This window comes from Gordonia lacunae, from assembly GCF_002149015.1.
Classification (GTDB): Bacteria; Actinomycetota; Actinomycetes; order Mycobacteriales; family Mycobacteriaceae; genus Gordonia; species Gordonia lacunae.
The window spans coordinates 1-57,671 of record NZ_NGFO01000030.1 but is presented as its reverse complement, the minus strand read 5'-3'; the positions used below and the strand labels follow the sequence as shown (position 1 = coordinate 57,671).

The 57,671-nt window shown below is 68.1% G+C and carries 51 protein-coding genes and 1 tRNA gene (1 of these 52 running past the window's edge); 15 read left to right on the top strand and 37 right to left on the bottom strand.

Annotation, left to right across the window (positions count from 1 at the left end):
* The 14 genes from CA982_RS21245 to CA982_RS21180 form a co-directional block, all read right to left on the bottom strand.
* Positions 1–894, bottom strand: partial view of a taurine ABC transporter substrate-binding protein gene (locus CA982_RS21245; RefSeq protein ID WP_144066087.1) — the 5' portion only. The gene continues 180 nt to the left of window position 1, outside the view; only the first 894 of its 1,074 coding nucleotides appear in the window; it begins with the start codon at positions 892–894; its stop codon lies off the left edge, out of view.
* Positions 895–899: 5 nt separating this feature from the next.
* Positions 900–1,766, bottom strand: a complete 867-nt coding sequence (locus tag CA982_RS21240) for an ABC transporter permease (RefSeq protein WP_086537170.1) — start codon at positions 1,764–1,766, stop codon at positions 900–902.
* 200 nt (positions 1,767–1,966) lie between these two features.
* Entirely contained in the window at positions 1,967–2,710 is a 744-nt protein-coding gene (locus CA982_RS21235; protein ID WP_086537169.1) for a sulfite exporter TauE/SafE family protein, read from the bottom strand.
* On the bottom strand, positions 2,697–4,271 hold the full coding sequence (purH, locus tag CA982_RS21230; RefSeq protein ID WP_086537168.1) for a bifunctional phosphoribosylaminoimidazolecarboxamide formyltransferase/IMP cyclohydrolase: 1,575 nt from the start codon (positions 4,269–4,271) through the stop codon (positions 2,697–2,699). The genes CA982_RS21235 and purH overlap by 14 nt, the downstream gene beginning before the upstream one ends.
* Complete coding sequence (purN, locus tag CA982_RS21225) at positions 4,268–4,891, bottom strand: phosphoribosylglycinamide formyltransferase (protein ID WP_086537167.1); 624 nt, start codon at positions 4,889–4,891, stop codon at positions 4,268–4,270. Before purN ends, purH begins: the two co-directional genes overlap by 4 nt.
* A gap of 99 nt (positions 4,892–4,990) precedes the next feature.
* A complete protein-coding gene (locus CA982_RS21220; RefSeq protein ID WP_086537191.1) occupies positions 4,991–6,610 on the bottom strand; it encodes a cell division protein PerM in 1,620 nt (539 codons plus the stop codon).
* Positions 6,611–6,804: 194 nt separating this feature from the next.
* A complete protein-coding gene (locus CA982_RS21215; RefSeq protein WP_086537166.1) occupies positions 6,805–8,010 on the bottom strand; it encodes a DUF5336 domain-containing protein in 1,206 nt (401 codons plus the stop codon).
* A gap of 176 nt (positions 8,011–8,186) precedes the next feature.
* Positions 8,187–10,166, bottom strand: a complete 1,980-nt coding sequence (locus CA982_RS21210) for an acetoacetate--CoA ligase (RefSeq protein ID WP_086537165.1) — start codon at positions 10,164–10,166, stop codon at positions 8,187–8,189.
* Positions 10,163–11,806, bottom strand: a complete 1,644-nt coding sequence (locus CA982_RS21205) for an AMP-binding protein (protein WP_086537164.1) — start codon at positions 11,804–11,806, stop codon at positions 10,163–10,165. The genes CA982_RS21210 and CA982_RS21205 overlap by 4 nt, the downstream gene beginning before the upstream one ends.
* 54 nt (positions 11,807–11,860) lie before the next feature.
* Positions 11,861–12,796 carry an HpcH/HpaI aldolase/citrate lyase family protein gene (locus CA982_RS21200; RefSeq protein ID WP_244176415.1) on the bottom strand — a complete coding sequence of 312 codons (936 nt, stop codon included), beginning with the start codon at positions 12,794–12,796 and terminating at the stop codon, positions 11,861–11,863.
* Positions 12,797–12,801: 5 nt separating this feature from the next.
* Positions 12,802–13,326, bottom strand: coding sequence for a MaoC family dehydratase (locus CA982_RS21195; protein WP_086537163.1), 525 nt, complete (start codon positions 13,324–13,326; stop codon positions 12,802–12,804).
* A complete protein-coding gene (locus CA982_RS21190) occupies positions 13,323–14,468 on the bottom strand; it encodes an acyl-CoA dehydrogenase family protein (protein ID WP_086537162.1) in 1,146 nt (381 codons plus the stop codon). Before CA982_RS21190 ends, CA982_RS21195 begins: the two co-directional genes overlap by 4 nt.
* A gap of 10 nt (positions 14,469–14,478) precedes the next feature.
* Positions 14,479–16,521, bottom strand: coding sequence for an acetyl/propionyl/methylcrotonyl-CoA carboxylase subunit alpha (locus CA982_RS21185; RefSeq protein ID WP_086537161.1), 2,043 nt, complete (start codon positions 16,519–16,521; stop codon positions 14,479–14,481).
* 62 nt (positions 16,522–16,583) lie between these two features.
* The gene (locus CA982_RS21180) at positions 16,584–18,161 is read right to left on the bottom strand and encodes a carboxyl transferase domain-containing protein (RefSeq protein WP_086537160.1); all 1,578 of its coding nucleotides are present in this window, start codon (positions 18,159–18,161) and stop codon (positions 16,584–16,586) included.
* 239 nt (positions 18,162–18,400) lie between these two features.
* Here CA982_RS21180 and CA982_RS21175 point away from each other — a divergent pair, with 239 nt between their 5' ends.
* Positions 18,401–21,976, top strand: coding sequence for an indolepyruvate ferredoxin oxidoreductase family protein (locus CA982_RS21175; RefSeq protein ID WP_086537159.1), 3,576 nt, complete (start codon positions 18,401–18,403; stop codon positions 21,974–21,976).
* A gap of 19 nt (positions 21,977–21,995) precedes the next feature.
* Here the strand turns inward: CA982_RS21175 and CA982_RS21170 are convergent, their stop codons facing one another.
* The gene (locus CA982_RS21170; RefSeq protein ID WP_086537158.1) at positions 21,996–22,790 is read right to left on the bottom strand and encodes a class I SAM-dependent methyltransferase; all 795 of its coding nucleotides are present in this window, start codon (positions 22,788–22,790) and stop codon (positions 21,996–21,998) included.
* Positions 22,771–23,433: a DUF5336 domain-containing protein gene (locus CA982_RS21165; protein WP_086537157.1), complete on the bottom strand. Its 663-nt coding sequence runs from the start codon at positions 23,431–23,433 to the stop codon at positions 22,771–22,773. The genes CA982_RS21170 and CA982_RS21165 overlap by 20 nt, the downstream gene beginning before the upstream one ends.
* Positions 23,434–23,663: 230 nt before the next feature.
* Here CA982_RS21165 and CA982_RS21160 point away from each other — a divergent pair, with 230 nt between their 5' ends.
* Entirely contained in the window at positions 23,664–24,317 is a 654-nt protein-coding gene (locus tag CA982_RS21160; RefSeq protein WP_086537156.1) for a TetR/AcrR family transcriptional regulator, read from the top strand.
* A 15-nt stretch (positions 24,318–24,332) separates the two neighbouring features.
* Here the strand turns inward: CA982_RS21160 and CA982_RS21155 are convergent, their stop codons facing one another.
* The 3 genes from CA982_RS21155 to CA982_RS21145 all read right to left on the bottom strand — a co-directional run bounded on the left by CA982_RS21155 (position 24,333) and on the right by CA982_RS21145 (position 26,919).
* Positions 24,333–24,953 carry a nitroreductase family protein gene (locus CA982_RS21155; protein ID WP_086537155.1) on the bottom strand — a complete coding sequence of 207 codons (621 nt, stop codon included), beginning with the start codon at positions 24,951–24,953 and terminating at the stop codon, positions 24,333–24,335.
* A gap of 83 nt (positions 24,954–25,036) precedes the next feature.
* The gene (locus CA982_RS21150) at positions 25,037–25,447 is read right to left on the bottom strand and encodes an NUDIX domain-containing protein (RefSeq protein WP_086537154.1); all 411 of its coding nucleotides are present in this window, start codon (positions 25,445–25,447) and stop codon (positions 25,037–25,039) included.
* Positions 25,444–26,919 carry a carboxyl transferase domain-containing protein gene (locus tag CA982_RS21145; RefSeq protein WP_086537153.1) on the bottom strand — a complete coding sequence of 492 codons (1,476 nt, stop codon included), beginning with the start codon at positions 26,917–26,919 and terminating at the stop codon, positions 25,444–25,446. The genes CA982_RS21150 and CA982_RS21145 overlap by 4 nt, the downstream gene beginning before the upstream one ends.
* 148 nt (positions 26,920–27,067) lie before the next feature.
* On the opposite strand from CA982_RS21145, the gene CA982_RS21140 reads away from it, so the two are divergent.
* A complete protein-coding gene (locus CA982_RS21140) occupies positions 27,068–27,532 on the top strand; it encodes an SRPBCC family protein (RefSeq protein ID WP_086537152.1) in 465 nt (154 codons plus the stop codon).
* Here CA982_RS21140 and CA982_RS21135 read toward each other — a convergent pair.
* The 4 genes from CA982_RS21135 to sucC all read right to left on the bottom strand — a co-directional run bounded on the left by CA982_RS21135 (position 27,516) and on the right by sucC (position 30,929).
* Positions 27,516–28,052, bottom strand: coding sequence for an RDD family protein (locus CA982_RS21135; RefSeq protein ID WP_244176413.1), 537 nt, complete (start codon positions 28,050–28,052; stop codon positions 27,516–27,518). The two genes, CA982_RS21140 and CA982_RS21135, sit on opposite strands and share 17 nt — an antisense overlap.
* Positions 28,049–28,756: a hypothetical protein gene (locus tag CA982_RS21130; RefSeq protein WP_086537151.1), complete on the bottom strand. Its 708-nt coding sequence runs from the start codon at positions 28,754–28,756 to the stop codon at positions 28,049–28,051. The genes CA982_RS21135 and CA982_RS21130 overlap by 4 nt, the downstream gene beginning before the upstream one ends.
* A 92-nt stretch (positions 28,757–28,848) precedes the next feature.
* Positions 28,849–29,751 (bottom strand): succinate--CoA ligase subunit alpha, encoded by a 903-nt coding sequence (gene sucD, locus CA982_RS21125; RefSeq protein ID WP_004020100.1) that lies wholly within the window; start codon positions 29,749–29,751, stop codon positions 28,849–28,851.
* A gap of 14 nt (positions 29,752–29,765) precedes the next feature.
* Positions 29,766–30,929 (bottom strand): ADP-forming succinate--CoA ligase subunit beta, encoded by a 1,164-nt coding sequence (sucC, locus tag CA982_RS21120; RefSeq protein WP_086537150.1) that lies wholly within the window; start codon positions 30,927–30,929, stop codon positions 29,766–29,768.
* 438 nt (positions 30,930–31,367) lie between these two features.
* Here sucC and CA982_RS21115 point away from each other — a divergent pair, with 438 nt between their 5' ends.
* A complete protein-coding gene (locus tag CA982_RS21115) occupies positions 31,368–32,534 on the top strand; it encodes a M23 family metallopeptidase (protein WP_086537149.1) in 1,167 nt (388 codons plus the stop codon).
* A 367-nt stretch (positions 32,535–32,901) separates the two neighbouring features.
* Here the strand turns inward: CA982_RS21115 and CA982_RS21110 are convergent, their stop codons facing one another.
* Complete coding sequence (locus CA982_RS21110) at positions 32,902–35,403, bottom strand: UvrD-helicase domain-containing protein (protein ID WP_086537148.1); 2,502 nt, start codon at positions 35,401–35,403, stop codon at positions 32,902–32,904.
* A gap of 218 nt (positions 35,404–35,621) precedes the next feature.
* Here CA982_RS21110 and CA982_RS21105 point away from each other — a divergent pair, with 218 nt between their 5' ends.
* Positions 35,622–37,178, top strand: a complete 1,557-nt coding sequence (locus CA982_RS21105) for a hypothetical protein (protein WP_086537147.1) — start codon at positions 35,622–35,624, stop codon at positions 37,176–37,178.
* A 7-nt stretch (positions 37,179–37,185) separates the two neighbouring features.
* On the opposite strand, the gene CA982_RS21100 is transcribed toward CA982_RS21105, so the two are convergent.
* Positions 37,186–39,024, bottom strand: coding sequence for a hypothetical protein (locus CA982_RS21100; protein WP_086537146.1), 1,839 nt, complete (start codon positions 39,022–39,024; stop codon positions 37,186–37,188).
* Positions 39,025–39,122: 98 nt separating this feature from the next.
* Between CA982_RS21100 and CA982_RS21095 the strand changes: the two genes are divergently transcribed.
* Positions 39,123–39,482: a chorismate mutase gene (locus CA982_RS21095; RefSeq protein ID WP_086537188.1), complete on the top strand. Its 360-nt coding sequence runs from the start codon at positions 39,123–39,125 to the stop codon at positions 39,480–39,482.
* Positions 39,483–39,583: 101 nt separating this feature from the next.
* The gene (gene pgi, locus CA982_RS21090) at positions 39,584–41,281 is read left to right on the top strand and encodes a glucose-6-phosphate isomerase (protein ID WP_086537187.1); all 1,698 of its coding nucleotides are present in this window, start codon (positions 39,584–39,586) and stop codon (positions 41,279–41,281) included.
* Between the two features lie 49 nt (positions 41,282–41,330).
* Here the strand turns inward: pgi and CA982_RS21085 are convergent, their stop codons facing one another.
* From CA982_RS21085 to CA982_RS21070, 4 genes are all read right to left on the bottom strand, one after another.
* A complete protein-coding gene (locus CA982_RS21085; RefSeq protein ID WP_086537186.1) occupies positions 41,331–41,864 on the bottom strand; it encodes a hypothetical protein in 534 nt (177 codons plus the stop codon).
* A gap of 19 nt (positions 41,865–41,883) precedes the next feature.
* Positions 41,884–42,423 carry a hypothetical protein gene (locus CA982_RS21080; RefSeq protein WP_086537145.1) on the bottom strand — a complete coding sequence of 180 codons (540 nt, stop codon included), beginning with the start codon at positions 42,421–42,423 and terminating at the stop codon, positions 41,884–41,886.
* A gap of 66 nt (positions 42,424–42,489) precedes the next feature.
* Positions 42,490–43,233, bottom strand: a complete 744-nt coding sequence (locus CA982_RS21075) for an SDR family oxidoreductase (protein WP_086537144.1) — start codon at positions 43,231–43,233, stop codon at positions 42,490–42,492.
* Positions 43,234–43,286: 53 nt separating this feature from the next.
* Positions 43,287–44,177, bottom strand: coding sequence for a DNA-formamidopyrimidine glycosylase family protein (locus CA982_RS21070; RefSeq protein WP_086537143.1), 891 nt, complete (start codon positions 44,175–44,177; stop codon positions 43,287–43,289).
* A gap of 25 nt (positions 44,178–44,202) precedes the next feature.
* On the opposite strand from CA982_RS21070, the gene CA982_RS21065 reads away from it, so the two are divergent.
* Both CA982_RS21065 and CA982_RS21060 read left to right on the top strand, forming a co-directional pair.
* Complete coding sequence (locus CA982_RS21065; protein ID WP_086537142.1) at positions 44,203–44,943, top strand: 3'(2'),5'-bisphosphate nucleotidase CysQ; 741 nt, start codon at positions 44,203–44,205, stop codon at positions 44,941–44,943.
* A gap of 61 nt (positions 44,944–45,004) precedes the next feature.
* Positions 45,005–45,754, top strand: coding sequence for an ABC transporter permease (locus CA982_RS21060; protein ID WP_086537141.1), 750 nt, complete (start codon positions 45,005–45,007; stop codon positions 45,752–45,754).
* Between the two features lie 163 nt (positions 45,755–45,917).
* Here the strand turns inward: CA982_RS21060 and cobF are convergent, their stop codons facing one another.
* From cobF to CA982_RS21045, 3 genes are read right to left on the bottom strand one after another with little or no spacing between them, the layout of a single operon-like run.
* Positions 45,918–46,679: a precorrin-6A synthase (deacetylating) gene (gene cobF, locus CA982_RS21055; protein ID WP_086537140.1), complete on the bottom strand. Its 762-nt coding sequence runs from the start codon at positions 46,677–46,679 to the stop codon at positions 45,918–45,920.
* Between the two features lie 2 nt (positions 46,680–46,681).
* The gene (locus CA982_RS21050; RefSeq protein ID WP_086537139.1) at positions 46,682–47,491 is read right to left on the bottom strand and encodes an SDR family oxidoreductase; all 810 of its coding nucleotides are present in this window, start codon (positions 47,489–47,491) and stop codon (positions 46,682–46,684) included.
* Between the two features lie 30 nt (positions 47,492–47,521).
* Entirely contained in the window at positions 47,522–47,746 is a 225-nt protein-coding gene (locus CA982_RS21045; RefSeq protein WP_086537138.1) for a hypothetical protein, read from the bottom strand.
* 82 nt (positions 47,747–47,828) lie between these two features.
* On the opposite strand from CA982_RS21045, the gene CA982_RS21040 reads away from it, so the two are divergent.
* The gene (locus tag CA982_RS21040) at positions 47,829–48,791 is read left to right on the top strand and encodes a GlxA family transcriptional regulator (RefSeq protein WP_086537137.1); all 963 of its coding nucleotides are present in this window, start codon (positions 47,829–47,831) and stop codon (positions 48,789–48,791) included.
* A 44-nt stretch (positions 48,792–48,835) separates the two neighbouring features.
* Here the strand turns inward: CA982_RS21040 and CA982_RS21035 are convergent.
* Positions 48,836–48,911, bottom strand: a tRNA-Arg gene (locus CA982_RS21035).
* A 260-nt stretch (positions 48,912–49,171) separates the two neighbouring features.
* Between CA982_RS21035 and CA982_RS21030 the strand changes: the two genes are divergently transcribed.
* Positions 49,172–50,506, top strand: a complete 1,335-nt coding sequence (locus CA982_RS21030) for an acyltransferase (RefSeq protein ID WP_086537136.1) — start codon at positions 49,172–49,174, stop codon at positions 50,504–50,506.
* Positions 50,507–50,512: 6 nt separating this feature from the next.
* Here the strand turns inward: CA982_RS21030 and CA982_RS21025 are convergent, their stop codons facing one another.
* Positions 50,513–51,736 (bottom strand): oxygenase MpaB family protein, encoded by a 1,224-nt coding sequence (locus CA982_RS21025; RefSeq protein WP_086537135.1) that lies wholly within the window; start codon positions 51,734–51,736, stop codon positions 50,513–50,515.
* 150 nt (positions 51,737–51,886) lie between these two features.
* On the opposite strand from CA982_RS21025, the gene CA982_RS21020 reads away from it, so the two are divergent.
* Positions 51,887–52,552 carry a TetR/AcrR family transcriptional regulator gene (locus CA982_RS21020; RefSeq protein WP_086537134.1) on the top strand — a complete coding sequence of 222 codons (666 nt, stop codon included), beginning with the start codon at positions 51,887–51,889 and terminating at the stop codon, positions 52,550–52,552.
* Positions 52,553–52,604: 52 nt separating this feature from the next.
* Positions 52,605–54,254, top strand: a complete 1,650-nt coding sequence (locus CA982_RS21015) for an MFS transporter (protein ID WP_086537133.1) — start codon at positions 52,605–52,607, stop codon at positions 54,252–54,254.
* Here the strand turns inward: CA982_RS21015 and CA982_RS21010 are convergent.
* Positions 54,251–54,688 carry an SRPBCC family protein gene (locus CA982_RS21010; RefSeq protein WP_086537132.1) on the bottom strand — a complete coding sequence of 146 codons (438 nt, stop codon included), beginning with the start codon at positions 54,686–54,688 and terminating at the stop codon, positions 54,251–54,253. The two genes, CA982_RS21015 and CA982_RS21010, sit on opposite strands and share 4 nt — an antisense overlap.
* Positions 54,689–54,874: 186 nt before the next feature.
* On the opposite strand from CA982_RS21010, the gene CA982_RS21005 reads away from it, so the two are divergent.
* Positions 54,875–55,294 (top strand): hypothetical protein, encoded by a 420-nt coding sequence (locus tag CA982_RS21005; protein WP_144066086.1) that lies wholly within the window; start codon positions 54,875–54,877, stop codon positions 55,292–55,294.
* A gap of 58 nt (positions 55,295–55,352) precedes the next feature.
* Here the strand turns inward: CA982_RS21005 and CA982_RS21000 are convergent, their stop codons facing one another.
* Entirely contained in the window at positions 55,353–56,417 is a 1,065-nt protein-coding gene (locus tag CA982_RS21000; protein WP_244176412.1) for a BtrH N-terminal domain-containing protein, read from the bottom strand.
* Positions 56,410–56,943, bottom strand: coding sequence for a PadR family transcriptional regulator (locus CA982_RS20995; protein ID WP_086537130.1), 534 nt, complete (start codon positions 56,941–56,943; stop codon positions 56,410–56,412). The genes CA982_RS21000 and CA982_RS20995 overlap by 8 nt, the downstream gene beginning before the upstream one ends.
* Before the next feature lie 161 nt (positions 56,944–57,104).
* Between CA982_RS20995 and CA982_RS20990 the strand changes: the two genes are divergently transcribed.
* On the top strand, positions 57,105–57,647 hold the full coding sequence (locus tag CA982_RS20990) for a hypothetical protein (RefSeq protein WP_086537129.1): 543 nt from the start codon (positions 57,105–57,107) through the stop codon (positions 57,645–57,647).
* The last annotated feature ends 24 nt before the right edge of the window (positions 57,648–57,671 follow it).

Below are 57,671 nucleotides of genomic sequence, written 5' to 3'. Positions count from 1 at the left end.
CGCGACCGTGAGGTAGGTGCCCTGCTTCAACTGGTTGGCCGCATCCTCCGGGGTCGTGCCCAGCTGTGCGGCGATGGCGTCGGCCGCGGCCTGCGGGTCGTCCTTGATGAGGGTGAGCGCCCGGGCCTGCACCTGACGCCAGGTGTTCACGGCCTCCGGGTTCGCCGTGGCGAAGTCACTGGAGACCACCCCGAGGTCGAGCGTGGGCTTGCCCGCGGTTGCCAACTGTCGACTGGCGATGAGCGTCTTTCCGTCCTTACGCAATTCGTCGAGGGTGGGCAGCCAGGTGTAGACCGCGTCGATGTCACCGCGCTGCCAGGCGGCCAGCGAGGCCTGCGGCTGCAGGTCGATCAGGTCCACGTCTTTCGGGTTCACACCGGCCTGGTCGAGCGCGGCGAGCAGGCTGTAGTGGGCGGTGGACGCGAACGCGGTGGCCACCCGCTTGCCCTTGAGGTCGGCGACGGTGTTGATCCCGGTGCCGTTGCGCGCGACGAGCGCCTCGTTGTCGCCCGCGACGTCGAGGACGAAGGCCACCTGGTACGGGATGTTCAGCGGCGCGGACAGACCGCGGGCGACCGGGCTGGAGCCGATGGCGGCGAAGTCGACCTCTTTGGCGACGAATGCGGTGTTGATGTCGGCACCGGAGTCGAACTTGGTCCACTTGATGTTGTAGTCCGGCAGCGCTTCTTCGAGCCACCCGTTGTTCTTGACGATCAGGTCGCCGCTCGGGAACGACTGGTAGGCGAGCCGGATCGTCGGCTTGCTGTCGTCTCCGGAGTTGTCGACCGAGCACCCGGCGAGTAACAGCGTCATCGCGGCGATCACCCCGAGCGCCGCACCGAACCGCGAGCGACGCAACCGGCTCGTGCCGGTCCCCCTGCGTGTGATTCTCATGTCCCTCAGACCTTTCCGCGCCACGGCACCACTCGGTGCTCGATTGTTCGAAGGAGCCCGTCGATGATCAGTCCGGACAGACCGATGGCGATGATGCCGACCAGGACGACGGGTGTGTTGTTGTAGTTGCTGGCGTCCTTGACCACGCCACCGATTCCGGGGATGCCGTTGAACAGCTCTGCCGCGACCACGGAGGAATACGCGATGCCGACCGAAAGCCGCACGCCGGTGAAGGTCTCGGGCAGCGCCGACGGGACGACGACGTCGCGGATCACCTCGGATCGCGATGCTCCGAGCGCGCGTGCCGCCTCGATCAGACCGACCGGCGCGGCACTGACGGCGGCCGTGGTGGCCACGGCGGCCGGCGGTAGCGCGGCGAGTGCCAACAGGGTGATCTTGGGAGCTTCGTCGATGCCGAGCCAGATGACCAGCAGGAAGAAGTAGGCCAGGGGCGGCAGTGCGCGCAGGAATGTGAGCCAGGGTTCGAGGAGGCGTCGGAGCCACCCCACGGTGCCCATCGCCAAACCCAGCAGCACACCGAGGATCACGCCGATCGCCACGCCCGCGAAGACCCGGCGCAGCGTCATGTACAGGTGTTCCCACCAGTAGTAGTCGGCGTAACCGCGGATTCCGTTGTGCGTGGTGGACATGTCGACGAAGGCCTGCCACACAGTGCCGAGACGCGGCACGAAGGTCTCACTCCAGATCCCGCTGACGGCGACGAGCTGCCACACGGCGGCGAACACCACCACCGACAGCAACGGGAGTCCCACCCGGGTCAGCACTGATCGCGCGCGAGACGAACCGCCGGGAGACGTGCACTCCGCCCCACCACCCGATTCTTCCGGGGTGATGTCCACAAACAAGGTCACCGTGCATGTCTAGACATCGCGAACCCCCGCGACCAGAGTTTTCCTCGTCGAGAGGAAAACTCCCGCCGAATGCATACGAATCCGCCGCGATGTGCTTCTGGCGTGCGGTTTCGCCGGTCGCGTCCTGTTCGTGGGTCTTCAGCGCGCAGATGTAGTGTGTCGTTGCTCTGGGCGCAACGATGTGCTGCATCTGGCGCGGATCAGCTGACGGCCAGCCACACCGCGAGCCCGAGGCCGCAGATCCCGACGACGATCCGGAGCGGGCCGGGCGGGAGGCGTTTCACCACGGGTGGCCCGCACCATCCACCGGCCAGGCAGCCCACGGCCATGGCGAGCGCTGCCCACCACTCGACGGGCCCCCAGATCATGAAACCGACGGCGGCGACCGTGTTGGCGATACCCAGGAACAGTGACTTGGACAGCGCTGCGCGCCACAGTGGTTCGCTGGTCACGACGAGCATGAGGGCGAGGATCATGATGCCGGCCCCCGCGCCGAAGTAGCCGCCGTACACCGAGATCAGCGTCAGCCCCAGAATGAACACCCAGGGACGCTCGACGTGTGAGGTCGCCCAGCGACGCAGGACGGGTTGTACCAGTAGCGCGACCGCGGCGATCGCCACGAGAAACGGCACGACGGCCTCGAACGCCTCGGCCGGCGTCGACAGCAGCAGCACCGCACCGACCGTGCCGCCGATCAGCGAGGCGACCGCACCGATGACCAGACGTCTCCGGTCACCGTCGAGGAGGGAGCGTCCCGACTGTGCCGTGCTCCCGACCCCGACGGCGACCAGCGCGACCGTGTTCGTGACGTTGGCCGCGATCGGACTGAGCCCGACCGCGAGCAGCGCAGGATAGCTGACGATCGAGGCCAGCCCGGTGATGTAGCCGATCAGGCCGGCGCCGAACCCGGCGACGACCAGTAGAGCGAGCTCAGTGAGCGAAATGACGTGCCCCGGTGAGGTAGAGCGTCACGCCCGCCTCGTCGGCCGCCTCGATCACCTCGTTGTCGCGAATTGACCCACCGGGCTGCACAACGGCTTTCACCCCGGCCGACAAAAGCACCTGCAGTCCGTCCGGGAAGGGGAAGAACGCATCCGACGCCCCGACGCTGCCCGCAGCTCGGTCACCGGCGCGCTGCACGGCCAGATGTGCGGAGTCGACGCGGTTGACCTGCCCCATGCCGACGCCGACCGACGCGCCGTCGGAGGCCAGCAGAATGGCGTTGGACTTGACCGAACGACATGCCCGCCAGGCGAACTCGAGGTCGGCGAGAGTCTGGTTGTCGGCCGGGGGTCCGGCCACGAGGTTCCAGTTGGCCGGGTTGTCGCCATCGGCGTCGAGGACGTCGCGCTGCTGCATCAGCAATCCACCCGACACCGGCTTGGTCTCGATGCCGGTCGCCGTCGGCGGGGTGGCCACCAGGACACGGATGTTCTTCTTGCGGGTCAGGACGGAGAGCGCCCCGTCGGCGAAACCGGGTGCGACGATGACTTCGGTGAAGATCTCCGCGACCTGCTCGGCCATCTCCACCGTGATCTCGCGATTGGCCGCGATGACACCGCCGTAGGCGCTGATCGGATCGCAGGCATGTGCCTTGCGATGTGCCTCCGCGATGTCGGCACCGATGGCGATCCCACACGGGTTGGCGTGCTTGATGATCGCGACCGCCGGGGCGTCGAAGTCGTACGCGGCGCGCCACGCGGCGTCGGCGTCGGTGTAGTTGTTGTAGCTCATCTCCTTGCCATGGAGCTGCTCGGCGGTCGCGACCCCGCCGGCGCCGGCGTTCCCGACGTAGAGTGCGGCCGCCTGGTGCGGGTTCTCGCCGTAGCGCAACACCGCGGAGCGGGTCCAGGTCGCCCCGGCCCACGCCGGGAACTGCGAGTCATCTTCGGGCGCAACCACGCTCGACATCCACGAGGCGACCGCGACGTCGTAGTCGGCGGTGTGCCGGAACGCCTTCGCCGCGAGTTTCTTGCGGTCGGCGAGGGAGAAGCCCTCCGCGGCGACGGCCTCGGTGACCCGCGCATAGTCCTCGGGATCGACCACGACGGCGACCGACGGATGGTTCTTGGCGGCCCCGCGCACCATCGACGGACCGCCGATGTCGATCTGCTCGATGCACTCGTCCGGCGTCGCGCCGGAGGCCACCGTCGCGGTGAACGGATACAGATTGACGACGACGAGATCGAATGCGGCGACACCCAATTCGTCGAGCTGCGCGACGTGGTCGGACTTCCGGGTGTCGGCGAGGATGCCCGCGTGGACCTTCGGGTGCAAGGTCTTGACGCGGCCGTCGAGACATTCGGGGAAACCGGTCAGCGTCGACACCTCGACCACCGGGACGCCCGCGCCGGCGATGGTCTTCGCGGTCGATCCGGTGGACACGATCTCCACCCCGGCAGCGTGGAGAGCCGTCGCGAGATCGGTGAGTCCGCTCTTGTCGTAGACACTCACCAGTGCGCGCCGAATCGGTCGGCGAGAACTGTCAGGGCTGTGTGCGTTCACGGGATGCGGGCCTTTCGTCCATCGATGACTACTCCTCTGGTGACCAGTGCGGTCACCACGTCGGCGAGCAACACGCGCTCGACCGTCTTGATGCGCTCGTGCAGGGTGTCGGCGGTGTCGTCGTCGTCGACGGTGACCACCTGCTGGGCGAGGATCGGGCCGGTGTCCACGCCCTCGTCGACCAGGTGGACCGTCGCGCCGGTGACCTTGACGCCGTAGTCGAGTGCCTCGGCGACACCGTGGGCGCCCGGGAAGGCGGGCAGCAGCGCCGGGTGACTGTTGACGACGCGTCCACCGAACCGTCCGAGAAAGGCCGGGCCGAGGATCTTCATGAATCCGGCGGTCACCACCCACTCCGGCCCGATCGCGGCAACCTGCTCGGTGAGCGCACGGTCCCACGTCGAACGGTCGGCGTGGTCGGCGACACGGCAGGTGATCAGCGGGATGTCGTTGCGCTGCGCGACCTCTTGCGCGCGGCACACGCGGTCGACCACGATCGCCGCGACCCGGAACGGGGAATCCTCGGCGCCGCCACGCGCGATCAGCGACTCCAGCAACGAACCGGTGCCCGACGCCATCACCACCAGCGGGGTGCGGCCGGGTGCCGTCGGGGATGTCACGTCGTCGAGACTAATCGCCGCACGTTGGGCCATCCGAGCCGGGTGCGACGCCGTCGGGACGCCGGCGCACCGGCGGACGCTTGGCCAGCGGGGTTCGTCTCAGCGTTGTCGGGACGTGCCGTGCGGACCGGGATAGAGGTCGTAATCCGCATCGTCGGCGAGATCTGTCTCGTCGAGATCGTCGTCGTACACACGGTTCACCGCCGGTTCGGAACCGGACGGGGAGTCGACGACCGCGGACCCGTCGTCGGGCGATTCGGCGTCGTCGAGAGTCTCGTCCTCGTCGTACTCACCATCGCCGTACTCGCCATCGCCGTACTCACCATCGTCGTACTCACCATCGTCGTACTCCGAGGCCTCGTACTCGCCGTCGTCGAACTCGGAGTACTCGGTGTATTCACCGTCCTCGTCCAGATCGGTGACGATGACGTATTCGTCCTCGTAGCCGAGGTCGAGCGGATCCTCGAAGTACTCGTCGCCGACGGCGAGGCGGGCTGCCCGGGTCGACGGCAGGAAGGCATATACGAGAACGATCAGCAGGCCGACGACCGCGATCCAGCCCAGCGTGAAGACCCCGGCCGCCGACACGGTGACGGCGACGTCGCCGAACTCCCCGAGCGTGCCGCCCGCCGCGACGGTCAGAATGGCGACCGCCGAGGCCGCCACCGCCGCGGCGACACCCACTGAACGCACGTGCGCCATCGGATCGAGATCGCGGCATCGCCAGCCGACGAAGGCGGCGACGCCGGCGGGCACGAGCAGACCGACGAACCCCCAGGCTCCGGCACCCGGCCCGTCGGGCAGCACCGCGAGCACCGGGACAGGCGGCACGGCGCCCCCGCGGACCGTGAACAGATCGACGGTCATCGCGCCGAGCTGGACGTCGGAACCCACGAGCACCGCCATCGCGGCGACCATCACGTTCGGGAGATACAGCACCGAGAGCAGGCTCAGTCCCAGGAATCCGTCGAAGTCGTAACCGGTCTCGATCAGCTCACCGATCTGCCCGTGCCGCATCAGCATGCGCAGGCACACGAGCACGGCGCCGGCGACGAGCAGCATCAGTGCCGCGACCAGTCCGTATCGGAAGCCTCGACGATCGGCGTGGGACACGCGCCCACGAACCGCGAAGTCCCGGCGTCGACTCCATGCGACCCCGGCAAGGGCGGCGCCACCCTGCACACCCAGCGTGTACAGGAACGCGAGCAGCGCACTGGGCGCCTGGACAGGCAGGACCGATCCACCATCCATCACCACCGCCAGCGACATCGCGGTGATGAGCACCGGGCCGATGACCGCCGAGAAGACGACGGCACCCAGGTCGAACAGATCGTGCCGATCGCGGTCGGCCGAGGTGGTGCCGTTCGCGACTGCCCGCGCCGTCAGCCGGGCCGTTCCGGCGGCGACGATCAGGGTCGGCAACAGCGGCAGCACCCCGACGGTGACCCCGCTGATCGTCACCGGCACCTGGTGGATGGCCAACCAGCCCGAGGCGATCGCGCTCGGGAGTCCGGTCAGGCCGCTGCCGGCCAGGAGCAGCACCGCGAGCATGACGACGATCAGGGTCACCAGAGCGATGGCGGGAACGGTGAACGCCACCACCGCGAGCTGGCGGGCCGAACCCTCGGCGGCCGTGCGCTGGGCACGACGCGATCGCCGCAGGTTACGAAGCTGCGACGCCAGATTGTCCGTGGTCGGGTCCGGCTTGAGGGAAGGCATCGTCATGAGCCTGACACGGTCCCGGCCGACGCCGTCGTAGACGCGCCGAGCGCGCTGCGAAAGGGAGGCAGCTCACCGAGGGCCTCGACTCGGCTCGACCAGCGGTGGCCGGCTCGAGCAGTGGGCCGACTCGGCCGGCGGACAACACAGTGCCCCGCCGACCGATGGTCGACGGGGCACCGAGTGGGGAGGTGTCAGTTGCCACTGCCGGTGGGCGGCTCCGGCTTCTGGAAGACCGTGGTGGAGTGGTCTCCGGCCGGGGTGTCGGTGCCTGAGGCACCGGGCGTGGCCGGGGATGCACCCGAGGCGCCGGACCCGTACTGGCCGGGGCGGTAGTCGCCGTAGCCCGACTCGCCGTGTCCGCTTGCCGAACCGGCCGCCGAGGCCGACGAGTCGCTGGCTCCGCCGGAGTATCCGCTCTGGCCGGTCGCGGACGCGCCCGACGACTGCGAGTAGGCCGACGGGTCGTAGTTCGCCGAGGCCTGCTGGCCGTACTGTGCCTGTGCGCTCCCGGTGCCGTAGGCAGTGGTCTGCGCGTCGCCGTATCCGCTCGTCTGCTGATGCGCGCCGGCGTCGGACTGCGTCGCGGCGGATGACCCGGGGGTCACGGCTGCGGTGGCGTCGCCCACCGCGGGCGCCACCTTGATGACGCCGGCATCGGTGAGCAGCCACACGACGGCGAGGACCGCGGACAAGAGGGTGAAGATGAGCAGGACGATCGCCCCGGCACCGTTGTCGTCGATGTTGAGGAACTGGAACAGCGTGATCAGGAACGAGGTGATCGCCAGTGACGCCACGATCGGGGCCGCCGGCACCTTGATGCCGGGGATCAGCGAGATGAGCGCCAGGATGCCGGCAACGCTGATCAGCGTGTACGGAGCGTTGTACTGCGTCTGAAACAGCTTGAGTGCGAAGTCATAGGTCTCGGCGGCGGACAGGAATCCGCTGAAGAGCACGATGAGGCCGAAGGCGCCGATCGCGGCGGCGAGAAGCACCGGGGTGATGGCCGGAAGTCCCTGGCTCGGCTGCTTGGCCGGCTGCGGGGAATACCCGTACTGGCCGTAACCCTGCTGGCCCTGCTGGCCGTATCCGGGTTGGCCGTAGCCCTGCTGGCCCTGTTGTCCATAGCCCGGTCCGGTGCTCTGACCGTAGCCGGGCTGTCCCTGGCCGTAGGACTGCGCGGCCTGGCCGTACTGCTGTCCGTAACCCTGCTGGCCCCCGTACTCCTGGCCCCCGTATTGCTGCGCCTGGCCGTACTGGTCGGAACCGGGCGCGGGGCTTGCCTGCGGACCCGTGTTGTGGGCGCCGGATTGCGGGTATCCGGACTGGTTGCCGTACTGGCCGTAGGACTGTCCGGACTCGGGCTGCTGTTGCCCGTAGCCGCCGGGTGGGTAGGTCATCACGATCTCCTGGTCGGGTCGGGTCGGTCGGTCAGGATCAACGGGTCGCGTCGAGGTGACGGCGTCCGGCCGTCGCCCCCCACGAGCGCAGAACTGATCCCCACGCTAGTACACATGTCCGCCGGGTCCCATGCCCCTTGCCCGACACGGCCCGCTCATCGGCCCGTGGACCGCGCTCACCAGCGGTGTGCGCGACCCTGCTCTGCGTACCAGTTGATCAGCGCATAGTCGTCGACCGCCTTGGGGTCGATGTTGACCTCGGATCGGCCGGCCAGAATCGCGGTGACCGGAACCTCGAGCTTCTTCCCCGTCCTGGTGTGCGGAATGCCGGGGGCCTCGATCACCTCGTCGGGCACATGGCGTTTCGAGAGACGGTCGCGGACCGAGGCAGCGATGCGGCCGATCAGCGCGTCGTCGAGCGTCGCGCCGGGGACCAGGGTGACGAACAGCGGCATCCAGTAGGCGCCGTCCGGTCCGTCGACACCGAGCACGAACGCCTCCGCGATCTCGTCGAGCGCCTCGACCACCTCGTAGATGTCGGCCGATCCCATCCGAATCCCGTGGCGATTCAACGTCGCGTCGCTGCGGCCGTGGATCACGAGCGACCCGCGCTCGGTCACGGTCACCCAGTCGCCGTGCCGCCAGACCGGCTTCTCCGGGTTCGACGCCCCGCTCTCCCATTCGTGGGCGAAGTACGCGGCGCGGTATCGCGCACCGTCGGGATCATCCCAGAAGCTCACCGGCATCGAGGGCATCGGAGCGGTGACGACGAGTTCGCCCACCTCCCCCACCAGTGGGCGGGCCTCGGGCGACCAACTCTCCAGCGCCACACCGAGGTAACGGACCGACAGTTCACCAGGAACGACCGGCTCCCCGGTCGAGCCACCGGCGAAGGCGGACACGATGTCGGTGCCGCCACTGATCGAGGAGATGGGCAGACCGGACCGGACGTGGTCGTCGACCCAGGTGAAAAGATCTGCCGCGAGGGACGATCCGGTGCTCCCGAGCGCCCGCAGCCGGTTCAGATCGTGCCGGCGCCCCGGTTCCAGACCCGCCTTCCGCGAGGCCTGCAACTGCCCGGGACTCGTACCGAAGTAGGTGACCCGCTCGTCGTCGACGATCTGCCAGAGCCGGTCGGCGTCGGGGTACAGGGGCGAGCCGCTGTAGCAGACGATCCGCGAACCGCAGAGAAGTCCGGCGACCTGATAGTTCCACATCATCCAGCTGAGCGCGGTCTGCCAGAAGAACACATCGTTCGACGACAGATCGCCGTGCAGGGCACCGGCTTTCAGATGTTCGAGGAGAACTCCCCCGTGTCCGTGCACGATCCCCTTGGGCCGTCCGGTGGTGCCGGAACTGAAGAGCACCCACAACGGACGGTCGAAGGGAACCTGCAGCGGCCGGAGATCACCGGGGTCGCCGGCGCGGGCCTCGGCGTAGTCGATGGTCGACGGCGCCGGGTCGGCGTCCCCGATCGTGATGTGCGCGAGCAGGTTCGGCAACAGGCCCGCCAGCTCCGCACTGTCGGAGCGCTTGTCGACGACCTTGCCGTTGTAGCGATAGCCGGCCGCGGTGAACAGCACCTTCGGCGCGAGCTGACCGAGGCGACCGGCCGCCCCCTGAGGCGCATAGTCCTGACCGCATCCCGACCAGACCGCGCCGAGGGAGGCGGTGGCGAGGAAGGCGATGACGGCTTCGGGGATGTCGGGCAGGTAGGCGGCGACCACATCGCCGGGACCCACCCCGTGCGCACGGAGTGTCGACGCCAGGCCGGCGACCTGCGACGGCAGCTCCGACCAGGCGATCTCCGAACGCTCCCCCGCCTCGTCGATCCCGACGATCGCGGCGCCGGGCAGGGCGGCGTGTCGCAGAACCTGATCGACGTAGTTCAGGCGTACGCCGGGAAACCAGACGGCACCGGGCATCCGGTCGTCGGCGAGCACCGCCTCGTCCCCGCGGCCGAGGGGTTCCGCGGCGAGGGCGTCGAGGTCGAAGAACTCCCAGACCGCACGCCAGAATTGCGCCGGCTGACGGACCGACCACGACCACCGGGCGTCGTAATCGCTGGTGTCGACCCCGAACCGCTCGTGCACGAAGTGCCCGAATCGATTCATCTGAGTGTCCGCGGTCGGCACCGCGTCACTCGTGGTCGTCATCGCAGTTGCTCGAGGATCGAGGCCGCCTCGTCCCGCATCGCCACCTTGCGGACCTTCCCGGTGACGGTCATCGGGAACTCCTCGACCACGTGGACATATCGCGGGATCTTGTGCCGCGCGATCTTGCCGGTCGCGAACTCGCGCAGGTCGTCCGCGGTGAATTCGGCTGCGGTGTCGCGCAGCCGGACCCAGGCCATCAGCTCCTCGCCGTACTTCTCGTCGGGCACCCCGATGACCTGGGCGTCGAGGATGTCGGGATGGGTGTAGAGGAACTCCTCGATCTCGCGCGGGTAGATGTTCTCCCCGCCGCGGATCACCATGTCCTTGATGCGCCCGGTGATCCGGACATATCCGTTGTCGTCCATGTCGGCGAGATCGCCGGTGTGCATCCAGCCGTCGGCGTCGATCGCCTCGGCGGTCTTCTCCGGTTCATTCCAGTACCCGGTCATCACCGAGTATCCGCGCGTACACAGCTCGCCCGTCTCGCCGCGTCCGGAGGTCTCACCGGTGCCGGGGTCGACGATCTTGATCTCGAGGTGCGGGCCGACCCGGCCGACGGTGGTGACGCGCAACTCCAGCGGATCGTCGACCCGCGTCTGCGTCGACACCGGCGACGTCTCGGTCATGCCGTAACAGATCGACACCTCGCGCATGTGCATGCGGTCGACCACCTGCCGCATGACGTACTCCGGGCACGGCGACCCCGCCATGATGCCGGTACGCAGGCTCGACAGGTCGATGTCGAGCCCGTCGTCGAGCAGGTCGAGTTCGGCGATGAACATGGTGGGCACGCCGTAGAGACTGGTGCAGCGGTACTCCGCAACCGCGTCGAGGGTGGCGCGTGGGTCGAATGCCGGCGCCGGGATGACCATCGCCGCACCGTGACTGGTGGCCGCGAGGTTGCCCATCACCATGCCGAAGCAGTGGTAGAAGGGCACGGGTAGACAGATCCGGTCGTCGGCGGTGTAGTTCAGCAGTTCGCCGACGAGATACCCGTTGTTCCCGATATTGCGGTGCGACAGCGTCGCGCCCTTCGGAAATCCCGTTGTGCCCGAGGTGTATTGGATGTTGATCGGGTCATCGGGCGACAGCGACGCGGCGATCGCCGAGACTCGTTCGAGTTCCTCGGCGCTCGCATCGGCGCACAGCGCATCCCATCCCGGCGAGCCGAAGAGCACGACCTCGCGCAGTTCCGGGCACCGCGGTCGCGCCTGCTCCAGCATCGATGCGTACGCGGAGTCCTTGAAACTCTCGGCGGCCAGCACCACACTCGTCCCGGACTGCTGCAGCGCGTACTCGATCTCGTTCTGGCGATACGCGGGGTTGAGATTGACCAGGACCGCGCCGATCTCGGCCGCGGCATACTGCGTCAGAACCCACTCGAACCGGTTGGGCGACCACAATCCGACGCGGTCGCCGACCGACACGCCCAGTCGCAACAGGCCGGCCGCGACCGCACGGACGTCACGATGGAACTCCGAGTACCGCCATTCCCGTCGTGCGGCGGCGTCGATCAGGGCGGTCCGGTCACCGTGGGCCTCGACGGTGCGGGCCAGAGTGGCTCCGATGGTCTCGGTGAGCAGGGCCGGTGTCTCCTCACCGCGCGTGTGTGCAGGCTTCGGGTGAGCCTCGGTGCTCATGTTCTGCTCCGGTCTGTCTTCGGGCGTGCTGCCCGGATTGGGTGGGATGTTCGGTCAGTTCTCGCCGGCGGCATCCGGACGGGGATCGCTGACGCGGGAGAGGACGACCTCGGCCTGGCGCAGGACCGGTCCGTCGATCATCTGGCCGTCGAGGCTGAAGACCCCGCCCGCGTGTTCGGCGGCACCGTCGAGGACCCGGCGCGCCCATTCGACCGCCTCGTCGGACGGCCGGTAACCGTCCCGGATGTGGTCGACCTGAGACGGGTGGATACAGGCGGTGGCGGTGTAACCCAGTGCCACCGCATCGCGGACCTCGGCCACGAGTCCGTCGACGTCCTCGATGTCGAGGTGCACCGAATCGACCGCGAACTTGCCGTGCGCAGCTGCGGCGATGCGGACCATCGAACGCACCCAGCTCGCGACGTCCCGGTATTCGCCGGGGCGGGATTCACCGGGACCGAAGCGGCTGGACGTACCGCCCAGGCCGGCGACGAGATCCTCTGCCCCCCACATCAGTCCGATGCAGTTGGAGGTCGCGGCGATGTCACGCGCCCGGGTCGCGCCGAGCGGCGTCTCGATGAGGGCGATCGTCTGGAACGCGGTGTCCAGGATCGAGGAGACGTCCTCGGCCTTGGCCTGCATCACCACCCGGTAGTTCGTCTCCGACACGGCCGCGAGATCGCGCCGGTAGTCGCCGGTTCCGGCCGGGTTGATCCGCACGATGGTGCGATCCGGATCCACGGGGTTGGCGACGAGGGCCTCCCGGGCCGCGCCGCGGTTGGCCGGCGACACCGCGTCCTCGAGGTCGATGATGACCACGTCGGCACGGTCGAGGGCCTTCTGGTACCGCTCGGGACGGTCGGCCGGACAGAACAACAGGGCAGGTCCGGGCGGCAGCCACGCATTGGTCAATTGCGGCCCCGCCAGTCCGTGACCTGCTCGATTCTGACCTGAACCGACCGGACCTCCGGGTGGGTCCTCGAAGAACATCGTCGTCACTCCGTCCGTTGCCTGCGCACCAGCGTTGCTCGTGCGGCGCGGGCGACGACCTCGCCGTGCTGGTTGCGTCCGATGTGGGTCAAGTTCACCACGCCTTCGCCCGGGCGCGACCGCGATTCGCGTTTACCGGTGCACTCGGTCTCCGCGTAGAGCGTGTCGCCCGCGAACAGCGGTGCCGGGAAGGCGACCTCGCTGAACCCCAGGTTCGCCACGAGCGTGCCCTGCGTGAGCTGCGAGACCGACAATCCGACGATCGTCGACAGGGTGAACATCGAGTTGATCAGGCGCTGCCCGCCGAAACCCGGCTGCTCAGCCGACCAGGCGGCATCGAGATGGAGCGCCTGGGTGTTCATGGTCAGCGTGGTGAACAACACGTTGTCGGCCTCGGTGACGGTGCGCCCGGGACGGTGCTCGTAGATCGTGCCCTCGTCGAACTCCTCGAACCACAGTCCTCGCTGCACGATTCGACGCACCGCGGAGCCACCGTCCGCGTCCGGGCCGGGCGCCGGCGCGCCGCTCATGCGAAACCCAGCTCGCGGGCGATCAGCATGAGTTGCACCTCGGTGGTGCCCTCGCCGATCTCGAGGATCTTCGAGTCTCGGTAATGGCGGGCGACGGGATAGTCGTTCATGAAGCCGTAGCCGCCGTGGATCTGGGTCGCCATCCGGGCATTGTCCATCGCCGCCTCACTGGCGATCATCTTCGCGATGGAGGCCTCCTTCTTGAACGGCTTGCCCGCCAGCATCTTCGCCGCCGCGTCGTAGTACGCGGTCCGGGCCACATGCGCCCGGGCCTCCATCCGGGCGATGGCGAAGGACACCGACTGGTATTCGCCGATCGCCTTGCCGAAGGACTGGCGTTCCTTGGCGTACTTCACGCTCTCGTCGACGCATCCCTGCGCGACGCCGGTCGCGAGGGCCGCGATCGCGATGCGCCCCTCATCGAGGATCGACAGGAAGTTGGCGTACCCCCGTCCGCGTACACCCAGCAGGTTCTCGTGGGGAACGCGTACGTCGGTGAAGGTCAGCGGATGCGTATCCGAGGCGTTCCAACCGACCTTGTTGTACGCCGGCTCGGCGGTGAAACCCGGTGTCCCGGAGGGCACGATGATGGTCGAGATCTCTTTCTTGCCGTTCTCCTTCACACCGGTCACCGCGGTCACGGTCACCAGTGAGGTGATGTCGGTGCCGGAGTTGGTGATGAACTGCTTGCCGCCGTTGATGATCCACGAGTCGCCGTCGTCGCGGGCCGTGGTCGCAGTGGCGCCCGCGTCGGACCCGGCACCCGGTTCGGTGAGACCGAAGCCCGCGAGCGCGGTGCCCGCGGTGAGCTCGGGCAGGTACTGCTGCTTCTGTTCCTCGGTACCGAAGCGGTAGATCGGCATGGCGCCCAGACTCACACCGGCTTCGAGCGTGATGGCGACGGACTGGTCGACCTTGCCGAGCTCCTCCAGTGCCAGCGACAGGGCAAAGTAGTCGCCGCCCATGCCGCCGTATTGCTCCTCGAACGGGAGACCGAACAGGCCCATCTTGCCCATCTGGGCGACGACGTCATACGGAAAGCTGTGCTCGGCATCGTGTTTGGCGGCCACCGGCGCCACCACGGTCTGCGCGAAGTCGCGGACCGTCGCGATGAGGTCGGTGTACTCCTGGGTGAGTTCCATGTGAATCCTTCTACTGGGAGTCGGCAGTTGCTTCAGAGGTGGCGACGACAGCGAGGATCTGTCCCGCATCGACCTTGTCCCCCACCGCCACCGAGATGTCCACGGTGCCGTCCACCGGGGCGGTCAGGGCATGTTCCATCTTCATCGCCTCGACGACGACGATCGACTGGCCTGCGGACACGTCGTCGCCGGACCGGGTGGCCACGGCGACCACGGTGCCCGGCATCGGGCTGGTGATCTCACCGGCGTGTTCGGCGGCGGCCTCGTCGAGCAGGGGTTTCGCGAGTTCGAGGACCCATGTGCCCGACGGCCCTGCCACCCACCAGCTCTCGCCGACGCGGACACTCGACCACGACTGCGTCACCCCGTCGACGACCAGACGGTCCGCCGCGCGTCCGTCGCCGGGTTGCGCCGGTTGGTAGACCACGTGCCCGGTCCACGACGCCTCGGGGTCGTCGTCGGCGGTGACGGTGGCGGTTCCGGACAGCGATCGCGCGTCGGCGGCATCGACCTGGATGGCGACCGTCGAGTGCCGTGCGCCGGCGACGAGGCGGGTGATGACCGGGGCGGGCGGGCCGACACGCCATCCGACCGCCGAGGACCAGACACTGCCCGCATCGCGGGTCCCGATCCGCGCGAGTCCGGCGAGCACCTGGGCCTCGGGGGTGGGCTCCGGCGCGGCGTAGTCGACGACGAGGCGGTCGAGCAGTTCGGTGTCGAGGTCGGCGTCGACGACGGCCTGCTGACGCAACACGAAGCGGCAGAAGTCGATATTGGTGACTACGCCCAGGACCCGGGTGTGGGCCAGCGCCTGATCGAGGCGTTCCAGTGCCTCCTCGCGGTCGGCGCCGACGGCGATGACCTTCGCCAGCATGGGGTCGTACTCGCTGCCGACGCGCAGTCCGTCGAGCATGGCCGAGTCGACGCGGACCCCGCTCCCGGGCGAGGTGTCGGGATGGACGAGATGTTCGATCGTGCCACCGGTGGGCAGGAAGCCACGGGCGGGATCCTCGGCGTATACGCGCGCCTCGATCGCATGCCCGCGCAGGGTGATCGAGTCCTGGGTGAGACCGAGCACCTCTCCGCGGGCGACCCGGATCTGCTGTTCCACGAGGTCGACTCCGGTGACGAGCTCGGTCACCGGGTGTTCGACCTGCAGGCGGGTGTTCATCTCCATGAAGAAGAACTCGTCCGGCCGGTGCGCCGACACGATGAACTCGACCGTCCCCGCGCCGGTGTAGCCGACGCTCCGGGCGGCATCGCAGGCGGCCTCACCGATGCGAGCCCGGGTCGCGGCATCGAGCAGCGCCGAGGGCGCCTCCTCGATCACCTTCTGGTGGCGTCGCTGCAATGAGCACTCGCGTTCGCCCAGATGGATGACGTTCCCGTGCTCATCGGCGAGCACCTGCACCTCGATGTGGCGGGGAGTGTCGACGAAGTGCTCGAGGAACAGTGCGTCGTCGCCGAAGGCGGCGGCGGCCTCGCGCCGTGCTCGTTGCAGCGCCGCCGGTAGCTCAGACGGTTCCGCGACGCGATGCATACCCTTGCCGCCGCCACCCGCGCTGGGTTTGATGAGAACCGGGAAGCCGATGTCGGGTGCGGCGGCGATGAGGTCGTCATCGGTCAGTCCGGGCCGCGACAGACCCGGCACCACGGGTACCTCCCGTGCGGTGACCGCGGCGCGGGCGGTGATCTTGTCCCCCATCGTCGCGATCGCCTCGGCCGGCGGCCCGATGAAGACGATGCCCGCCTCCGCGAGGGCGGCCGCGAACTTCTGGTTCTCCGAGAGGAATCCGTACCCCGGGTGGACGGCGTCGGCACCGGTCGTGCGCGCCGCGTCGACCACCGCGCCGATGTCCAGGTAGCTCTGGGCGGCCGCGGCCGGTCCGATGCGGACGGCGACGTCGGCCTCGCGCACGTGACGGGCCTGCGCATCGGCGTCGGAGTAGACGGCGATGCTGCGAATTCCCATGTGGCGCAGGGTGTCGATCACGCGGCAGGCGATCTCACCACGGTTGGCAACCAGGACACTACGGATGGGTCTGGTACTCACGGTCGGGGTCCTCGGGGTAGGCGGGAGCGGCGTTGCGCATCTGTGGTCAAGGCTTCTGGGGGTCACATCCGGAAGACGCCGTAGCGCGGTTCGGCGAGCGGGGCGTACCGGGCGGTCTCGAGGGCGAGGCCGAGCAGGGTGCGGGTCTGTGCCGGATCGACGATGCCGTCGTCCCACAGCCGCGCGGTCGAGTAGTAGGCGTCGGACTGTCGTTCGAACTGCTCGCGGATCGGGGCCTTGAACGCTTCCTCGTCGTCGGCCGTCCATTCGTCACCCGACCGCTCGATCTGGTTGCGGCGCACCGTTCCCAGCGTGTCCGCCGCCTGTGGTCCGCCCATGACCGAGATGCGGGCGTTCGGCCACATCCACAGGAACCTCGGCGAGTACGCACGTCCGCACATCGAGTAGTTGCCAGCACCGAACGATCCGCCGACCATGACGGTGAACTTGGGGACCCGCGCGCATGCCACCGCGTTGACCATCTTGGCCCCGTTCTTGGCGATGCCGCCCTGCTCGTAGGCCTTGCCGACCATGAAGCCGGTGATGTTCTGCAGGAACAGCAGCGGGATTCGACGCTGGTCACACAGTTCGATGAAATGGGCGCCCTTCAAAGCGGATTCGCTGAACAGCACACCGTTGTTGGCGATGATCCCCACTGGATGACCGTGCAGGTGCGCGAACGCGGTCACCAGGCTGGTGCCGTAGTTCGCCTTGAACTCGGAGTATTCGCCCCCGTCACACAGGATCTCGATGACCGACCGGACATCGTAGGGAGTTCGCGGGTCGGTGGGCACCACATCGTAGATGTCGGTCTGCGGCCGCAGCGGCTCACGGACCGGGACGGTCTCCCACTGGGCCGCCTCACGGGGTCCGAGGGTCGCGACGATCTCGCGGACCTTGGCGAGCGCCTGCTGGTCGTTGTCGACGAGGTGATCGGTGACGCCCGACACCGACGAGTGCATCGCGCCGCCGCCCAGGTCCTCCGCGGAAACGTCCTCACCGGTCGCGGCTTTCACGAGCGGCGGACCCGCGAGGAAGATGGTGCCCTGGTTGCGCACGATCACCGTCTCGTCGCTCATCGCCGGGACGTAGGCCCCGCCGGCGGTCGAAGAGCCGAGCACCGCGGCGATCTGCGGTATTCCCGCCGCGCTCATCGTCGCCTGGTTGTAGAAGATCCGGCCGAAGTGATCGCGATCGGGGAACACCTCGTCCTGCTGCAGCAGCATCGCGCCGCCCGAATCGACGAGGTAGATGCACGGCAGCCGGTTGGCGGCCGCGATCTCCTGCGCGCGCAGGTGCTTCTTGACCGTGACGGGGTAGTAGGTGCCGCCGGAGACGGTGGCGTCGTTGGCGACGATCATGCACTCGCGACCCGCCACCCGGCCGACACCCGCGATCACCCCCGCGGCGGGCACCTTGTCGCCGTACATCCCGGAGGCCGCGAGCGGCGCGACCTCGATGAACGGCGAGCCGACGTCCAGCAGGCCGTCGACCCGGTCCCGCGGGAGCAACTTGCCGCGCGCGACGTGGCGCTCGCGCGCCTTCGCCCCACCGCCGGCGGAGACGTTGCGGAGGCGTTCGCCGAGCAGGTCGAGATTGCGCTGGTGTGCGGCCCGGAAGCCGTCGAGCGTGCTGGTCACCGTCGACCCTTCAGTTAGTTGGAATTAACTGAAAGAGATCGTACGCGATGCAGTGGCCCATGTCACGCCCGGATTCGACCACCGGCGCGATGATCCGCGCGGCCGGCGTGACGTGACGCGCGTCACGTCTTCTCGTAGTGTTGTGGCAGGCCCACCACCCCCGGGCCGCCACAACCGATGCGCCGACACTCCCCGGGAACCCCGGATCGGCCACCGCACGTAGAAGGCCAGGTGACCCCATGACCCTCGCAGACGATCGTGCTCGCTACGAGCACGTCTCGACCCCCGACAACCGACCGCCCGAGGCGGCAGTCGCCGGGTTCTCGCTCGACGACCGCTATACGCGCGACGCCGGCGACATCTACCTCACCGGAATCCAGGCACTGGTACGCATGGTCCGCGACCGCGCTCGCGTCGACCGCCGTTCCGGTCTCCGGACCGCCTCGTTCATCTCCGGTTACGAGGGCTCTCCCCTCGCCGGCTACGACCTCGAGCTCGCCCGGCGCCGCGCACTCCTCGCCCCGTACGACATCGTCCACCGGCCCGGCCTCAACGAAGAACTCGCCGCGACATCGGTGATGGGTTCCCAACTCGCCGCCCAGGTCACCGGTGGTGGCGACCTGGCTCCGTCCGCCGATGGGCTCCCCCGCGACGGCGTCGTCGGATACTGGTACGGCAAGGCCCCCGGCCTCGACCGCGCGACGGACGCGCTGCGTCATGCCAACCTCATCGGAACCCATTCCGCCGGTGGCGCCGTCGCGCTCGTCGGCGACGACCCGGGCGCGAAGTCCTCCACCGTTCCGTGCGCGTCCGAGATGGCCCTGGCCGACCTCTACATCCCGATCCTGTATCCCGCCGATTCGCAGGACATCCTGGATCTAGGGGTTCACGCGGCGATCATGAGCCGCACGAGCGGACTCTGGACCTCGCTCAAGATCTCCGCGCACGTCGCCGACGGCGCGTCGACCGCGCATGTCGACCCCGACCGGATCGTGCCCGTCGTCGGCGAGCTCGGGACGAGTCCGCATGTGCCCAGCGGACGGCTGCTCGGCGCCCATCTCATGGAGCTCGAGCAGAATCAGCTCACCACCCGACTTCCGCGCGCCCAGGAGTACGCCCGGCTCAACGGCTTGAACCGGATCGTGGTCTCGAGCCCCGATGACCGCATCGGGATCGTCGCCGCCGGAAAGACCTACCTCGACCTCCGGGAGGCACTGCGCCTCCTCCATGTCGACGACGACGATCTACGCCGGCTCGGGATCCGCATCCTCAAACTCGGCATGGTCTACCCGATCGAGCGAGACATCCTCAACCGGTTCATGTTCGACACCGCGACCGGCGATCTCGACGAGGTCATCGTGATCGAGGAGAAGCGCGACTTCATCGAGACGATGATGCGCGACATCCTGTTCCGGCATCCCCGCGCGCCGCGCATCGTCGGCAAGGTCCACGAGGACGGCTCGACCCTGTTCTCCCGGTTCGGCGAACTCGACGTCGACGCCGTGACACGTGGCCTCGCCGACCGGCTCGCCCGCCATCAGATCGACGCCGCGCAGATCTGGCTCGACCGCAAGGCCACGCGCCGCACCCGCATCGAGCTCCCGCTGGCCGTGCGCACGCCGTACTTCTGCTCCGGCTGCCCCCACAACAGTTCCACGAAGGTCGCCGAGAACACCCTGGTCGGCGCCGGTATCGGCTGCCACGCCATGGTGTTGCTGATGGACCCCAGACAGGTCGGGGACATCGCCGGCGTCACCCAGATGGGCGGCGAGGGTGCGCAGTGGATCGGCATGGCCCCGTTCGTCGCTGCGGACCACTTCGTGCAGAACGTCGGCGACGGGACCTTCTCGCACTCGGGATCACTGGCGGTGCGCGCGGCGGTGGCATCGGGTGCGAACATCACCTACAAGCTGCTCTACAACGGCACCGTGGCCATGACCGGCGGCCAAGACCCGGTGGGTGCGCTGACTCTGCCGCGGCTGACCTCGCTGCTGCTCGACGAGGGCGTCAACCGGATCGTGGTCACCTCCGACGACCCGAAACACGTCCGCACCCTGGGACTTCCGGCTCAGGTCCAGATCCGCCCGCGCGATGACCTGCTCGACGTGCAGACCGAACTCGCGGCCGTCCCGGGCGTCACGGTCCTCGTCCACGACCAGCACTGCGCCGCCGAGAAGCGCCGGAAGCGCAAGCGCGGCACCATGTCCACCCCCACTCGTCGGGTGGTGATCAACGAACGCATCTGCGAGGGCTGCGGTGACTGCGGCGAGAAGTCGAACTGCCTCTCGGTGCACCCGGTGCAGACCGAGTTCGGGCGCAAGACGAGGATCGACCAGAGTTCCTGCAACCTCGACTTCTCCTGCCTGCAGGGCGACTGCCCGTCGTTCGTCACCGTCACCCCGGGCACGGATCGAATCCGCACCCGCGCAGCAGATCTGGCGGAATCCGAGTTGCCGGCGCCCACGGTCCCCGCCATCGGCGACACCTTCTCGTTGCGTATCACGGGCGTCGGCGGCACCGGGGTGGTGACCGTGTCCCAGGTCCTCGCCACCGCGGCCGTCCTCGACGGGCACTCGGCCCGGACCGTCGACATGACCGGACTCGCCCAGAAGGGCGGCGCGGTGGTCAGTGACATCAAGGTGGCTCCACATCCACTGGAGCAGGCGGCCAAGGTGGCGTCCGAGGATTGCGACCTCTATCTCGTCTGCGATCCGCTCGTCGGGACCGACCCGGCCAATCTGAAGGTCGCCGCTCCGGAGAAGACGATCGCGGTCGTCTCGACCACCCAGGTGCCGACCGGGCTGATGGTCATCGACACCTCGGTCGGCTTCCCGGCCGAGGCCGCGGTCCACTCCGCTATCGACGACCGGGTGGCGCGAGCTGTCTACCTCGATTCGGGAGCATTGTCGACGGCACTGTTCGGCGACGAACAGTACGCCAACATGCTGATGGTCGGTGCCGCGTATCAAGCTGGCGCCCTGGCCATCTCGGCGGAATCGATCGAGCGGGCGATCGAACTCAACGGCGTCGCGGTGGCCGCCAATGTGCAGGCCTTCCGGCGCGGCCGGCAGATCGTCGCCGATCCCGGCTCCGTATCCGCGACCATCGATGGTCTGCACGGCCGTCCCACCGCCGAGATCGAACCGAGCCGCCATGCCCTCGAGGTGGTCGCCGGTCTCGCGGACATCGACGACGACCTCCGGCGCACCATCGCGATCCGATACGACGAGCTCACCGCCCACTCCGACGAGCGGTATGCGCGCACCTACCTCGACACGGTCGACCGCGTACGACGCGTCGCCTCGGAGTCCTCGCTGACCGGTGCCGTCGCCCGGAACCTGTTCAAGCTGATGGCCTACAAGGACGAGTACGAGGTCGCCCGGCTCACGCAGGACCCGTCGTTCGCCGCGCGGATCGCCGACGAGTTCGGCGCCGATGCCGACGTCGCGGTGCGCCTGCATCCACCGACGCTGCGCAGTTTGGGCATGCGCGAGAAGCTCGCGCTGGGATCGTGGGCCGACCGGCCGCTGAGCGCGCTCGCGACGATGAAGCGGCTTCGAGGAACCCGAATGGACCCGTTCGGCCGCAGCGAGATCCGACGTACCGAGCGCGCGCTGATCGTCGAATACCGGGAGCTCGTCGACGCCGTTCTCGATGCGCTCGCGAGTGGGCGGATCGGCGCGGACCGGCTGCCCGCGGTCGTCGACCTCGCGGAACTACCGGACATGGTCCGGGGTTACGAGGGGGTCAAGATGGCCAACGTCGGGCGCTATCGGGAAGCGGTCGCACGGCAGCGGAAGGTGCTGGGGATCTAGGGGTTCCAACCGGCGGTCGTCAGCGCATCCGGCGAAAACACGCCACGGCGGTCTGGCCATCGTCTCCGAGAATGATGTCGGACCCAGCAGGCGCGCCGCCGCCGCGGACCACCTGCTCGGCTTGAGCCGCGTTCATCTCGATGAGCAGCTCACCGCCCACGACGAGCCACTCCCGGGCACCGGAGATCAACGCCGTGATGTGGTCGAGGCCGTCGGGGCCACCGAGCAGCGCCCGGTGCGGTTCGTGGTCCCGGGCCTCGGGCGCCAGCAGTCCGAGCGCCTCGTCGGGGACGTACGGGGGTACGGCGGCGATCACGTCCAGGCGGCCGCGAAGGTCGTCCGGTAGTGGGTCGAGTCCGGCACCGAGATGAATACCGGTACCGTGCGGCAGGTTTCGACGCGCAAAGCCGAGAGCGGTGTCGTCGGTGTCGACGACGCGCAGGCCGACGTCGGGGACAGCGGCCGCCACCGTAGCGGCGATGGGTGCGACGCCGCAGAACGCCTCGAGCACGAGCGGGGACCGTCGCCTCCGCGCCGCGGCGACTGCGGTGCGTGCCAGCAGCAGTGAGCGTTGCCGCGGCACGAAGACACCCGGGCCGACGCGCAACCGCAGGTCGCCGAAGCGCACCCACCCCAGAAGATGCTCGAGCGGCTCCCCCGCCGCGCGACGCGCACACAGTTCGTCGAGTTCGGTTGCGCCGGTGGCCTGGTCGCGAAGCAGTGCGGCTTCCTCTTCGGCGAAGACACACCCGGCACGACGCAGGAGACCGACGACCGGATCGTCGGGACCGTGGTCAGGAGTGGTGCGCGTCATCCTTCTTCAGACCGTACAAGAAGGCGGCCGCGACCAGCAGCGCCACCTGCAGGAAGCCCAGGATCAGTCCGACGATCGCGCCGGCGCCCAGATCGAGGAACGGCGGTGTGATCAGGGCCGCGGCGAACAGCGCCAGCCACGCGGCGACGCCGACGACCGCCAGGAACGGCAGTGCCCTGCGATAGCGGGGAACCAGGACGAACGTCGCCGCGATGCCCACGACCCCGAGCGCGATGAAGAACTTCCCGGGGTTCAGGACGATCTCGTAGGAGAAGAATGCGGGGATCCCGCCCTGCCCCTCCTCGAAGTCGGCGCCCCAGCGGTTGAGTTCCTCCTCGGCTCCCGCCGACACCGAAACCCAACTGAGGAAACCCATGAAATAGGTGACGATCCCGGCGAGCGCGGAGGCCAGCGCGAAGATCACCGACAGGTCGGCGCCCGGGCCACGGGACGGCTGTGGTCCCCACCCGCCACCGGGATACGGGTGCTGTGCGTCGGGACCCCACTGCGGGCCGGGCAGGCTGCCGGTGCCGGGATGGTGGACGCCGGTCTGGTCCTGGTTGCCGGCGAAACCTCCGGTCGGCGGCCCCTGCGGGACGCCCGACCACTGACCACCCGGATGCTGGGGTTCGCCTGGATTCACGATGCGCTCCTCGTCTTGCCGCGGGAGTCCGCCCGCGCCGTTCGGACTGATCTGCGCTCGCCACCCGGCGCACGATCTGGCGCAAGACTAGGCCCTGCCGGCGCCCGCACGCACCGGTCGGCCGACTTTTCATTCGACCGGGTCACCGGTCACGATGCGTGATGCCGGTGGCCCGACCGGGTCACGCGCCATCGCCGGTTGCGCGCCGGAACGCGTAGAGTGCGGGATCGATGTCCGCGACGCATGAACCGCGCGAGGACGAATCGGAAGCCACGAATCGTCCACCGACGCGCCGAACCCAGGCCAAGGCGGCCCGTCGTGCCGAATTGCTGTCCGCCGCCGCCCATCAGATGGCCGAGCGCGGGTTCGCCGGGGTCCGGCTGGAAGACATCGGACGGGCTGTCGGGGTGAGCGGACCGGCGATGTACCGCCACTTCTCCTCCAAGACCGAGCTGCTCGACGAGATGCTCATCGACATCAGTCAGCGACTCCACGACGGCGGCAGCGAGGTCGCCGACCGCGGCGGCTCCCCGTCGGAAACACTGGTCGCGCTCATCGGCTTTCACATCGACGTGCTCGTCACGCGGCCCGACCTCATCACGGTGCAGGATCGCGACCTGCCGTCGATGACCCCGGCCGCCAACCACCGGGTCCGACTGCTGCAGCGCCGCTACGTGGAACGGTGGGTGGATGTGCTCCTCGCCGTGACCGACGAGACCGGCCTGACTCTCGGTCGCGAGGAGGCACGCGTGCGCGTGCACGCGATGTTCGGGCTGCTCAACTCCTCGCCTCGCCTGCCCGCCTTCGACCAGCACGGACTGCGTCGACTCCTGACCGCGATGGCGCTGGCAGCGCTGCGGTGCGAGGTGCTGGACCAGGCGTGACCCGGCACCTCCTGATCACCAGCCGTCGATGTGGAGGACCGAGTCGAGAGGCTTCCGCGGCGCGGGCTTGAAGTCGGTGCCCTTGCTGTACGCCACCGGCAGCAGCACACCCTGATGGATGTTGTCCGGGATGCCGAGGAGCTCGGCGATCTCCTTCTCGTAGTTCAGGTGAAGTGTTGTCCACGCCGACCCGAGGCCGCGGGCCCGCAACGCCAATTGCAGACTCCAGGCACCCGGCAGCAACGAACCCCAGACGCCGGCCTGATTGCCCGCCGGCAGATCACCACCGGTGTAGATCGCACCGATGACCAGCACCGGAACCTGACCCATCGTGTCGGCGAGGTATTGGGCGCTCGATGCGACGCGTTTGCCGGTCTCGTCCCGCGGTGCCTGGCCGGAGTAGTACTTCGCGAACGACTGCGCATAGTAGTCCGCGACCTTCTGCTTCAGCTCGGGGTCGGTGAGCACGATCCAATGCCAGGTCTGGCTGTTGCTGCCGGTCGGCGCCTGCAACGCGACCTCGAGCGCCTCCTTGACCACGTCGAGCGGCACGGGACGGTCGAAGTCGAGACGCTTGCGCACCGAGCGGGTGGTGGTGAGGAGTTGGTCAGGGTCCAGGGGCAGTAGATCGGTCATCTCTCCATCCTGCACAAAACCACTCTCGTGCACCACGTCGCCCCCATTCGGCAAGCTGCCGTCCGCGCCGGGTCGGTGCGGGGTCACGGCGACTCGGGTGGCAGTGCACCGGCCTGTTCCAGGTACTCCACCAGCCGGCTGGTGACTTTCGCGGTGCGCACCTGGGCCGGTGTGAAGAAGGCCGCGTCGGCGGCGTCGTCACCGGGACGCAGTTTCCCCGAACGGATCTCGGCCCGGAAGTCGTGCACCTCGTACACCCGTCCGTCGCCGACCGGGATCTCGAGCTGAATGGCCGGTTCGCCGACCGACACCGCCAGACCGGTTTCCTCTTCCACCTCGCGCACCACCGCCTCTTCGAGCGATTCCCCTGGCTCGACCTTGCCGCCGGGCAGGCTCCAGTGCCCCGCCGACGGCTCGTTGCGGCGCAGGATCAACAGGATTCGGCCATCCGCGTCGGTGATGAGTGCGCCGACGGCCACCACGCGGTCGGTCATCGGGCGTCCGCCGTCGGCACGCGGGTTCGCGCCTCTGTGTCCGGAACCGGCGAAGCTGCCAGGTACCGGCCGATCTCGGCGCGGATCGCCGGTAGCGCTTCGTCGTCCGATCCGGCATCGACGACGAGGTCGATCATGCCCTGCGCCGCCAAGCGACCGGCGAGAATGCCCTGCCGCGAGGCCATCTCACCGGCGTGGTCGAGATCACGATGCGCGATGAGGCTCGCACCCTCGGGCGGCAACGGCGACAACCAGGCATCGCCGCGCGCGACTCGGAAGTCCGCGGGGAAGAGCGCGAGCGCCGCACCGCCCGCACCCTGACCCAGCAACACGGAGACCGTCGGCACCGGAACGGTGATCAATTCGACTGTGCAACGGGCTATCTGCGCCGCAAGACCACCCTCCTCGGCGACGACGGACAGCTCGGCGCCGGGGGTGTCGATCACGGTGACCACCGGAAGCCGTAGATCCCCGGCCGCCAGGATCGCCCGGCGCGCCTCGCGCAGGTGCCGGGGACCCGGCAGGTCACCCGCCGCCTGCGACGTCCGGTCATATCCGACGACCAGTGCGACGTGTCCGTCGAACTCACTCAGCGAGAACCGGAGTGGCCCGGCGTCCGACAGCGGTGCCGAGTCGCCGTGCGCCAGGAACTCGACGAGTCCCGCACGCTCGGGCTCCCGGGTTGCGCGCACACACGCCCAGGCGTCGTCCGGCTCCCCCGAACGCGCGCGTCGCGCACGTACCCGGATCGAGCCGGGCGGGACCACCGCGTCTTCCCGAGCGGCGAGGAGTCGTAGCACCGCCGCGAGGCGGTCGCGGAGGTCCTTCGGCGCGACCACGTCGTCGACAACGGTTGTGCGGAGCAGATTCTCGGCCGTCTGGACATCACCGGGGAACGGCTCACCGTAGAGGCCCTCGTAGACACGCGGCCCGAGGAAGCCGATGAGCGCTCCGGGCTGCGCCCAGGTGATGTGCCCGAGCGACCCCCACGAGGCGAACACACCGCCGGTCGTCGGATGTCGCAGGTACACCAGGTAGGGCAGCCCCGCGGCCTTGTGGTCGGTGACGGCACCGGTGATCGCGACCATCTGCAGGAACGCCGCCGTCCCCTCCTGCATCCGGGTGCCCCCCGACGCCGGGAGGGCCAGCAGCGGAAGCCGCTCACGCGTCGCGCGCCGCACCGCGGCGACGATCCGGGTCCCCGCGTCACGACCGATCGACCCGGCGAGGAAGTCGAACTCACTCAGCACCATAGCCACTCGTCGCCCACCGACAGCGGCGACGCCGGTGCTGACCGCTTCGTCCGACCCGCTCGTGCCGCGGGCGCGTTCGAGTTCGGCGGCGTAGGTGTCGTCAGCTCCGTCCGAGGTCGCGGCCGGCTCGCCGACCGGAGCGTCCCACGACTCCCACGTGCCGTCGTCGACGAGCATCTCGCGGAGTTCCGCGGCCGTGAGCCGTGCCCGTTCACCCATGCCTCACACCGTATCCCGCCGAGGGCGGGCGGCCCGCGCGCCTGGTCGGCCGCTCGAGGCGATGATATCGGTCGGCCCCGGGTGTCATACTCTCGTCAGCCCGACATCCCTTCCATACTCCAACCGACCGATCTCATCCGGGGGCCTCATGTCCGACACGTTCCGCATCGCCCGATCCATCACCGTCGACGCGCCGCCCGAGGCGGTGCTGCCGTACCTGACCGACTTCCGGCAGTGGGTGCACTGGTCGCCGTGGGAGGGCGTCGATCCGGACATGACGCGCGACTACTCCGGCGCGGACCACGGCGTCGGGGCGAAGTACGCGTGGTCGGGCAACAAGAAGGCCGGACGGGGTGCCATGGAGATCACGCGCGTCGACGAGCCCCGCGAGGTCGAGGTGCACCTCGAGTTCGAGAAGCCGATGAAGACCACCAACACCGTCACCTTCGAGCTCGTTCCCCAGGGTCGGGCGACGCGGGTGTCCTGGACGATGGTCGGCCCGCAGTCGCTGTTCAGCCGCGTCGCCGGACTCTTCGGCATCTTCGACAAGTTGCTGGGCAAGGACTTCGAGAAGGGGCTGACCCGACTCAAGGCGGTCAGCGAGAGTAGATGACCCGGGTGCGCAGGAGAACATCGGCCACCGACCGACGACGCCGGTCGACCACCACCCATACGAGACCTATCGCGAAGAAGGTGCACAGCAGTGCGCGCAGCACCGCGATGGTCGGCCGGATACGGGCCCCTTCCGAGTTGACCACACGCAGGCCCATCACGACCGACCCGAACGTGCGTCCGGAGATCTCCCAACACGTCGCCAGGTAGAGGACCGCGACCAGCACGAAGCCGGTCGTCGTGAAGATCAGATTCACCTCCGGCAGCGAGAATTCGCCGACCGAGAGGACGAACTTCATCAGGGACAGCCCCGCGTAGGCGGCACCGAGGATCGTCCACACGACGAGAAGGTCGAGGAACGAGGCGACACCCCGGCTCACGATGCCGGCGTTCTTGTCCCGGTCCTGCACCGCATGGGCCTTGTGCACGGGCGGGAGGCCGGGCGCCGCCGGCGGCGTCGGGGCCGGTGTCGTCGGAGCCGAATCATCCACCGGCCCGGTCGGTTTCGGTTCGGCGGTCATCGAGGCTCCCCGGCGTCAGGAGCAGCCTCGACGGTCGCGCCGCGCCGGCGCAGGAACCGGTTCACCGCGTTCGCGACGGCGTCGTCGGCGCGTTCGCTGGTGCTTCGCACGTCGGTCATCACGTCCGCGGTCACCGAGGTGCTCGCCTCGCGGATGATGTCGGGGAGATCGACGCCGTCGATGATCTCCTCGGCGAGCCCGATAAGATCGACCCGCCCGAGGATGGCGTCGATGTCGATCCGCGCGGCGATCGCGTCGATGTCGATTCCGGTGGCGACGGAGTCGAGATCGACCTTCCCGATCACCGCGTCGAGGTCGACGAGGTCGATCGCCGCATTCAGGTCCACCTGTGCCACAGCACGATCGAGATCCACGGTGGTGATGACCTCGTCGATGTCGATGAGAGCGAGGACCTCGCCGATGAGGCGCTTGAGGTCGACATGGGTGAGGACGAGGTCGGTGAGGTCGACCTCCTCGACCAGGGCGTCGACCACCTCGCGGATGACGACGCCCAGAACGGCTCGCGTCGTCGAGACCACCACGGTGACAGCGGTGTCGGCGGCTTCGGCCAGCCGCACGCGGACGGACCCGATGACCCCGCCCGCGAGGGGCAGACGTTCGGCCACGTCCGCCATCACCCCCGCGAACCGCAGCGACTCCCCGGCGAGCTGGGAGATCGCGCCGCGCCGCGCCCGGGAGTCCACCGACGAATTATCGCATGCGGGATCGGGGCCGGTCGGGCCACGAAAAAACCCGAGCGGGCAGACCCGCTCGGGTTCTTCGGTTCTCGTGTGCCTTACAGAGCCTGGTAGAGCTCCCGGGCCAGCGAGGCGGTCTCGGACGGCGTCTTGCCGACCTTGACGCCCGCGGCCTCGAGGGCCTCCTTCTTGCCCTGGGCGGTACCCGCACCGTCCGAGACGATGGCTCCCGCGTGGCCCATCGTCTTGCCCTCGGGGGCGGTGAAGCCCGCGACGTAGCCGACGACCGGCTTGGTCACGTTGGCCTTGATGTACTCGCCGGCCTTCTCCTCGGCGTCGCCGCCGATCTCGCCGATCATCACGATCAGCTTGGTCTCGGGATCCTTCTCGAACGCCTCGATGGCGTCGATGTGGGTGGTGCCGATGACCGGGTCTCCACCGATGCCGATGGCGGTCGAGAAGCCGAGATCGCGCAGCTCGTACATCATCTGGTAGGTCAGGGTGCCCGACTTCGAGACCAGACCGATCGGACCCTTGCCGGTGATGTTGTTCGGCGTGATGCCCACCAGCGCCTCACCCGGGGTGATGATGCCGGGACAGTTGGGCCCGATGATGCGGGTCTTCTCGCCCTTCTCCACGTTGTAGGCCCACGCGTAGGCGGAGTCCTGCACCGGGATGCCCTCGGTGATGACCACGAGAAGCGGGATCTCCGCGTCGATGGCCTCGATGATGGCGTCCTTGGAGAACTTCGGCGGCACGAAGGCGATCGAGGTGTCGGCCCCGGTCTCCTTCATGGCCTCGGCGACCGATGCGAACACCGGCAGCTCGACGTTGTTGCCGTCGGCGTCGACGTGCGACACGGTGGTGCCGGCCTTGCGCGCGTTGACACCACCGACGACGTTGGTGCCGGCCTTGAGCATCAGAGCGGTGTGCTTGGTGCCCTCACCGCCGGTGATGCCCTGGACGATGACCTTGTTGTCTTTGTTCAGAAAGATCGACATATTCCGTGGCTCCCTTACTTGCTCGCCAGCTCGGCGGCCTTGTCGGCGCCCGAGTCCATGGTTTCGGCGAGCGTGACCAACGGGTGGTTCGCATCGGCCAGGATCTTGCGGCCTTCGTCGACCTTGTTGCCGTCGAGGCGGACGACCAGCGGCTTGTTGGCGTCGGACCCCAGCTTCTCGAGAGCACCGACGATGCCGTTGGCGACGGCGTCACATGCGGTGATGCCACCGAAGACGTTGACGAAGACGCTCTTGACCTGCTCGTCGCCGAGGATGACGTCGAGACCGGCAGCCATGACCTCGGCCGAGGCGCCGCCGCCGATGTCGAGGAAGTTCGCGGGCTTCACGTTGTTGTGCTTCTCACCGGCGTAGGCGACGACGTCGAGGGTCGACATGACCAGACCCGCGCCGTTGCCGATGATGCCGACCTCACCGTCGAGCTTGACGTAGTTGAGGTCGTTCTCCTTGGCCTTGAGCTCCAGGGGATCGGTGGCGTCGCGATCCTCGAACTCCTCGTGGCCGGGCTGACGGAAGTCGGCGTTGGCATCGAGGGTGACCTTGCCGTCGAGGGCGAGGATCTGATCGTCCGGGGTGCGGACGAGCGGGTTGACCTCGACCAGGGTGGCGTCTTCGCCGACGAAGACCTCCCAGAGCTTCGAGATGGTGACCGCTGCGGCGTCGAGCACCTCGGCAGGGAGGTGACCCTGCTCGGCGATCGAGCGCGCGGTCTCCAGGTCGACACCCTTGACGGCGTCGACGGCGACCCTCGCGAGGCGCTCGGGCTTGGTCGCGGCGACCTCTTCGATCTCCATGCCGCCCTCGACCGAGCACATGGCCAGGTAGGAGCGGTTGGTGCGATCGAGCAGGAAGGAGATGTAGTACTCCTCCGCGATGTCGCTGGCCTCGGCGACCAGCAGCTTCTTGACGACGTGGCCCTTGATGTCGAGGCCAAGGATGTTGGAAGCGTGGGACTGCGCGTCGTCCGGGGTCGCGGCGTACTTGACGCCGCCTGCCTTGCCACGCCCGCCGGTCTTGACCTGCGCCTTGATCATCACGGGCTTGCCGATTTCCTCGGCGATCGCCCGCGCATCGGCGGCATCATCGGTCACCCGACCGGGTGTGGTGGGAACCCCGTGCTTGGCGAACAGTTCCTTCGCCTGGTATTCGAAGAGATCCATTCAGCTCACCATCTCGTAGATTTGCCCGCGCAAGGGTGTAATGCGGGCCATATCGGACTTTAAACCTGTCGTGAATCGCCACCCCGCGCGCACCCTGCGCTTGTGCGACAGATCACTCGCTCGGTCGGTCCTCACAGTATTGGCGACGCCGTGTGCGGGGAACACCCTCGCGGTGCGCCCATGAACTGCACCGACACCGCTCGCCACCGCCACGCCGGCCTCACAGGTTGAATGTGCTGTAGTGAACAGCAGATTCGTCAACTTCGAGTGATGTCGGGAACTCCTGTGACTCAGCTCACAATATCCCGGTTTGTCGCTTTCTACGGTTGGACTTGCCGCAATCATTTCGTTACCGTCGGCTCTCAGGGTTGGTCACAGAAGGATTACGGACGGTAACGTCGAAATCCGCCAACGACGAGATGCGCAGCAAGAGATGAGGTGGACGATTTGGCGGGACTCGGTGTCTCACGCGGATCGGGCCGCGTCCGATCGGGCGGGTTGATCGATGATGTCAGAGCGGAAGAGATGACCACGATCATCCCCATCGTCGACACCGACGAGGCCGCCGAGTACGACCTCAGCGACTACGACTTCGATTTCGCCGACTCCGCCGACACCCGCGAGTCCTCCGACGCCGGCTGGACCCCGTCGTCGTGGCAGGGCTACTACCGCCCCACCCGCTCGGAGATCACTCAGGACATCCTGATCCCCGAGCACGAGTTCGATCAGTACGAGCACGACGAGCCCTTCGATGTCGACGGCGCCGAACTCGACGTCTTCGACGGAGGCGAACTCGACACCCTCGCCGATGACGATCTCGACAGCGACCCCGAACACCGGCCCTTCCGGACCAATCCGGCCGGCCAGCGCGTGCGCCGCGGCGGCAAGCACCGCATCGCTGCACCCCCGAACGCCCTCAAGGGCGGACGCACCGCTCTCATCGCCATGGCGGCCGGCGCAGCCGTTGCCGCCGTCGCTCAGGTCGGCACAGGCGACGAAGCGCCCGCCCCGGTGAATGCCGCCGCCGTCAACGACGCGTCGGCCCAGGGCGCCGCACCGGTCGAACTCGGCCCCGGAATCGCCGCTGCGACCGCACAGACCGACCAGATGAACGTCTTCACCAACCAGCTGGGTGTGGGCGCCAAGATGGCCGCAGATCAGGATCGCCGCGAGGCCCTCGCCCGGCGCCCGCTCTTCACCTCGCCGATCCCGCTCGGCAGCTACGACTTCACCTCGGCCTTCGCTATGCGCTGGGGCACCATGCACGGCGGCATCGACATGGCCGCACCGCTCGGGACCCCGATCCACGCGGCCACCGATGGCGTCGTCATCAAGGCCGAGCCCGCCTCGGGCTACGGCCACTGGGTCCAGGTCCGAGCGGCCGATGGAACCGTCACCATGTACGGCCACATGGCCTCCTCCGGCGTCCTGGTGCACGAAGGCCAACGCGTCACCGCCGGCGATGTCATCGCACTGGTCGGCAACGAGGGCTTCTCGTTCGGCCCGCACCTGCACTTCGAGGTGTGGAAGAACGGCAACACCAAGATCGACCCCGTGCCCTGGCTCGCCGCCCATGGCGTGAAGCTCTCCGGTTACACCGGCTAGCAGGCGCTCGCCCGCACGTCCCTCGCAGCCGCGGTCGCCGGACCCTTCGTGACGCGCCCTCCGCAAGCTCCGGGCGCTCCTCAGGGAGCGGAGGGTGACGCAAGCTCCGGGCGCTCCTCAGTACCTGCGGCCTGGCGGCCGTCGTGCACGACGACAGAACAGTTGCGCTCCGAGCGTGCCCACTTCACTGCTCCCTGAGGAGGCCGGAGCCTGCGGAGGCCGTCACGAAGGGTCGTGGCGAGATGCGTCGCCAACCCTTCGTGACGCAGGGAGCGGTGGATCAGCAGATCTCTCGGGCTCGGCATCAGGGGCTTTGCGGTTCTTTCGGATCAGGGAGCAGGGGTGGGTCCGACCGCGGGGCCCTTCCCTAGAGCTTGTCCCCGGGGATCCCGCCCGCGGTGAGGAGCGTGACGCGTCCCGCACTGCCGCCGTAGTCGATCGTGACGCGCTCGGTGGCGCCGCTGCCTTCTTTGGCCACGACCTTGCCCATCCCGTACTTCGGGTGGTTGTGCCGATCGCCGATGTCGAGCTGGACCTGCTTGTTGCGCCCACGGGCCGGATCCGACGAGTACGACGACCGACCCCGCCCCATCGACGAACCGCCCGAACCGGAGAACGCCCCGTCGCGGCCGAACACTCCGCCCGAGGACCCGCCGAAGCCGCGTGCGGAGCGTCGGGGTTCGGTGCGGCGCCAGTCGATGAGATGCTGCGGGATCTCTTGCAGAAAGCGGGATTCCGGATTCGACACCGGCTGGCCCCAGGACGCTCGGGTGACCGATCGGGTGAGGTAGAGACGCTGCTTGGCGCGGGTGATGCCCACGTACGCCAGCCGGCGTTCCTCGCTCAACTCGGCCGGATCGCCCAGCGCGCGCATGTGCGGGAAATGCCCGTCCTCCCAGCCGGTCACGAAGACGACCGGGAACTCCAGCCCCTTGGCGGTGTGCAGCGTCATCATGGTGACCACACCCTCGCCTTCGTCGGGCACCTGGTCGGCGTCGGCGACGAGCGAGACGCGCTCGAGGAACGCTGCGAGCGAACCGGGTTCTGGCTCGCCCTCGCGGTCCACCTCGATCTCGGGGTCGTCGGCGTCGGCATCGACCTGTGCGGCATCGGCGCTGAATTCCCTTGCCACGGCCACGAGTTCGTTGATGTTGTCGAGACGCGCGCCGTCCTGCGGATCGTTGGAGGCCTCGAGTTCGGCACGGTAGCCGGTGCGTTCGACGATCGCGTCCACGAGTTCGCCGATGTCGGCCGACTCCTCGGTGGCGTCGAGGAAGGCCACGTCGGCGTCTTCGGTGCCCGCCTCGCCGAAGTGGGTGAGGAAGTCCGATCGCAGTCCCTCGATGAGCTCGACGAACCCGCCGATCTGCTTGACGGCGCGTGTGTTCAACAGTGCGACCTTGCCGTCGGCCGCGTCCATCAGTGACTCGTAGAAGCTCCGGCCGGTGTTCTCCGAGTGCACGGCGACGCAGGCTTCCGCGCGGTCGCCGATGCCGCGCCGCGGGGTGTTGAGGATGCGGCGCAGGCTGACCGAGTCATCCGGGTTGGCGACCACCCGCAGGTAGGCCACCACATCGCGCACTTCCTTGCGCTCGTAGAACTTGGTACCGCCGACGACCTTGTACGGGATCCCGTGCCGGACGAACACTTCCTCGATGGCGCGCGAACCGGTGTTGGTGCGGTAGAACACGGCGACGTCGGAGTATTTGTGGCTCGACGAACCGCCGATCGAGTAATCGGTGAGCTCCTCGATCTCCTTGGCGATGAACGTCGACTCGTCGCGGTCGGAGTCGGCGACGTAGCCGACGATGAGCTCGCCGTCGCCGGAGTCGGTCCACAGCCGCTTCTCGCGCCGGTTCGAGTTGCGCGCGATGACCGCGTTGGCGGCCGACAGGATCGTCTGGGTCGATCGGTAGTTCTGTTCGAGCAGAACGGTTTCGGCGGACGGGAAGTCTCGCTCGAACTCCTCGATGTTGCGGATGGTGGCACCGCGGAAGGCGTAGATGGACTGATCGGCGTCGCCGACGACGCACAGTTCGGACGGTTCCAGACCGCTCGCGGTGGTCTGCTCCCCCACCAGTTCGCGGATGAGCACGTACTGGGCGTGGTTGGTGTCCTGATACTCGTCGACCAGAACGTGGCGGAACCGGCGCCGGTAGTACTCGGCGACCTGTGGGTGCCGGTGCAGCAGCGCGACGGTCTCGCCGATCAGGTCGTCGAAGTCGAAGGCGTTGGCGGCGCGCAGGCGACGTTGGTACTCGGCGTAGATCCGCGCGATCGTCGTCGAGGTCGGATCGTCCTCGGGCGCCGAGGCCAGTGCCTCGTCGGGCGAGATCAGTTCGTTCTTGAAGTTCGAGACGGCCACCGACACCCCACGCGGGCTGAACTTCTTGGGGTCGAGATCGAGGTCGCGGATGACCATGCCGAACAACCGCTTCGAGTCGTCGGAGTCGTAGATGGAGAAATTGGAGTTCATCGACTCGAGCAACCCCGACTGCGCACGCAGGATGCGGACACACGTGGAGTGGAACGTCGACACCCACATGTAGGCGGCACGCGGACCGACGAGATCGATGACGCGCTCGCGCATCTCCGCAGCGGCCTTGTTGGTGAACGTGATGGCCAGGATCTGCCCGGGGGTGACATCGCGCGCGGCGAGCAGGTAGGCGATCCGGCGGGTCAGCACCGCCGTCTTGCCCGAGCCGGCGCCCGCCACGATCAGCAGCGGTGCGCCCGCATGCAGCACCGCGGCGCGCTGTTGCGGGTTGAGACCTTCGAGCAGGCGCGCGACCCGATCGTCGGCGGCCGCACCCGAGGAAGCGGCACCCGCGCGACCGGCGAGAAGAGGGGCAGAAGAAGAGCTGTTCATCGGTTGTCCAGGTTACCCGCCACCGCCGACAGACCCCCGTCGGCCGGTCCGCTCGGTCCCGGTACGAGGTCCACCGAACAGTCGACCGGCCCCGTGGGTTGAGGCCCCGATCGCAGTCCCCCGCGGCTAATATGACGCCGTACCACCGGCTCGGGGTGCCCTGTCTGCGAACGAACTCGCATGCGGCGACGCCGCCCCGGCGAGCAGGAAGAGGCGCCATGAAGAGACCGTCCATTGTCCCCGCCGCCATCGCCCTCGGTGTCGGAGCACTGGCCCTCGTCATCGCGCTCGTCCTGTCGTTCGTGCCGTTCAGCAGCGCGGGCACCGTCGAGCCCACGCCCGCCTTTCGCGCGCAGAAGAGCCTCGACGAGGTGCTGTTCAAGATGGCCACGAGTCCGGCGGCCAAGTTCACCGGCCGGGTCACCTACAAATACGACGACGAGCGCGGCGAGGGAACCGTCGAGTTCGACGACCTGATCGTCACCACGTCGAACACCGCCGAGGGCACGATCACGCTCGGCTCCCAGCAGGGCGAGTACCGGCAGATCGGCAACAGCCCGTTCATCAGCGCGCCCGGCGCCCTCTGGACCGAACTCCTCGTCGACGCCGAGAAGACGAACCTCGACACCGGGCCCCTGGACAACAAGTGGGCCTCGACCCGCTTCACCAGCATGCCGCGTCTGGGCACGATCCTCGGCCCGGACAACCTCGCCGGCGACATCGGCAACATCGAAGCCGGCGACGCACCGGCATTGGGGGCCGAACTCCCGGCGCCCAACAAGGGCACGCCCGATGCCCGTCGCTGGCCGACCACCGACCCGCCGATCGAGTTCGTCGGTGACGACAAGGTGAAGATCGGGGCCTGGGAGGTCACGTTCGATCCGGAGACGAAGAACGTCACCAACGTCAAAGGCCAGAGCGTGCAGGGCCCGGTCACCTACGACATCGACGCGGCGGTCAGCCTGCAACCGGCCGACCAGGCCCAGAAGGTGTTCGCCAACCAGCGCGCACTCGTCTCGGACCTGGTGTCCGTGCCCGCTCCCGGACTGTGGATGAAGCAACCGGTGGTGTCCTCGCGGCAGACCGGCGCCTGCACCACCTCGTCGTGCGCCTTCGACTACACGGTGCAGGGCAGCCCCTACACCGACGATGTCCGCGGACACTTCAACTATGGTCTGACGCTCAACTTCGCGGTCGGCAACCGACCGCCCGGAGCGCTCGGCGGTGAGTGCAAGGTGGTCCTGCGCGTGGACTTCGGCCGCAACGGAACCACCCGGTGTGCGGCCACCAACCTTCCGCCGGACACCAACATCGCGTCGCGGTACAGCTTCACCTACCTCGCGTTCATCGACTCGACCGAGACCGAGCTGAACGATCTCATCGACAACAACGAGAAGCAGACCAACACCGAGATCGTCTATGTCCGTACCGGGAACAAGGAGCCCGCGCAGGCCCGCTTCGGTGCCAGCGTGACCGGCCTGCCGAGCTACTACGCGATCAAGCGCGGCGACTACGTCTTCGACGGCATCGGTACCGACGGGAACTTGCACATCACCTTCGGTGAGGGATATCGAGAGCACATCACCGGCGGCACCTTCGATCCGTCCTGGGAGGGCACCGAGGTGCTCCGCAAGCAGATGCAGCAACAGGTCACTGCGGCCGGCGACGCAAAGGTCGTCTACTTCGTCGCCGAGGAAGAGACCGCGTCGGCCCTTCGCGCCCTGATCGCCGCGGAGAACCAGAGCGACAACATCTCCGCCTTCTACTACGACTAGTCCGGGCTCAGCCGCCGGCGAACCGCGCCTCCGCGGCCTCGCCCACCCGGCCCGCGCCGGTGTGCAACCGCAGTCCCGGGGTCAGGGGACGTAGGTCGACGTGGTCGCCGCCGCCGCCGATCCGGACGTACACCGACCCGAGTCCCGCGCGGACCGGTGCCCGGACCGCTTCCCCGTCCTCGAGGGCGATCTCGATCTCGCCGTCCCGGGTGGCGCAGTAGCTCAGCGCGATCGTCCAGGGCCAGGAGAAGAGTGGGCCGTCGAGCCGCAGTCGCGTGGGCCCGGCGACCTCCGGGGTGCGGCACGTCCCCGAACCCGCGTAGATGATGCGACGTTGGGTCACACCGCCGGGCACGAGGTTTCCCGCGGTGTCGAGCACGAACAGCCGGTCGGTGGCCACCCCGAAGTCCGGTCGGGGAGCCACCCGACCGAAGATGCGGCTGACCTGATTGTCGGGGTAGACGAACGGCTGCAAGATCTCCAACGGCACCGACTGATCGAGCAGGGTGAGGCCATCCGGTCCCTGCGCCGCCGCATCGTGCAGCGCCGCGGTCGCGGTCTCGAGGTAGTCGCCGGTCGGGTTGTCCCGCCACGAGGACGAGAACGACACCAGCGACACCAGAGCGGAGACCACGACGAGCGCGCCCACGACGGACGCGAAAGCGGGCAGCGCCGACTTCTCCTCGCCTTGCCCGGTCTCGCCGTCGGACGTGCGTACGTGTCGGCCGCCCACGTCGGCGATCCGGGACGGCGCTGCGCACAGCAGGGCCAGCGCGATGGTGAACACCAGCGCGGTGTCCGGGAGGTAGCGCATGTGCTGGGCGAGTTCGATCGCGGTCTGCGGGCTCGACCGGTTCCACATCACCGGGATCTGCGCCGCGACCGCGTAGAGGACCGCGCACCCGACGATCACCGCGCCGCCGCGGCGGCGGGCGATCGCCCACCACGTCACCCCGGCCAGCACCAGCCAGCCGCCGACGATCATCCACATCTGCGGGAAACCCGTCGGGGGGCTCGGCGTCCAGCGTTCCCATTCCCACGGCCCGCCGACGAGCGACGGCACGATGGCGTCGGTCACCGATCTCCAGACCAGGCGCGCGGTCTGCGCCACCGAATGTTCACCCGACGTCGGGTCCGTGGTGAGGAAGTACACGCCGACCCAGAGCGCGGCGGTGACGGTCAGTGAGATCCACAGCTCCCGGGCCGCACGCAGGGTCGGCATCGTCGCGCGCACCCCGCCGTTCGCGAGGACGGCGGCCACGAGCGCCACCGGCAGGATGAACAGCGACTTCTCGAAGAACGCCAGCGCGATCACGAAGACGACCGTCGACCGGATCCACACCAGCCGTCGTCGTGCATCGTCGACGTCGCCGCGCGCGAGACGCACCGCATCGGCGACGATCCACGCCATCGCCGCCTGCATGGGGAGCGTGTTGAGGCCGGCCGCCCACCAGGCGAAGGCGGGCACCGTCATCGGACTGAAGAGATAGAACGCCAGCGCGACCAGTGCACCGACGCGGGCGCGCGGCGCGATGGTCCGCACCATCCGCCACACCGCCACCGAGGCGATGGCCTGCAGCACGACCAGCATGAGTGCGGGCAGCACCCAGTTCAGCGGCGCCAGCCAGGTGGCCACCCCGGCGAGCAGGAAGGCCGCGGGCATGAAATGGCCGTCGTGGCCGTGTCCGAGGTACTCCCAGGACAGGATCGGGTTCGACGACGCGCGTGCGACGAGGACCAGGTCGTCCCAGTAGAAGTTGCCGGTCGCGACGAGCCAGCCCCGGATGATCAGCTGGCCCACGATGAGCGACAGGGCAACGAGGGACACCATCCGCGCATTGGGCATGCGCTCCAGTTTCCATGTGCGCCGAGCGTCGTCGTGGCCGGGTCGGGTGACTCGGCCGCATGCGGGTCGTCGCCGGGCGTCGTGGCAAAATCGGGCGCGTGACCGATCGCAGCCCCAGCCCCGGCGCTCAGGACCCCCGCCCGTCCGGCGGCACGCCCTTCGAGCACTCGATCGACCTCGACAAGTATCAGCTCTCGTCCGAGGTCGGCGACCTGCCCGACGACATCGACCAGCTGCGACTCGAGATCGATCGGCTCGACGCCGTGATCCTCGCCGCGATCAAGCGCCGGTCGGCGGTCTCGAAGAAGATCGGGGCCGCGCGGATGGCCTCCGGCGGACCCCGCCTGGTCCACAGCCGCGAGGTGAAGGTCCTGGAGCGATTCCAGGATCTCGGCCAGGAGGGACACACCCTCGCGATGCTGCTGCTGCGCCTGGGGCGTGGACCGCTGGGCCGCTGACCTCTCGGCACCCCGTCGCCTGCGCAGTGATCCGGTGACGTCCTCTCGCCGCATGTGACGACCGTCGCGGCCACGACGCCGAGCACATAAGGTTGGTGGTCATGAGCACCCAGGCCCCTGGCAGCGACTTCACCGGCACCGACCACGGCGACATCACCGCGACGCAGTCCTGGCAGGCGCTCGCGGCTCATCAGCCGCATGTGTATGCCATGCATCTGCGTGAGGTGTTCGCGATCGATCCCGCGCGCGGGTCGGAGCTGACCGTCGACGTCGGGGATCTGCACATCGACTACTCCAAGCACCGGGTGCTGCGCGAGACCCTCGAACTGCTGATGAGCCTGGCCCGCGAGATCGGTCTCGAGGAGATCCGCGACGACATGTTCGCCGGAACCCACATCAACACCTCCGAGGACCGCGCGGTCCTGCACACCGCCCTGCGGCTGCCGGCGGATGCGACGCTGACCGTCGACGGACAGGACGTCGTCGCCGACGTCCACGAGGTCCTGACCCGGATGGGCGAGTTCACCGACCGCCTGCGCAGCGGAGAGTGGAAGGGACACACCGGCAAACCCATCACCGACGTCGTCAACATCGGCATCGGCGGCTCCGACCTGGGACCGGTGATGGTCTACCAGGCGCTACGCCACTACGTCGACGCCGGGATCCGCTGCCACTTCGTCTCCAACGTCGACCCCGCGGACATGGTCGCCACGCTCGCCGGCCTCGACGCCGAGACGACGCTGTTCATCATCGCCTCCAAGACCTTCACCACCCTGGAGACGCTGACCAACGCCGCCGCCGCACGCACCTGGCTCCTACGGGCCCTCGATGCCGACTCCGACGCCGTGGCGAAGCATTTCGTCGCCGTGAGCACCAACGCCGCCGAAGTGGCCGAGTTCGGCATCGACACCGACAACATGTTCGGCTTCTGGGACTGGGTGGGTGGCCGCTACTCGGTGGACTCCGCGATCGGACTGTCGGTGATGGCCGCGATCGGCAAGGAACGCTTCGCCGAGTTCCTCGACGGCTTCCACCAGGTCGACGAACACTTCCGCACCCAGCCCCTCGAACGCAACGCGCCGGTCATCCTCGGCCTGATCGGCCTCTGGTACAACAACTTCTGGGACGTCGGCGTCCGCGCAGTCCTGCCCTACAGCAACGACATGGCCCGCTTCGCCGCCTACCTGCAGCAGCTGACGATGGAATCCAACGGCAAGTCGGTCACCGCCGGCGGCCACCACGTCACCACCGACACCGGTGAGATCTTCTGGGGCGAACCGGGAACCAACGGCCAACACGCCTTCTACCAACTGCTGCACCAGGGCACCCGCATGGTGCCCGCGGACTTCATCGGCTTCGCCGAACCGACCGACGACCTCCCGACCTCGGCCGACGGCACCGGTTCCATGCACGACCTGCTGATGAGCAATTTCTTCGCCCAGACCAAGGTCCTCGCCTTCGGCAAGACCGCCGACGAGATCGCCGCCGAGGGCGTACCCGCACACGTCGTGGCCCACAAGGTGATGCCGGGCAACCGTCCCACCACCTCGATCCTCGCCCCACAGCTCACCCCCTCGGTCATCGGCCAACTCGTCGCGCTCTACGAACACCAGGTCTTCGTCGAGGGCGCCATCTGGGGCATCAACCCCTTCGACCAGTGGGGCGTCGAACTGGGCAAGACCCAGGCCAAAGAACTACTCGACACCATCACCCGACCCGACGCGCCCGACACCCACGACGATCCGTCGACCGACGCCCTCGTCACCTGGTACCGGCAACGACGCGGCCGCGCGGTCTGAGGGGGTTTCGACAAGCTCAACCGGCACAAGGGCGACTCAACCGGCAGAACTACTTCCAGTACTCCTCGTCGAAGACCTCGGCGGGGATCTCGTCCCCGGGTTCCACACCCAGGGATTGGATGCGGCCCATGATCGCGGCCGCGGTGGCCACGTAGGTGACGAGATCTGTTGGCTCCACGTCACGTTCGGCGGGATCGCCGCCGAGGAACTCGTACAGGGTGGGCGGCACGCAGGCACCCATGTCCAGGGCGCGGGTGCCGGTCGCCGCCCGCCAGGCGTCGAAGCTCGCGACGTCCACGGCCTCGGCGACATCGCCGGTGCGGATGGCCTCGGACACCTCGTCGACGGTGGCCAGCTCGCCGGACGTCCCGCTCGACGGGTCGAAGCCGAGAACCGTGTCGGCGGAGGTCGTCTCGTCGTCGGTGAGGGTGAAATAGACGATGCCCCGCCAGTCGGAGCCCATGGCCGCGATGTCCGTGCGGTCGAAGATCTCGCCGAGCAGTTCGCCGACCTGCTCCCGCTGCCGGGCGCCGAAGGCCTGAAACGCGCCCGACGCCACCACTTGTCCCTGCTTGTTCGCCACGACGGCCACCTTACGCAGATCAGTCGTCGACCCCGAGGACGACCACGCGCCCCGTTGTCAGCGACAGGTACACCGTCGCCTGCCACTGCGGCGAGGAGAACGCACGGTCGAGGGCGGGCCCGCCGACAAAGCCGCCGGACGGCACCACGTCGCGCAACGCGCCCGCCACCGAGTCAGGCGGGGCCACCGGATCGGCGTGGTACTGCCCCGCCCACGCAGCCGCGCGCGCGGCGCCGACGTTCACGACCGTGTCGAACCAGTAGGTGGATGGTCCAGGAACCCTGTCCGACGAGTCGTCCCCGAGAGTGCCGGCCGTCCAGCCCTCGATCACCGACCCCTGCAGGAGCGGGAACCGTCTGATCACCGGCCCCTCGTCGCGCTGTGGCCCGGCGGTCACGATCTTGGTCGACGGCGGCGGCGCGGATGTCGACGCCGACGGCGAGGGGCTCGAATCGCGATCGATCGGCGACGACGACGGAGCACAACCCGCGAGAACGCCGGACATCGCGGCGCCCGCCGCGGCGACGGCCGTCAGCCGCGGAAACCGGTGAACACGCATCCCGTGACGGTAACCCAACGCCTGGATCCAAGCCGAAACATCCGCTGTCTGAACGAACTACAGAAGTCAGACGAGTCGGCGGCTGACCGACGCCGGCAGGAACTTCAGCGCAGCGGCGATCGGCGTCCACGGCCAGGCGGGCACCGGGGCCCAGTCCTTCTCCGCCTCGATCGCCTTGACCAGGGCATCGACGCCCTTGTCCGTCTCGACCATGAGGGAGGTCTTCACACCCCGGTTGATGTCGGTCTCGATGTAACCCGGCGCGACCACCGACACCGTGATCGGCGACGAGGCGAACTCGGCCTGCAGCCCCTGCCCCAGCGCCGTCAGCCCGGCTTTCGACGCCGAGTACGCGGCCTGCGCCTTGGGCATGCCGCGGACGCCCGAGATGGAACTGACGAGCACCAGATGGCCGGCGTTCTGCGCGCGGAAGATCTCGAGTGCCGCCTCGGCCTGGGCGAGCGCACCGACCAGGTTGGTCTGCACCGTCTCGATGTTCGCCGCGGCCTTGCCGGTACCGAGGGGTGCCCCCTTGCCGAGTCCCGCGTTGACGATGACCCGGTCGAGACCGCCCAGACCGGCGGCCAGCCTCCCGAAGACCTCGGGAACGGCCTCGACGTCGGTGACGTCGAGCGTCTCGACCTCGACATGCTCGGCGGACGGCCGGAGCTCGTCGGCCAGCGCCTCCAACTTGTCGCGTCGGCGCGCCGCGAGCGCGAGAGAACGCCCCTGCGCGGCGAAGCGCCGGGCCATGCCCTCCCCTAGTCCCGAACTGGCTCCCGTGATGAGAATTCTCTGCCGTGTCGTCACGACTGCCAGGCTACCGGCCGGTAAGTTACGTTTTCCCGTCCGGTCACGTCGGTCTATTTCAGCAACCGTGACATCCGACGATCCGCGAGCACCTTGCCGCCCGTCTGGCACGTGGCGCAGTACTGGAAGGACCGATCGGCGAACGACACCTCGCGGACGATGTCGCCGCACACCGGGCACGGCAGGCCGGTGCGAGCATGCACGCGCAGACCGGTGCGCTTCTCGGACTTGAGCCGCGCCACGGCCTGGCCTTCCAGTCGACCCGTCGCATCGGTGAGCACGCCGCGCATGGCGTCGTACAGCGCGGCAACCTGGTCGGGCTTCAGCGTTTTCGACGAGGCGAACGGCGACAGGCGTGCGGTGTGCAGGATCTCGTCGGAGTACGCGTTGCCGATGCCGGCGATGGTGTGCTGGTCGGTGAGCACGTTCTTGATCCGGCCGGTCGTCCCGGCGAGGATCTCGGCGAACCCCTCGGCCGTCAGTTCGAGCGCGTCGGGTCCCAGGCCCGCGATGCGCTCGACCTCGGTGAGTTCGCGGACCAGCCACACGGCGAGCCGCTTCTGGGTGCCGGCCTCGGTGACGTCGAATCCCTCGCCGGGCAGTCCGCAGTGCACGCGCAGGGCGATCGGGCTCTTGCCGCCCGGGCGCAGGGGTTTGGGCGACAGGTCCTCGCTCCAGCGCACCCAGCCCGCGCGCGACAGATGGATGACCAGCTGCAGCAACGGCTCTGACGCGGTGGCCGCCGAACCGGGAACGGTCCGGATGACCAGGTACTTCCCCACACGTCCGACGGATTCGACGATCCGGTCCATCAGCGCCGTGTAGGGCGGATCGGCCGTCTTCAGCACCGACAGCGACGCGACGTCGACCCGACGGATCGGGAGTCCGGCCGCCCGGCCGTCGACGTAGTCGGCGATGGCGGCCACCTCTGGGAGCTCAGGCATGCCACCAGTGTGCTCTAGTTGTGGGATGAACTCCCGACTTTCCGACGCCGAACTGGCCGCCCGGATCGCGCAGGGAGCCGGCGAAGTACTTCTCGGAATCCGGTCCGGTGACCTGCTCGGCGGCGCGATGCTCGGCGATGTGGGCGATGCGCTTGCGCAGGCCTGGATCTCGACGGTGCTGCGCAAACATCGGCCACGCGACGCGGTGCTGTCCGAGGAGGCCGCCGACGTCGGTGACCGGGCGACCGCAGCTCGGGTGTGGATCATCGACCCGCTCGACGGCACAAGGGAATTCGCCGCGGGTTCGGCGGACTGGGCCGTACACGTGGCCCTGACCGAGAGCGGGATCGTCACCGAGGCGTCGGTGTCGTTGCCCGCCACTGGTGAGCTGTTTCGTTCGGATACGGTTGCGCGGCCCGCGGGCGAACTGACCCGCCGCCTGGTCACATCCCGGTGGGGCGGCTCGTACGAGACCAGCTACGTGGCGAACAGTCTGGGTCTGCAGATGGTGCCGGTCGGATCGGCCGGGGCGAAGGCGATGGCCGTCGTCCGCGGGGACGCCGACGCCTATGTCCACGCCGGCGGTCAGTACGAGTGGGACAACGCCGCGCCGGTGGGGGTCGCGCTGGCGGCCGGCCTGCACTGCAGTCGCCTCGATGGATCGGAGATCGTGTACAACAACCGGCATCCGTACATGCCGGACTTCGTCATCTGTCGCAGCGAGATCCGCGAGGAGATGCTCGCCGCGCTCCAGCAGATCTGGTGAATCGGCGCGGGCGGAGGGCGTGAGGCTGTCGGTGCGCACCCGGTCCTGGTGAACTGGACCGGTGAACGGAATCGGCGACGCGGTGGTGCGCATCGGACCCGCCCTGGTGGTGGTCATCGTCCTGCTGGCCGCGGTCGCGGTGATGGTGAACCGCCGGAGCGGGTTGGCGCGGGAGACGGTTGTCGCCACGCTCCGGGCCGCCGTGCAACTCGCGGCCCTGGCAGCCGTGCTCGCCGCGGTCATCCCTCACCTCTGGGCCTCGGCGCTGTTCGTGGCGGTGATGGCCTCGGCGGCCTCGTGGACCTCGGCCCGGCGGGTCCGACCCAACGGACCTGCGCTGACCGGGATCGCCTGGTGCGCCGGGCCGGTCGCCGCGCCGACGATCGTCATCGTGACCGCGCTCGTCGTGACCGGGGTGCTTCCCGGGCGCGGAATCGCCGTGATCCCCACCGCCGGGATCATGCTCGGCGGCGCCATGGTCACCGCCTCGCTCGCCGGTCGACGGGCACACGACGAGCTGCGCGTGCGACGCGGTGAGGTGGAAGCCGCACTGTCGCTGGGCTTCGAGCGGCGGGACGCGCGGATGGAGATCGCCGGCCCGGCGTCGGCCACCGCCCTGATACCCGGCCTCGATCAGACGCGGTCGGTCGGACTCGTCACGATCCCCGGCGCATTCGTCGGGATGGTCCTCGGCGGCGCCTCGGTGTGGGCCGCCGCGGCCATGCAGTTGTTCGTCCTGATCGCCCTGCTGGCGGTGAGTTCCATCGCGATGGTCGTCACGGTGGAACTGGTTGCGCGGGAACACCTGTGACCTGGCGGCGCATCTCACCGGGACCCTTCGTGACGCTCGCAAGCTCGCTCCTCAGGGAGCAGGGTGGGCCCCTGAGGAGTACCCGGAGCTTGCGGAGGCGGCATAGCTTCTGCCCCCTGAGGAGCGCCCGGAGCTTGCGGAGGGCGCGTCACGAAGGGTCCAGCTACTGGCCACTCTTCCGGAGCAGATAGATGTCCATGATCCAGCCGATCCGGTCCCGTGCCTCGGCGCGCGCTTCTACGATCCGGTCCGTGACCTCGCCGACCCGGCCGCTGATCAGGATCTCGTCGTCGGTGCCGACATAGGCACCCCACCAGATGTGATCGTCCGGGTCGGCGGTGTGCCGGAAGGTGAGATCGGCGTCGAGCATCACGATCTGGTTGGCGTCGGCGCCCTCGGGCGTGTCCGCCAACCGCCGGCCGGTGGTCGTGTGGATCGGTTCACCGACGCGGTTGGCGACGATGCCGTGTGCCGCGGTGAGAGCACTCGCACTGGTCACGCCGGGGATCACCTCGACGACGAGTTCGAGATCGTCGCGAGCGGCGAGATCGTCGACGATGCGCAGCGTGCTGTCGTAGAGCGCGGGATCACCCCAGACCAGGAAGGCGGCCACACCGCCGTCCCCGACCTCGTCGCGCAGCGCGGTGGCGATCAGATCAGCGCGCGCAGCATGCCAGCGCCGGACTTCGGCGTCATAGTCGGCCGGCTCGCGGTCGCGCGGCGGGTCGGGGATCTCCACCAGCGAATGACCTTGCCGTGCATGCTCGGCGAGGATCACGCGGCGAGCATCGAGCAGACCGCTCTTGGCGCTGCCCTTCTCGAGCGCGAGGAAGGCGTCGACGTCGGCCATCGCATCGATGGCCTGCAGCGTGATCTGCCGCGGCCCCCCGGGACCGATCCCGATGACGCGCAGTGTGATTCGCACGGTCAGATCGACACCTTGGGGAGTCCGTGCTTGCGGGCGGTCATGTCCAGGATGAGCTGCCTCGGCGCGAGGCGCCGGAGCAGGAAGACCAGACCTGCTTGATTACCCTTGGCATAGAACGGCTTCGGATGTTCGGCGAGAGCGGCGTCGACGATCTGGGTGGCCATGCTCTCCGCGGTGATGCCCGCGTCCTCGTTGCGACGGGTCGCGGCAGCGAGCGTCTCGTACTCGGCGCGATAGGGCGAGTCGTCACGGATGTGGATGCTGCGGCGATCGCCGATGCCGGTGGCGATCGTACCGGGTTCGACACTGATCATCCGGATCCCGTAGGGCGCCAGTTCGCGTCGGGAGGCGAGCGCGAACGCCTTGAGTGCCGACTTGGTCGCGGCGTAGTTGGAGCGGAACGCGACCGGGAAACTGGACAGCATCGATCCCACCATCACGACCGTGCCGCGACGCCGCCGGCGCATCCCCGGCAACACCGCCTTGGTCAGCGCGATCGGCCCGAAGACGTTGACCCGGAACAGATCTTCGATTGCGGACATCGACGTGTCCTCGAGCGCGCCGGCCTGGGACTCGCCGGCGTTGTTGACCAGGATGTCGACCTCGCCGACGAGGGCCGCGCACGATTCGGCGGACGCGTAGTCGGCGTTGTCGAGGCGGACATAGGTGACGCCCGGTAGCGGGTTGCGCACGGAGTCCGGGTTACGGGTGGTGCCGTACACCCGGTGCCCCCGTGCGACGAACTGGCGGGCGATTTCGGCGCCGATGCCACTGGTCGCACCGGTCACGAGGACAGTCTGTGAACTCACGACCGCAACGGTAGCGCAGCAGCCGAGGTGTCAGACGAGCTTGTCGTAGCGACGGGTGAGGATGCTGAGCTCGGCGGCGACCCGTTCGGTGTCGGGGCCGTAGGGGCGCTTCGGGTTCCGCGTGAACCAGTCGGCGATCCGCTGGCCCGGCGTCCGCTGTCCGGCCGGCGTACGACGCGCGGAAAATGTCAGCACGCCGGCTGCGCCGGCGACCGAGGCGACCACGACAAGGGCGAGAACGAAGATGAGTGTCATGGCAGTAATTCTTCGCCCACCACTTTTCCGCCAACAGTGGCAGTAAAGCCAATGTTCGCAAATTATCTGCCATACTGGGGCGGTGGTGAAATCCGTCGGCGTCCTTCTCTATGGACGCGTCGCGCTGTTCGAGTTCGGCGTCGTCCACGAGGTGTTCGGGCTCGATCGCACCGACGACGGCGTCCCGGCCTTCGACTTCCGGGTCGCCACCCCGGAACCAGGGGCATCACTCGGCGTGGGCAACGGGGTCTCACTCCAGGTGTCGCACTCGCTCGCGGAGTGTCGCGACGTCGATCTCGTCGTCATCCCCGGCGGGAGCATCAGCGGCGACTACCCCGACGAGATCCTCGACACCATCCGCACGGTCGTCGACGGCGGGGGCCGTGTTCTCACGGTCTGTTCGGGAGCCTTCGTCGCCGGGGCGGCGGGACTTCTCGACGGCCGCCGGTGCACGACCCACTGGCGGTATGGCTCCGACCTCGCGCGCATGTTCCCGCGCGCCCGGGTCGACACCGATGTCCTGTTCGTCGACGACGGCCCGATCACCACGAGCGCAGGCACGGCGGCCGGGATCGACGCCTCACTGCATCTGGTCCGGGAGGCGTGGGGACCGGCGGTCGCCAATCGGATCGCCCGCCGGATGGTCGTGCCGCCGCATCGCGACGGCGGCCAGCGCCAGTTCGTCGAAGCACCGGTACCGGCATGTACCGACGAGGGATTCGGAGCGTTGCTCGCCTGGATGACCGCGAACCTCGACCGCGACATCAGCATCGACGACATGGCGACCCGCATGCACATGTCGGGACGGACATTCGCCCGACGGTTCGTCGACGAGGTCGGGATCTCACCTCGCCGCTGGCTGACCGAACAGCGGGTGCTGTCGGCGAAGAACATGCTGGAGTCGACCACCGCGAGCGTCGACGAGGTGGCCAGGCGGGTCGGCTTCACGTCGGCGACGCTGCTGCGCCACCACTTCGCCGCGAGTGTCGGCGTCTCGCCTCTCGTCTACCGCCGGCGGTTCGCGAAAGCGGCAGCGGATTCATAGCCCGAGACCGCGCGTCGTCGGAGACGGGCCGGAAACCGGCCAGGTGGTGCCCTCGGCAGGATTCGAACCTGCGACCTACCCTTTAGGAGAGGGTTGCTCTATCCCCTGAGCTACGAAGGCGGGGTTGTGGGCGCGGCGACCGCGACGTCGGCGGCCCGGCCATCCGGCAGTCTACGTCAGCACCGCACGCGGGTAGCACCCTCTCCGTCCACACCGCGGAGCACTGTCCCGCTATGGTGGAATCACGGCACGAAACGGACATTTCCGGCTGTGATCGTCGCCACTCGAGACACCCCGGCGTTGAGGTCACTGCCAGCTTGTGTCCGTACACTGCCTACCGCATACGTTCTACCGTTTCACCCGGGGAGGTCTTTTCGTTGGTGCACGCGGCATCAGGATCGGCGCGCACCGCCGACGACGACGAGACCACGGCCAGCGCTGTCGAGTCGCCGGACTCCACCACCGCAGCACCCCGTCCCGCCGAGCCGTCACCTCCCGTCTCGGCGACCCGGCCGCGCGGACGCGCTCACACCGCCGATTTCGTCCGTGTCGTGCTGTTCACCTTCGTGGTCGTCGCGCACAGCGTGAATGCCATCAACGGCGGGGTCGACGAGATCCGCGGCGCGAATCTCGTGGGAACCCTGTGCCATCTGACGCGCTATGGATTCGTGGCGGTGACCCTGTACGTCCTGGTGCTGAGCATGCAGGGCCGGGAGATGTCGCCGTGGCAGTTCTGGCGGCGTCGGTTCGGGCTGGTCGTCGGGCCGTACCTCGCCTGGACGCTGATCTACACGATCACCGACCACCTCATCCTGGCCGACAACCCGTTCCCGCCCGTCGGCGAGATGCTGCCCAGGCTCGGGCACGACCTGCTCGTGGGCGAGGGCAAGTACCAGCTGTACTTCTTGTTGATCTCCATGCAGATCTACCTGTTCTTCCCACTGATCGCGTGGGTCTTCGAACGCGGCCGCAATCGCCCATGGCTGCTGCTGGCCGGCGGGACCGCGATCCAGCTCCTGGTGTTCGTCGTCTACCAGTACCTCCCACGACCCTCCGGTCACGCGTGGGATGTCGCCTACCAGCATCTGTGGAAGACGCTCCCGATGTATGCGCTCTTCGTCGCGATGGGTGTCCTGGCCGCGCAACATCGCGATGCCGTCGACCGCTGGCTCCGTGACCACATGGCCACGGTCGTGCTGGTCGCGGCGGGCTGCGCGGCGTTCAGCATCGCCGGCTACCTGTTGGCGACGTCGCCGGGGAATGTGCCGTGGAAGGCCAACACGGCCTGGAACCCGGTGTCCCTGCCCTGGTTCATCGGCGGCTTCGTCCTGTTGTGGCTCATCGGTCTGGTCTGGGATGACCGACGCGCCGCCGGCCGTCCGGCGGGCGGGAAGCTGGTGTCGCAGGCCACCTTGCGCGCGTTCGGCGTCTTCGCGGTCCACCCGCTGATCCTCGACATCCTGGGCCGAGTGGGATTCCTCAGCGGACTCTTCGACTGGTTCCCGCACTCGGCGGTCCTGCGCTCGATCATCTTGATCGCCTTGGTACTGGCGGCCTCGCTGGCGCTGGTCGACCTCCTCCTGCGCCTGCCGTTCAGCAAATGGCTGACCGCCCGGCCCCGCATCCCCCTGTTGCCGAAGCGGAACAAAACGGAGCAGGACCGGGCGGTGGAAGTCGGCGAGTCGGCGGGGGCTGCGAAGATGTCCGCCGACTAGTTCGGGCTACTTGTACTTCGGGTTGTTGATCACCGGTATCTCGATGTTGATCGGCATCCGCAGTTCGGACATGTAGAAAAGCACGAACTGGCGGAGGAATTCGTCGAACAGCCAGTACGCCTCACGCGGCATGCCGACGTTCAGCAGACCCTCGCGAATCTGCACGTAGGGACCCCACGCCGTCTCGAGCAGTGGGCTCCACACGGGCTCGCGCGGGATCTGATACCAGTTGGCGACCTGGTCGCCGAGCACGAACCTCGTGAGCGCCCCCAGCACGCCCCGCGAGATCAGCGAGAGATCCAGGTTCATACCGAGATCCAGCAGCATGTCGGCGAGCTTGCGGCCCTCCGGGGTCGGGGCCAGGATCGGATCGAGCACCTGTCGCGCCTGCGAATCGGCGGCGGCCCATGACGCGGGGATGTACTCGTCCTGGACGCCGAGCAGACGAGCGGTGATCTGCCACGAGTGCAGGAATCCGGCGGACTCGTCCGCCGCGATCGGGACGTTCCACTTGTCGAAGTTGCGCATGACGGTGGTCGGCAGGCTGTGCCAGGTGACCATGATGTCGGCCTGGCTGATCGGCTTCTTCTCCGTCGCCCCGTGCGTCCAGTGGGGCGACTGCGGCAGGAGATGCCGCACGCCCGCGTGGGCCATGCGGGTCTTGACGCACGTCACGACCATCTCACCGCCGGGTTGGTAGGCGTTGAGCGAGCCGATGTCGTAGCCGAGCTTGGCGGTCTTGGTGATGCGGTCCTTGAGGTCCCATCCGCCCTTGGAGTAGTACACCGACCGGGCCTCCCGCGGGATGACCGTGCTCATCATGCCGCTGGCGAAGCCGTACAGGACGCCGAGGTAGGTTCCACGCTTCTGGTTGAACCGGACCGCGTCGGCCAGCTTGGCCTGGTCCGTCCACGACGGCAGCTGGCGCGCGTGCTCCATGAAGTCGCGCAATTCCGAGGGCAACCCGGCCGGCAGCGGCTGCGAGTTACGATGCCACGTGCGCAGCAGCCGGTTGACCTTGTGTACCTGCCCGCTGTCGATGACCCTGGCGATCACCGGATCCGCCTCGTCGTCCCATAGTTGCCGGGGATCCGCGCCCCGACCTCGGCCGGGCACCGAGTTCGCCGGCGACCACGTCCACGGTGTCGTCTGCGAGAGTGCCGCCACCGCACCGGCCGCGCCGACGACACCGCCGGCCCGTATGAGGTTCCGCCTGTTCAGATCTTCCATGACCCCGTCCCATCACTTCCATGTATCAATGTGACAAACAACGTATCCTTGTATCATTGTTACCACCGGGTGGTCCAGGACACATCTGTTTCGCAAATTTTGCGATCATGGACGCTCACGCCGTCATCATGAGAGGAAGGGGGTGACCAGGTGACCACGCAGCCGTCCGGCGCTTCGCTGTCGAGTTCGCTCCTGCAGCGCGCATTCCTCGAGTCCTCGACACCGTCGGAGGAGACAGCCGATCCGACCGCCGAGCGCCTCCTCGATGCCGCCTTCGAGCTGTTCTGCCGCCTGGGTGTCCAGCGGACGCCGATGGAGAAGGTGGCGAAGAGCGCGGGCGTCACGAGGGTCACCCTCTACCGCAAGTTCGCCACCAAGGACGCACTCGTCGACCAGGTGGTGCTGCGCGAGTTCCGCCGCTACTTCGACCGCTTCCGCGCCGAGATCCCCCGCGCCGACACCGTCGCCGACCGCGTGGTCTTCGGGTTCGTCGGTTCGCTGCGAGCCATCTCCGGCAATCCGCTGATCGGCGAGATCAACGACGCCGAGCCCAGCATGCTGATCGAATCGATGATCGGCGGGGACGGCATGCTGCTCGCGACGGTCCAGCATTTCGTCGCCGCACAGCTGCGTCGAGAACAACTGGCGGGCAACATCTCCGACCTCCTCGACGTCGACCTCGTGGCCGAGATGATGGTCCGTGTGTCGGCGTCGTTCCTCACCGTGCCCAGCCGCGTCGTCGACATCACCGACGACGAGCAGCTCGCCACGGTCGCGCGCCAGTTCCTCGTACCGATGCTCAATCCCGCGCAGTAGGCGCGCGAACCTGTAAAGATCAGAGCGCTCACCACATCCGAGGAGACTGACGATGCGCTCTTGGTCCGTGATCATCATCCTGGCCGTCTCGCAATTCGTCATGGTGCTCGACAGCACCGTGATGAACGTGTCGATCTCGGTGGTGGCCGACGACCTCGGGACCTCGATCACCGGCATGCAGGCCGCGATCACGTTCTACGCGCTCACGATGGCCGCCTTCATGTTGACCGGCGGGAAACTCGGCGACTTGATGGGCCGCGCACGCGCTTTCAAGATCGGCGCGGTCATCTACGGCATCGGCTCGCTGACCACCGCGCTGAGTCCCAACCTGACCGTCCTGCTGATCGGCTGGTCACTGGTCGAGGGGCTGGGCGCGGTTCTCGTCATCCCCGCGATCGCATCGCTGGCCGCCATCAACTACACCGGCAAGGCGCGCGTCACCGCCTTCTCGATCCTGGGCGCGGTCACCGGGCTGGCCGCCGCCATCGGCCCGCTCCTCGGCGGCGTGATGACCACCTACCTGTCCTGGCGCTACGTGTTCGTCGCGGAGACGGTGGTGATGGTGGCAGTCCTGTTCGCGGCCAAGCTGATCCACGACGTACCTCGCGACAGGAACGTGCGCATCGACCCGCTGAGCGTCGTGGCATCCGCCGGCGGCCTGGCGCTCATCGTCTACGGCGTCCTGCAGTCGAAGACATGGGGGTGGTTGAAGCCGCAGCATCCGCCCGAGATCGGCGGGGACCAGATCGCCCCGCTGGGTGTCTCACCCGTCGCGTACCTGCTGCTCCTCGGGGTCGTCGTGCTCTGGTTGTTCGTCGTGCGGCAACGCGCGCTCGCCGACTCCGGCCGCCAACCTCTGCTGCGCGTCGAACTGTTCCGCATCGCCCCGCTACGAAGCGGACTCGGCGGTTTCCTCGCCCAGTACTTCGCCATCGCCGCCCTGTTCTTCGTGGTCCCGGTGTACCTGCAGACGATGCTCGGCCGCGACGCGCTGCAGACCGGGGTGAAGATACTGCCGCTCTCGGTCGGGCTCGTCCTGTTCTCGATCCTCGGATCCTGGCTCACCGCACGACGTTCCGCCCGGTTCATCGCCCGGGGCGGGCAGATCACGATGGCGCTCGGGACGCTCCTCGTCATCGCCTCGGTGGGAACCGACCTGCGGAGCGCGGTGTTTGCCGCCGGCATGTTCGTGGTGGGTGCCGGATTCGGACTGCTCGCCTCACAGTTGGGCAACGTCAACATGTCCGCCGTCGAGGAGAAGGACACCTCGGAGGTCGGCGGCCTCCAGGGAACGTTCCAGAACCTGGGCTCGTCGTTCGGCACCGCGGTGGCCGGCTCGGTCTTTCTCCTCATGCTCTCGTCGGGCTTCGTGTCGGCGGTCAACGACACCGAGAATCTCCCTGCGGCAGATCAGCAGCAGATCATCAGCACGGTCGACGCCGCGGGCGTACCGATCATCTCCGCCGACGAGGCCCGCACCCTCGTCCTCGACGCTGGTGGCTCGCCGGAGTCCGCGCAGGCGGTCTCCCAGGCCTACGCGGACTCACAGATCGCTGCGTTGCAGCAGGCGCTGTTCGTCGTGTTCGGTCTTCTCGTCCTGGCGTTGCTGTTCTCGCGGCATCTGCCCAGCCGGATTCCCGAACCCGGCCCCGACGATCGGACCGTGACATCGGGGCCTCCGGCGACGACGAACGGTTCCTAGTCGATCTTCTTCTTGATGGTCGCCTCCGTGTGACGCACGGCCTGCGCGGCGAACGGTCCGACGACCTTGCCCAGGAGTTTGCCTGCCATCCCGCCGGGCAGGTTGTAGACGATCTCGACGTCGAGTTCGGTGCCCGATCCGCCGTCCGCGTCGGCGAACCGCCACGTCGTGTTCGCGTCGAAACCCTCGACGGCCTTGAGTTCGATGAGTTCGTTCTCGACATACCCCGTGCACTCGACCACGGACTTCAGCGTCTTCGGTCCGACATCCATCGACACCGCGAACTTCGCGCCGAGCCCGCTCGTCTGCTCCGTCGTCGGCTCGAACCGGGTGACCCCGAGCAGGTACTCGGGAACGTTCTGATATCCGTCGATGTAGTCGAACACCCGCTCACGCGGTTTGTCGATCGTCGCCTGATGCCGTACCACTCCCACAGTTCTCCCCGTTCGTCTCGTTCGGCCGACCGTGCGGGCGGCCCTACCGCCTCGACCCTATGCGCTCGCGGCACTCCGCCGAACCACCCGACCCGGTTCGCGTCGGCCCGCGGGCGCACTCCGAACCCGTACGCCGCCACTCCGACTGCCCGATCATGCTGCCGCAGTCGAGGTACGGTCGAGAAGATGAACTCTTCCGCCCGGTCCGGTTCCACGCCGGACAACAGCACCTCGACGACGTCACGGTCCAGGGCAGGCGAGATCTGGGCGTGGATGTATGTCCTGGCGGCGCCGGTTGTCGCGTTCATCACCGTGTCCGCCGCCGTCGCATCGACCACCGGTGGCGGCGACTTCTGCGATCCCAGCTACAGCAGCGCCGCTGAACGTGACGCGGACTTCCGCGTCGCGTCCCTGGGCATCATCATCCCGAGTTCCATCGCGCTGGCCGTCGGGGCAGTACTCCTTGCCTCGCTCGTGACCAGCCGCCGCCGCTCCGGCCGAGGGTGGACCATCCGAATGGGTCTCGCGGTGACCGCGGTCGTGCTGGCGATGGTCGGCTATGTGTTTCTCCTCGTCATTGCGGACTTCACCACGGACTGCGGCTGATCTACTCGGCAACCCCGGGAACTCCTGGACTCTGCCGGACATCCGCGCAGTCGCAGGGTCAGGACCGATCGCGGTCTGACGCGGATTCCGCCAGGGAGCGGAGTGCGGTCATCGCCGAGGTCTCGATCGTCGCGATGTCCTCGAGCAGCCGGCTCGCGGTGTCGAGATCATCCGGACGCCCTGCGGCACCGGCTTTCTCGATGAGTTGGGCAACGTTCGTCCACAGCGACGCGGATTCGGCGAAGAGATCCCTGCCCTGCTCGATGAGGCCCGCGCCCGGCTCACCTTCGAGGAATTCATGGCACTCCGTCAGGAAGTCGCGGTACAGGTTGCGGAACAACGCACCGCCGGTGCCCGCACGTTCCATGAGGCCGGCGATGACGGCGAGGTCGCGGCCGGGGTCCTCGACTCGATCGAACCACGACCGCACTCGCTGGGCCGCCACTCGGATTCCCCTGTTGCCCAGATTGGCGATCGGTGGGGCCAGAAAGTCCTCGGCGCACGTGATGATCGAGGGGATGATCGACGAGATGATCTGCGCGACAGTCATATCGGGCGCTGCCCGGACAGTGAAGGATCGATGACGAGCCGACATCGGCCCACGCGCGGCCCGGGCCCTGGCCAGGCTCTCCAGGCTCGTCGACACAGCTCCGCCCTGCTGGGCGGTGTCGACCAGATACGCTCGCTCGGCGTCGTAGCCGTACATGGCGACGACATGACCGGCGAAGTGCACCCGGGATCCGAAGTACTCCAGTTCGTGGCTGTCGAGCTGCAGCCCGACGGGAACCCCCTCGTCGACCGACGAGCGGACGTGGTTCCAGGCCTTTCGTGCGGACGCGGTCTCCTGCACGTGCAGCTCGAGCCCCAGCCGTCGGCTCAGGTTCCGAGTCAGCACGAAGGGTTTCACCCGGCCACCCAGGAACGGAAGGTCCTGCTTCTTGGAGTCCCAGTAGATGAAGGACAGCCCATTCCCGAGCCCGAAGAGCATCGGCTCGGAGAGATCGAGCCCGGCGTGTCGGAGGAGCACACCCAGGGCCGTTGTCTCGCAATGCGCGCCGCCGGCCGTCGAGATCCCGTCGATGATCATCTCGTCGGACGGTGGGAGCCGGCCCGGATCAGTCATCGGACACCTGGACTCGTTCGGCGAGCCACGACCTCTCCGCCTCGAGCAGGTTGAGGGAGTACGAGAAGACCTCACGGGCGGGGCGCGGGAGCGGAGCTTGCGACCGCTCGGCTTCCCTGACGGATGCGATCCGCGCCTGAAGCTGGATCAACCTGCTACGCAGCGCGTCATCGTAGGTGTGAGCGGACACCAACGCCGAGTTGGCCACTCCGACGAGCACCGGATGTGGGACAGCCCGCAGATCGGCGATGAATGCGACCGTCTCATCCGCAGCGACCTGCCGACCCTTCGCAGTGGCCTGTAACACCCGCCGGGACTTCACCCCGGGACGGCCCTCGTTCGCTTCGGTCGCTTCGATCAGGTCGCGCTTCTCCAGCTTGGCGAGCACGTAGTAGATCGAGGAGAAGCCGATGTCCGTCCACTGCCGGATACCTCGTTGATCGATGACCTGCTCCAGGTCATAACCATGCCGCGGGCGCTCCACGATCAGGCCCAGCACGGTCAGTTCGGCGGAAGTCAATCGCACGCCGATATCCTAGCACTAGGATAGTTTGCATTCATATACCCGAACGACACCGGTAACACTCCCGCCTCACTGTCGATCTCCCCCATGTGGTCCATGATTTCTAATCGCCGATGTCATTTATTGCATCTGCAACAACCACTCCCACCAGATGAAGGTGTCACATGTCTCTTCGAACTCGAATCCTCACCGGCGTAGCCGCCTCGGTCGCGGCACTGTCGTTCGCCGCCACCCCGCTAGCCGCCGCAACACCGTCGGAGCCGGTAGCACATCCGGTTGCCGCGCAGGAACTGTCATTCGCCATCCCGGCGATCGGCGGGATCGAAGCCGGACCCGGCGGTGTGCCCGGTGGATCATTCCAGCAGACGCATGTGATCGCCCGGCCCGCAGCAGGATCCTCGGTGACGTTCACCGTCGCCAACCCCGCACCGTGGCACTACCAATACGCCTACCGCTACCTGTCGGTCTCGTGGCGCAACCTGACCACCGGTGCCAGCGGCACTGTGGCACTGCGACACTGGCAGCGCCCCGCGTTTGCACCCGGCACCGTGCCCGTCACCGGTTACCCGGTCAGCCTGCCCACCTCGGCCGCCGCCCGCACCGGCGCCGGCCCGGTCGTGGCCACCGTGACCGTGCTGCGCGAGCAGTACAGCGGCACGGTGACCAGCAGCATCATCCCCGGTCTCAACGCACTCCTCGTGCCCTGACCGCCCACCTCGACACCGCAAAGG

Excerpts from the sequence above, each read along its gene's own strand:
- CA982_RS21170 (WP_086537158.1), bottom strand. The coding sequence starts at position 22,790 with ATGACGCGCACCACTCCTGACCACGGTCCCGACGATCCGGTCGTCGGT.
- CA982_RS21145 (WP_086537153.1), bottom strand. The coding sequence starts at position 26,919 with ATGGGTGAACGGGCACGGCTCACGGCCGCGGAACTCCGCGAGATGCTC.
- CA982_RS21025 (WP_086537135.1), bottom strand. The coding sequence starts at position 51,736 with ATGGAAGATCTGAACAGGCGGAACCTCATACGGGCCGGCGGTGTCGTC.
- CA982_RS20990 (WP_086537129.1), top strand. The coding sequence starts at position 57,105 with ATGTCTCTTCGAACTCGAATCCTCACCGGCGTAGCCGCCTCGGTCGCG.
- CA982_RS21155 (WP_086537155.1), bottom strand. The coding sequence starts at position 24,953 with ATGACCGATCTACTGCCCCTGGACCCTGACCAACTCCTCACCACCACC.
- CA982_RS21200 (WP_244176415.1), bottom strand. The coding sequence starts at position 12,796 with ATGTTCTTCGAGGACCCACCCGGAGGTCCGGTCGGTTCAGGTCAGAAT.
- CA982_RS21110 (WP_086537148.1), bottom strand. The coding sequence starts at position 35,403 with ATGAACAGCTCTTCTTCTGCCCCTCTTCTCGCCGGTCGCGCGGGTGCC.
- CA982_RS21215 (WP_086537166.1), bottom strand. The coding sequence starts at position 8,010 with ATGACCTACCCACCCGGCGGCTACGGGCAACAGCAGCCCGAGTCCGGA.
- CA982_RS21045 (WP_086537138.1), bottom strand. The coding sequence starts at position 47,746 with ATGACACTCATCTTCGTTCTCGCCCTTGTCGTGGTCGCCTCGGTCGCC.
- CA982_RS21205 (WP_086537164.1), bottom strand. The coding sequence starts at position 11,806 with ATGAGCACCGAGGCTCACCCGAAGCCTGCACACACGCGCGGTGAGGAG.
- CA982_RS21015 (WP_086537133.1), top strand. The coding sequence starts at position 52,605 with ATGCGCTCTTGGTCCGTGATCATCATCCTGGCCGTCTCGCAATTCGTC.
- CA982_RS21175 (WP_086537159.1), top strand. The coding sequence starts at position 18,401 with ATGACCCTCGCAGACGATCGTGCTCGCTACGAGCACGTCTCGACCCCC.
- CA982_RS21150 (WP_086537154.1), bottom strand. The coding sequence starts at position 25,447 with ATGACCGACCGCGTGGTGGCCGTCGGCGCACTCATCACCGACGCGGAT.
- sucD (WP_004020100.1), bottom strand. The coding sequence starts at position 29,751 with ATGTCGATCTTTCTGAACAAAGACAACAAGGTCATCGTCCAGGGCATC.
- CA982_RS21140 (WP_086537152.1), top strand. The coding sequence starts at position 27,068 with ATGTCCGACACGTTCCGCATCGCCCGATCCATCACCGTCGACGCGCCG.
- CA982_RS21080 (WP_086537145.1), bottom strand. The coding sequence starts at position 42,423 with ATGCGTGTTCACCGGTTTCCGCGGCTGACGGCCGTCGCCGCGGCGGGC.
- CA982_RS21000 (WP_244176412.1), bottom strand. The coding sequence starts at position 56,417 with ATGACTGATCCGGGCCGGCTCCCACCGTCCGACGAGATGATCATCGAC.
- CA982_RS21005 (WP_144066086.1), top strand. The coding sequence starts at position 54,875 with ATGAACTCTTCCGCCCGGTCCGGTTCCACGCCGGACAACAGCACCTCG.
- CA982_RS21160 (WP_086537156.1), top strand. The coding sequence starts at position 23,664 with ATGTCCGCGACGCATGAACCGCGCGAGGACGAATCGGAAGCCACGAAT.
- sucC (WP_086537150.1), bottom strand. The coding sequence starts at position 30,929 with ATGGATCTCTTCGAATACCAGGCGAAGGAACTGTTCGCCAAGCACGGG.
- CA982_RS21220 (WP_086537191.1), bottom strand. The coding sequence starts at position 6,610 with ATGCCTTCCCTCAAGCCGGACCCGACCACGGACAATCTGGCGTCGCAG.
- CA982_RS21195 (WP_086537163.1), bottom strand. The coding sequence starts at position 13,326 with ATGAGCGGCGCGCCGGCGCCCGGCCCGGACGCGGACGGTGGCTCCGCG.
- CA982_RS21070 (WP_086537143.1), bottom strand. The coding sequence starts at position 44,177 with ATGCCTGAGCTCCCAGAGGTGGCCGCCATCGCCGACTACGTCGACGGC.
- CA982_RS21105 (WP_086537147.1), top strand. The coding sequence starts at position 35,622 with ATGAAGAGACCGTCCATTGTCCCCGCCGCCATCGCCCTCGGTGTCGGA.
- CA982_RS21210 (WP_086537165.1), bottom strand. The coding sequence starts at position 10,166 with ATGACGACCACGAGTGACGCGGTGCCGACCGCGGACACTCAGATGAAT.
- CA982_RS21100 (WP_086537146.1), bottom strand. The coding sequence starts at position 39,024 with ATGCCCAATGCGCGGATGGTGTCCCTCGTTGCCCTGTCGCTCATCGTG.
- CA982_RS21190 (WP_086537162.1), bottom strand. The coding sequence starts at position 14,468 with ATGGAACTCACCCAGGAGTACACCGACCTCATCGCGACGGTCCGCGAC.
- CA982_RS21135 (WP_244176413.1), bottom strand. The coding sequence starts at position 28,052 with ATGACCGCCGAACCGAAACCGACCGGGCCGGTGGATGATTCGGCTCCG.
- pgi (WP_086537187.1), top strand. The coding sequence starts at position 39,584 with ATGAGCACCCAGGCCCCTGGCAGCGACTTCACCGGCACCGACCACGGC.
- CA982_RS21065 (WP_086537142.1), top strand. The coding sequence starts at position 44,203 with ATGAACTCCCGACTTTCCGACGCCGAACTGGCCGCCCGGATCGCGCAG.